This window comes from Lachnospira rogosae (ex Hitch et al. 2025), assembly GCF_040096455.1.
GTDB classification, from domain to species: Bacteria; Bacillota; Clostridia; order Lachnospirales; family Lachnospiraceae; genus Lachnospira; species Lachnospira rogosae.
Genome location: NZ_JBBMER010000005.1, coordinates 1 through 57,671, shown reverse-complemented (window position 1 = coordinate 57,671; position 57,671 = coordinate 1). Strand labels below are relative to the sequence as shown.

Here is a 57,671-nt window from a genome sequence, read left to right as displayed (position 1 = left end):
TACGTCCTCTTTAGTTATCCAGCCGTTAAGATAAGCTATCTCTTCAAGGCAGGCTATTTTACGGTGCTGATGTGTTTCAATTGTCTTAACGAAGTTAGTAGCTTCAACAAGGCTTTCGTGAGTACCAGTGTCAAGCCAGGTAAAGCCCTGACCTAAAAGTTCTACATTGAGGTTGTTGTTCTCAAGATATATACGGTTAAGGTCTGTTATTTCAAGCTCACCTCTTGCAGATGGCTTTAAATTCTTCGCATACTCTACAACCTTGTTATCATAGAAGTAAAGACCTGTTACACAGTAATTGCTCTTAGGCTTGGCTGGCTTTTCTTCTATAGATATAGCCTTGCCGGCTTCGTTAAATTCTACAATACCAAATCTTTCAGGGTCATCAACGTAGTAACCAAATACTGTAGCACCTATGCCTTCTTCAGCGTTTTTAACAGCATTTTTAAGACGTTCCTTAAGTCCGTTGCCAGCGAATATGTTATCGCCAAGAACCATAGCAACAGTGTCATCGCCGATGAATTCCTCACCGATAATGAAAGCCTGTGCAAGTCCGTCAGGTGATGGCTGTACAGCATAAGAAAGATTAACACCGAACTGGCTTCCGTCACCGAGAAGCTCTTTGAATCTAGGTGTATCCTGTCGAGTAGATATTATAAGAATATCACGAATTCCAGCAGTCATAAAAACTGACATAGGATAATATATCATAGGCTTATCGTATATAGGAAGAAGCTGTTTACTTGTTACCATTGTGAGTGGATAAAGGCGTGTGCCAGAACCACCAGCGAGAATAATACCTTTCATAGTCATTCCTCTTTTCTTAATAAATAGTGTGTTTTAAATAAATTAATACCTGTTTAGCAGATTAGTGCTTACTAAGCAGATTATAGTTTTTTAGTAAATTGATATTTGCTTTTTGTTTTGATATATATATAATAAAAGGTGACGTAACGTCATCTTCAAGTATTTTTTGTGATACAAGAAGAAATTTTATCATTATTTATGATTTTTATGGTTTCAAACAGATCTTCAAATAGGATTTTAATAGTCCTTAAAATATAATTTCAAATAAGCTTTCAAATAGGATTTGCAATAAGTTTTTAAACAGAATTTCAGGTATGATTACAGTAAAATATACCATAAAGAAAAGAGGAAGTTATGCATAAAGAAGGTTATTATTCTTCTGGTGAGTTTGCCAAGAAAGCAAATGTCACAGTAAGAACTATAAGATATTATGATAAACAGAATATTTTAAAGCCGTCACTTCTTACAGAGGACGGAGTAAGGTTTTATACGGATTCAGATTTTACGAGGCTGCAGCAGATACTGTTGTTTAAGTATCTGGGGTTTTCGCTTGAGGATATAAGAAATATGACTATCGGTGATTCAGATTATAACATCCTTCTTAATTCGCTTAATTTGCAGTTTAAGCTTATTCAGGACAAAATAGCACAGATGGAGCTTGTAAAGAATGCGATTGAAGACACGATAGATACATTTAAAAATAACAAATCAGTAGATTGGAGCAATATGCTTTCGCTTATCCATCTTACTAATATGGAAAGCACTTTAAAGACACAGTATCTTAATGCTGGAAATATAACCGCAAGAATTAATCTTCATGCAGAATATTCAGTTAATAAGCAGGGTTGGTTTAACTGGATATATGAACAGAGCAATATACAGACCGGACAGCGTATTCTGGAGATAGGCTGTGGTGATGGAAGACTGTGGGTTGATAATAAGAATAATGTAAGAGAACTTTCAGGGCTACAGGTGTTCTTAAGCGATATATCCGATGGTATGGTGAATGATGCAAGAAGAAATATAGAAGCGGAATATGCTAACGAGAATGGGGCGGATAGTACTGCACATAAGACAGGACAGTCTGTATCATTTAAGTTTAATACATTTGACTGTGCGGATATTCCTTATAGGAATAATTATTTCGATATAGTTCTTGCTAATCATGTATTATTTTACTGTGATAATATAGAAAGCGTTCTAAAAGAAGTCAAAAGAGTGTTAAAACCGGGTGGAGTATTTATATGTGCAACTTATGGGGCTTCGCACATGAAAGAGATTAGTGATCTTGTAACAGAGTTTGATAAAAGAATTGTTCTTGCTGCGGATAATCTGTATGATAAATTCGGGCTGGATAATGGAGAGGATATATTGATTAAGCATTTTAATAATGTAGATGTCAGAAAATATAATGATCACCTGTTAGTTGATAAAGCAGAGCCGCTTATTGAATATATTCTTTCCTGCCACGGCAACCAGAACCAGTATCTTCTTGACAGATATTCCGATTTTAAAGCATTTATAAGAAATAAGCTTGCAAGGAAGCCTTTTAAGATTACTAAAGATGCAGGATTATTTATATGTAAAGATATATGGTAATTATATTAATAATGTGGTAAAATTATACAGCTATTGCAATTTACGCGATTAAATATCTATTATAATGGGAATGTTATTTATAACAGTATAATGATAGGCAGATTATTAAATTATAGAAGAATAGAGGTATACAATGGCGTTATCCAAATTATTTTTAAATGCAGGTGAAGCGTTAAGGCCAGTTCTTGTAAAAGTGCTTCCGATGAAACTGCTAAGTAAGCTGAAGGCGGGAATTATTAATAATGCAACAGAAAAGCTGTCGGCAGATACTATAGAAAAGTATGTACCGGGACGATACAAGGAAGGTGCTAATATAATAGGCAATATAAAGGGGGATAATGGATTAGGACAGAGTGCACGTATTATGTGCAGTCTGCTTGATGAGAATAATGAGCCACACGTTATAAGGGATTTCTTTGTTCCACCGGGAGGCTCAAGAACCAATGATATGTATGACAGCAGGCTTACAACACAGCTTCCATATGATGTTAACATAATACATGTTAATGCAAGTGAGTTTATGGTAGCATATTTAAGCCTTGGCAAAGATGTATGGGATTACAGATATAATATAGGTTACTGGGCGTGGGAATTAGAGACATTTCCAGAGGAATGGCTTCCGGCATTTAAGCTTGTCGATGAAGTGTGGACACCATCGGATTTTGTTACTAATACACTTAAGAAATATACTGACAAGCCTGTGGTTACGGTTCCACATTGTATAGAACCTGTTGCAAGTGCACAGTATGGCAGGAAGCATTTTAATCTTCCAGAAGACAAGTTCCTGTTTTTAATAATGTTTAATAGTGGAAGTGTTATGGAAAGAAAGAATCCATTGGCAGCTATTAAAGCATTTAAGCAGGCATTCCTGAAAGATGAAGCAACTAAGAACAAGTATAAGGATGTAGGTCTTGTAATTAAGATAAGTGAGTCAGAGCTTTCAGCAGACGATGAGAAGATTATAAGCTCTATTGTAGATAAAGAAGATAATATTTACTTTATGTGTGGACAGATTAATAAGACAGAAGTTAATTCTCTTCTTAAAGACGTAGATGTATATGTATCACTTCACCGCTCAGAGGGCTTCGGGCTTGTAATGGCGGAGGCTATGTATCTTGGAACACCGGTTATAGCAACGGCGTGGTCGGGTAATACAGAGTTTATGAATGATCATACGGCGTGTATGGTTGGATACGATATGATAGAACTTGATAAGGACTATGATGTATTTAAGAAGGGCAATGTGTGGGCAGATGCACACATTGATGAAGCTGCTGATTATATGGTAAGGCTCTATGAAGACAAAGAGTATTACAACACCAAGGTAGTTAATGGACAGGCATATGCCAGAGAACATCTTGCATACAAACGTTCAGCGGATATTGTGAGTGAGCGTTTAAGACAGATTCATTCAAAGTCTTAAGGGTTTTAAATTATTCGTTTGACAAAGAAAATGATTGTTATTATAATATGCAGGATTTAGATATAGAGGAGAAATTTCTGATGCAACATATTAAAGAATTATATGAATATAGGGAAATGATTATAAGTCTTGTAAGAAAAGACTTAAGAGGAAGATATAAGGGTTCGGTTCTTGGATTTCTTTGGACATTTGTCAACCCTTTATTACAGCTTATTGTGTATACAATTGTGTTCTCAATAATAATGAGGGCAAGCTATGAACAGTATTATCTGTTTCTTTTCGTGGCACTTGTGCCTTGGATGTTCTTTTCATCAAGTGTAACTGACGGTGCGGCAAGTATATTAAAAGAGAAGGATATGGTTAAAAAGATATACTTCCCAAGAGAGGTTCTTCCAATATCAACAGTTACAAGTGCATTTGTTAATATGATACTTACATTTGTTGTTGTATTTATAGTTGTTATTGTATCAGGAAGAGGTATTAATCCACTTGCATTATTATGTCTTCCTGTTGTTATGGTTGTAGAGTATGTACTATGTCTTGGTATTGCACTTATAGTATCATCACTTACAGTATATCTCAGGGATTTACAGTATATTCTTGGAATATTTGTTATGGCACTCCAGTATATGACACCGGTAATGTATGGCGTTGATATGGTAGAGAATTCTGGTGCTGGTGACTGGCTTATTTTAATATTTAACTTAAATCCTATGACACCTATTATTAAAATATACAGACAGATTATTTATTATGGACAAGTTCCAGAACTTGGTTCGCTGGCTCTTGCATTAATAATAGGTATTGTATTTATAGTTGTCGGAGAAGTTCTGTTTAAGAAGCTTCAGAGAGGTTTTGCAGAAGAATTCTAATTAGAATAGTATAGACAATTAGATATATAAGCAGAAATGAGGATTATGATGGATAAAGATAATGCAATTGAAGTAAAAAATATAACTAAAGATTTTAAAGTGTATTATGATAAGGGAAGCGAACTTAAGGAAAAAATGCTTTTCTGGAAGCGCAACAGATATGAGAAAAGACATGTTCTTAATGGTATAAGCTTTAATGTTAAGAGAGGTGAGGCTATAGGTTTAGTAGGTAAGAATGGCTGTGGTAAAAGTACAACACTTAAAATGCTTACTAAGATTATATACCCTGACTCAGGAACAATTGAGATGCGTGGAAGAGTATCAAGCCTTATAGAGCTTGGAGCAGGTTTTCACCCGGATATGAGCGGAAGAGAAAATATATATACTAATGCTTCTATATTCGGACTTACCAAGAAAGAGATAGATGCAAGACTTGATGATATTATAGCATTTTCAGAACTTGAAGATTTCATAGATAATCCAGTAAGAACTTATTCTTCAGGAATGTATATGCGACTTGCTTTTGCAGTTGCTATCAATGTAGATGCTGATATTCTTCTTATTGATGAAATCCTTGCCGTTGGTGATGCTAACTATCAGGCAAAGTGTTTCAATAAGTTAAGAGAGATTAAGGCAGAGGGAACAACTATCGTTATTGTATCACATTCATTAGGTCAGATTGAGCAGATATGTGACCGTTCTATATGGATAAAAAATGGTCTTATAGAAGCGGAAGGAACTCCAAAAGATGTCCATCTTAAATATCTTGACTATATGAATCAGGAGAGAATGGAACAGGCTGAGAAAGAGCAGCTACGTCAGGCAAAGCTTGAACGTGAGCAGATGGAGAAGAAGAAAGAAGAAGAACGTATCAAGAAAGAGCGTGCGAAGGTTAATTCAAGATACGGAAGTGAAGACGCAAGATTTACAGATATTCATATGTATAATGAGGCTGGCGAGGAGAGCAGAATATTCAAGACAGGAGAGAAAGTTATACTTGACCTTGGTTATCACGTTGATAATAAAGTTACTGATGCAGTATTTGGATTTGGTATATTCAGAAATGATGCTCTCTGGTGCTATGGTACTAATACAAGAATAGACAGAATAGAGAATTTTGACATTGATAAAGACGGAAGATATAAGGTAGAACTTGAAGATCTTAATCTTATACCTGGTAATTACTGGGTAGATATAACTATTGAATATGGGGAGGGTATACCTGTTGATTATTATAAGCAGGCTCTTAAGTTTGAGGTTGTATCTAATATAACAGATGTTGGCGTTACAAGAATTCCACACAAGTGGGAATTACACATTTAAGATGAGGAGATAAGAATAATTATGAAAAGGGCAGTGCCATGGATAAGAGTGGCTGGATTTATTGTTGGGCTTGTTGTACTGGTAGCAATATTTGATTACGCGTTTGCACAGACAGGATATGTAAGATATGTGCTTACATATTTCCAGAATTCAGATGAGGATATAGATACACTTGTATTAGGTGCATCGCATGCAAGAAGTGCAATTGACCCGCAGAAGATAGATGATGTTAACGACACGAATTCATTCAGTCTTGCAATACCTGGTGAGATGGTAAAGGATTCTTATTATGTGTTACAGGAAGCGTGCCGCAGTAAGAAGATTAAGACACTTATATTTGATGTGGATTACCAGTATTGGATGGAACCTCAGGCAGAAGGATATTTTCAGGAACCATTCATATACAACCAGCTTAGCTGGTCATCACCAGTAAAGTGGAAGTATATGGCAGAGAATATGCTTAATCTTGATGTTAGGAATGCATTTACGAAGAGAAATGTATATCTTTGTACTCCATCATCAGTAAAGACTAATATTTCACAGAAGCGTTCGCAGGAATATAAGGATGCGGATATCTACTCAATAGAGGTACCAGATGCCAATGGCCCATATATTGGAAAGGGATTTTTCTATCGTGAGGTAAGCGGACTTAAGCCTGGTGGTGATGCTTATGTTGATGGCTGGGTAGGCAGAGAGAATGATGGTCTTTCAGAGGTGGCTGTAACCAAGTTCAAGCAGATAAAGAAGTTCTGTGATGATAATGGTATTGAGCTTATATGTGTTACATCACCAATAACACCAAGCGTTATGCAGAAGCTTGGAATGGGAACTGTTAATGATGTACTTTCACAGTTCTTTGAAGAACAGAATGTACCTTATTATAATTTTAACAAAGCCAGATTATCAGTTCTTGACAGAAGTGATCTTGATTATGGAGATAAAGAAGGTCATATGGGTGGAGAACTTGCAGAAGAATATTCAGAAGTATTAGCAGAAGTGTTAAAAGGACATTTTAACGGAACATTAGATGAAACAAAGTATTTTTATAATACCTTTGATGAGATGTATAAAGAGATGGAGGAACAATAAATGTCATTCACAACAGTAGCCTTTTTTGTATTTTTATTAGCTGGAATAGTTGTTTATTATGTTCTTCCCAAGAATGTACAGTGGATATGGCTTCTTATATTAAGTTATATATATTATTTTACATTTAGTATTAAAGCTTCTTTATTTATGGTATTTGCAACTGTAACTATATATTTCGGAGGCATTTGGCTTCAAAATATACAGAATACAGGTGACAGATATTTAAAAGATAATAAAGAAACACTTTCAAGAGAAGATAAGAAGGCTTATAAAGAAAGCCTTAGAAGAAAGAAAAGATGGGTGTTGTTCCTTATACTTCTTTTGGACTTTGGAATGTTAGCAGTTGTAAAATATAGTAATTTTGCAATAGAGAATATTAATTCCGTACTTGGACTTATGGGTAAAGAACCAATAGGTCTTCTTGGAATGGGACTGCCACTTGGAATATCGTTCTTTACATTCCAGTCTGTATCATATGCAATTGATGTATATCAGGGAAAGTATGAGTGTGAGAAGAACATATTTAAGATGGGATTATTCGTATCATTCTTCCCACAGCTTTTACAGGGTCCAATTGGAAGATATGACAGATTAGGAAAGCAGCTTTACAGTGGACACAGCTTCAATTTAAAGAATGTAGAATATGGACTTCAAAGAATCGGCTGGGGACTTTTTAAGAAGGTTGTTATTGCAGACAGGGCGGCAGTGCTTGTTCTTAATGTATTTAATAATTATGAGGCATACAGCGGATTTCATTATATTATGGCAGTGCTTATGTACTCTGTAGATTTATATATGGATTTCTCTGGTGGAATAGATATAGTTATCGGTGCTGCACAGATGTTTGGAATTACAATGGATGAGAATTTCAGGCAGCCATATTTCTCTAAGTCAATAGGTGAATTCTGGAGAAGATGGCATATTACACTTGGTACATGGATGAAGGATTACATATTCTATCCGATGTCACTTTCTAAGAAGATGAATAAGTTCGGAAAGTGGGGAAAGAAGCACTTTGGCAATACATTTGGAAGAACACTTCCTATATGCTTTGCTAATATAGTAATATTCTTTATCGTAGGTATATGGCACGGAGCAGCCTGGAAATATATTGCATATGGACTTTACAATGGCTTTATTATTGCAATAAGCAATCTTTTAGAGCCTGTATACAAGAAGCTTCTTAATAAGTTTCATATTAATGCAACAAGCAGGGGCTGGACTTTATGGCAGATTATAAGAACATTTATACTTGTTAATATAGGCTGGTACTTTGATATGGCTGACAGTGTAAGTCAGGCTTTATGTATGATAAGATGGTCAATTCAGGGATTTAGCCTTTCACAGTTTAACAGCTCACTATTAGACCTTGGAATAGAAGCAAGAGATTATATAATTATAATCGCTGGCTGTATTATAGTATTTATTATAAGTGTACTTAAAGAAAAAGGTATAGCTATAAGAGAGAGCATAGCGGCCAAGCCATTAGCGGTAAGGTGGGCTGCTTATTATGCGTTGATAGCTGTTATATTAATATTTGGATATATAGGCGCAACACAGGGCTTTATATATGCTAATTTCTAGCTTGTAAATGTAAGTGGTGTATCAGATACACAGAAATGAGGAGTATATGTCAGAACAGATTAATGTAGAATCAATTATGAAAGAGATTAAGAAAGAGATTGAAGTTAAAGGTTATACTAATGACTTATTAAGCTTTGATGATGTTATTGTTGATGTTGGTTCAATGAATGTTAATAAGTTTGATAAAGTAAAATTCAATGAGGATATATATGTTGCCAACCACGAATGGGAAGTTAATCCATACAGACCATTACAGGGTGGAAAAGTAACAGTATTCTTTAAAAAGGCAATAAGAAAGCTTGTATATTTCTTTGTAGAACCTATCGTTATGGCTCAGGATGGATTTAATGCTTCAATTGTCCGTTTGATGAACCAGATGAACTGTTATATAGAAGAAAAAGATAAAGAGATAGCTGAACTTAAGAAAGAGATAGAAGAATTAAAGGGCGGAAAGTAATATGCGTATTTTTCAGTTATTATCTACTATTGCTTATGGCGATGCTGTTAGTAATGATACAGTAGCTATGGAAAAGGCAATCAAGCAGATGGGATATCAGACAAGAATATATGCCGAAAGCATAGTACCACCACTTGATAAAAAGACGGCACTTGCAATTTCAGAATTAAAAGATGTATCGAATGATGATATTATAATATTCCATATGTCAACAGGAAGCCGCCTGAATTTTGATGTGGCTAAGTATCCTTGCCGTAAAATTGTAGTGTATCATAACATAACACCACCAGAATACTTCAAGAATAATGATGAAAGATTCAGTGATATATGTGAGTATGGTCTTAAAGGTGCTAAGTCATTAGCTGATAAGGTCGATTATTGTCTTGCTGTTTCAGAATTCAATAAAAAGGATCTGCTTAATATGGGTTATAAATGCCCTATTGATGTACTTCCAATTATTATACCAATGTCTGATTATGATAAAGCACCAGACAAATCAGTTGTAAAGAAATATTCTGATGACTATGTGAATATATTATTTACAGGACGTATTGCACCTAATAAGAAGCAGGAGAATCTTATATCAGCATTTTATTATTATAACAGATTGTATAATAAAAAGTCACGTCTTATACTGGCTGGTTCGTTCAGATATGATGATCCATATTATATAAGGCTTACAGAATATACTAAGAAGCTTGGTATGGGTGGAACAGTTATATTTACAGGACATATAAAGTTTGACCAGATACTTGCTTATTATAAGACAGCAGATGTATTTCTATGTATGAGTGAGCATGAAGGCTTCTGCGTTCCGATTGTTGAGGCAATGAAGTTCAAAGTTCCAATAATTGCTTATGGCAGGGCTGCTGTGCCTGAAACTATGAACCATAAGGGTATGATATTAGATGATAATAATCCACAGTATGTAGCTGCCTGCATTGACAAGATGGTTAAAGATAAGAAGTTAAGGGATTATGTTATAGAAGAACAAAATGAAAGACTTGAATATTATAGCTATGATAATATATCTGCAATGTTCAAGGAGTATTTGTCAAAGTTTATTGATAAGAAGGATTGAGCATTATGAAGAAAATTGGATTTGTAGTTCCATGGTATCATAAGGATATACGAGGGGGAGCAGAACAGGAATTAAGAGGAATTGTGACCCACTTGAAAGCCAATAATGTTGATTTGGAAATAATAACAACCTGTGTAAAAGAGTTTACTGCTGACTGGACTGAGAATTATTTCAAGGAAGGTGTAGAGATAGTTGATGGAATTCCAATAAGAAGATTCAAAGTAAGAAAAGGCAATATGAAAGAATTTCATAGAATTAATGCCAAGGTTATGCAGGGAAAGACAATATCCTATGATGAAGAAGATATATTCATAAGGGAAATGGTCAATAGTCCTGATATGTATGATTATCTCAGGGAGCATAGTGAGGAATATCATAGATATGTGTTTATTCCATATATGTTTGGTACAACTTATTATGGGATACTGGCGTGTCCATTTAAGTCAATTCTTATTCCGTGCCTGCACGATGAGGCATACGCTTATTTCAGACATTATAGAGAGACATTCAGGGATTTAAGAGGAATTATATTCCACGCAAGACCGGAGATGGAACTTGCCAATAAAGTGCTTGATTTAAGAAATGTTAATCAGGTGCTTTTAGGAGAAGGCGTAGAAACAGATTTTGAATATAATGCTGACAGGTTCAGAAAGAAATACAATATTAATGAACCATATATAATATATGCAGGACGTAAAGATGAAGCCAAGAATATATATACACTTATAAAATATTTTGGCGAATTTACAAGAAGAAATCCTGATAAGAACTTAAAGCTTGTCTTAATAGGCGGAGGAGATATTAATATTCCAGAGGATATTAAAGATAAGGTAGTTGATCTGGGATTTCTTGATATACAGGATAAATATGATGCCTGTGCAGGTTCGGTATGTCTGTGCCAGCCGTCAAAGAATGAAAGCTTCTCTATTGTAATAATGGAAAGCTGGCTGTGTGAAAGACCAGTTCTTGTTAATGCGGCTTGCAATGTAACAGCTAATTTCGCTAAAGAGTCTAATTCAGGATTATATTTTAATGATTATTTTGAATTTGAAGGATGTGTTAATTATTATATGGACAATCCTGTAATTGCTGAGACTATGGGTAAGACAGGACGTCAGTTTGTATTAGATAATTTCAAATGGGATGTAATTGTTAAGAGATTTCTTGATTTTTTTGAAAGTTAGAAACGGAGATAAATATGAAAAAGATAGCTATTATAAATCAAAGATACGGATTAGAGGTTAATGGCGGTTCTGAACTTTATTCAAGACAGATTGCTGAAAGACTTAAGGCTAAGTATGAAGTAGAAGTTCTTACTTCCTGTGCTGTTGAATATGTTAAATGGCAGAATTATTACAAGGAAGGTGTTGAGGATATTAATGGTGTAACTGTAAGAAGATTTAAGACAGTACACGAAAGAATTCCTAAGGTATTCTCAGCACTTGATTCTGAAATGCTTTCTAATCCCAATGCGGGCGAAGAATTATCGGACAGATGGATAGAGCATATGGGACCATATTGTCCAGAGCTTGTAGAATATGTTGATGAACATCAGGACGAATATGAGGCAATTATTGTTGTAACTTATCTTTACTATACAGCGGTTAAGAGTATTGTAAGAATTAAGAATAAGGCAATATTTATTCCTACAGCACATCAGGAACCATTTATACATTTTGATATGTATAAAAAGGTGTTCGGGGCTGCGGATGCGTTTGTATTCCTTACAGACGAGGAAAAGGATCTTGTACACTCAATATTCCATAATGAAGATGTTCCATACGAAGTATGCGGTGTTGGTGTAGATGTCCCAACAACTGTTGATGCTGATAGATTTAAGAAGAAATATAACCTTGATAATTACGTTATATATGTAGGACGTATTGATGAAGGTAAAGATTGTCCAAGACTTTTTAATTATTTTATGGAATATAAAAAGCGTAATAAGAATAATCTTAAGCTTGTGCTTATGGGCAAGGCGGTATGTGAGATACCTAAGCACCCTGATATTATAAGTCTTGGTTTCGTTACTGATGAGGATAAATTTGACGGAATAAGCGGTGCTAAGGCACTTATACTTCCATCTAAGTTCGAGAGTCTTTCAATTTCAGTATTAGAAGCTATGACATTATCAAAGCCAGTTATAGTTAATGGTATATGTGATGTGTTAAAGGGCCACTGCGTTAAGAGTAATGGTGGTCTTTATTACAAGAATTTCTTTGAATTCGAAGGCTGTGTTAATTATCTGCTTGAACATACAGATGTATATGAGATTATGTGTAAGAATGCACGAAAGTATGTTGAAGATTACTTCCAGTGGGAAGATATTATGAAGAAGTTTGATGACATAATTAAGCTTGTGGGAGAGAAGAATGAAGCAGAAAATAAGTAATCATATGAAGAATAACTGGCAGGAATATGCAAGTGTTATACTTATGCTGTTTATTATAACAGTGGCAATGATTTATAAGTTTAATCTATTTAATTTTGATATAACATATCCAATAGCATATTCAGGCGGAGATGACCTTAGTATGCTTGTAGATGCCAAGATGTTCTCAGAACAGGGCTGGATTATGACAACGGACAGGCTGGGTGCACCAAATGGAACACAGATGTATGATTTCTCAGCTAACTATCTGCATAATGCCGGAATGGTTATAATGAAAATATTTGTATTCCTTGCTGGCGGTAATGCTGTTGTAGGATTTAATCTTACATATTTAAGCATATTTATATTTGCAGGAATTGTGTCATATATCGTAATGAGACAGATTGGAATTAACTGCTGGATTTCAGCATTGACATCAGCAGTATATGGAATGTCACCATTTATGCTTGCAAGAGGTGTGGGACATATGGTGCTTGCAGAGGCTTATTTTGTGCCTTTATCATTTCTTTTATGCTTTTATATTCTTGAAAGAGAAGAAGTGTTTAAGTTTGATAAGCAGTTCTTTAAAAGACCAATCAATTATGTTGTAATTGTAATTGCACTGCTTATTGCTAATAATGGAATAGGTTATTATCCATATTTCACCTGCTTTATACTTCTTGTAACAGGTGTATGCAAGTGGTTAAAGAATAAGAAGCCGGAAGGGTTTGTCAGAGCACTTTCAATATGTGTAGTTATTGCAGTATTCTTTATTCTTTGTATGGTGCCAGCCAAGATATACAATTTACAGCACGGTGCTAATCAGGATGCTGTATCAAGAGCTGGATTTATTGAAACAGAAATGTATGGTTTAAAGCTTATTATGCTATTTATGCCTAGAAATGCACATGGCATAGGTATAATACAGAAAGCTATAGATATGTATGACAGCAATACTACATATCTTAATGAAAATGTTACAGAATACCTTGGAATTATTGCAATCATTGGTTTCTTTATACTTATGTTCACTTTGTTTATGAACAGGGACAGTGCATTAAAGAAGAGATTAGGAGCACTTTCTGAGATTAATATTATGCTTGTGCTTCTTGGTACAACAAGCGGACTTGGAACTATGATAGCATTTCTGATCACAGATAAGATAAGAGGCTATAACAGAATTTCAATATTTATTGAATATGTATGTATATTGGCGGTGGCTATGCTTATGGGAGCTATTGTTGATAAGCTTAAAGCTGATAAACGCACAGCTTCAATTATTGTAACAGCAGTGACAGGACTTGTATGTGTGTTTAGTATATGGGAAGGCTGCGGTGGCAAGACACCAACAGAAACCTATAAGGCAATACAGGATGAATATGCAAGTGATGATAAGCTTGTGTCATACATTGAAAGTTCAGTTGATGATGGCTCTATGATTTATCAGCTTCCATATCATAAATATCCGGAGGGTGAGTCACAGAATGATATGTGGGATTATCATCTTTTCGTTGGTTATCTTCATTCAGACACACTTAAATGGAGCTATGGTTCTGTTAAGGGAAGAGAAGGCGATAGCTGGAATGAAGAAATCGGAAGCCTGAAAGCCGATGATATGGTTAAGGCTTTAAAGGAAGCGGGTTTTGCCGGAATATATATTGACAGAAGAGCGTACCTTGCAGAACAGATAGAACAGTTAGAAAGTGATTTGACAGAAGCAACAGGAACAAAGCCGGTTATAAGTGATAATGGCTGTCTTAGCTTTTATAAGTTTTAGATGACATAGCTCTGGATAGAATTAAAAATGGTTTAGTGATGATAATAATGAAGCTATGATTTATATTGCTCATATGTGTATGTGGTTCACGTCTGCGAAATAGAAGATATAAGCGATACGATTTTGGGCGACACAGAGAATCCGGTAGAATTATATATTGACAGTATACGAATATTTGTAAAGTATAAGAATAATTATAAAATGATTAATAGAATGGAGATTAGAATATGAGAATACGTTTAGCTGATTATGTTGCAGATTTTCTTGTAAGCCACGGTGTTACAGATGTGTTTTCTGTAGTAGGTGGAGGAGCTATGCACCTTAATGATGCACTTGGACACAATGAAGGGCTTAAGGTAACTTATAATCATCACGAACAGGCTTGTGCTATGGCGGCTGAAAGCTATGCAAGAATTGATAACAGAATTGCAGCAGTATGTGTTACAACTGGACCGGGTGGAACTAATGCACTTACAGGTGTAGTTGGCGGCTGGCTTGATTCAATACCGATGTTTATAATAAGCGGACAGGTAAGATATGATACAACAGCAAGGTATGCCTTATCGTATACTGAAACTCCGTTAAGAGCTATGGGTGATCAGGAATATGATATAGTAAAGTCAGTATCTAATATGACTAAATATGCAACTATGATTGAAGACCCTAAGGATATAAGATATGCTCTTGAGAAGGCATGGCACCTTGCTACAACAGGAAGACCAGGTCCTGTATGGATAGATATTCCGGTTAATTATCAGGGTGGATATATTGAAACAGATGAATTAAGGGGTTATGATCCAGAGGAAGATGATAAGCTGCTTCCACCGCCTGTTGAGGATAGCGTTGTCAAGGCTGTTCTTGAAAAGATTAAGAATGCGAAAAGACCAGTATTTCACGCAGGTTATGGAATAAGACTTTCGGGTGCATATGATGTGTTCCGTTCAGTTGCCAAGAAGCTTAATATTCCTATCGTGACATATTGGAATGCAGTTGACCTTATTGAAGATGATAATCCTCTTTATTGTGGAAGAGCTGGTAATATGGGTGACAGACCAGGTAACTGGGCTATACAGAATTCTGACCTTATATTAGCAGTAGGAACAAGAATATCAATCCGCCAGACAGGATATAACTGGAAGACCTGGGCGAGAGCCGCAGAAGTAATAATGGTAGACATAGATAAAGCTGAGTTAAAGAAGCCAACTATCCACGTTGAAATGCCAGTATGGGCAGATGCAAAGGATTTCCTTACAAAGCTTGATAAATACGCTTCAGATATAGCACCTGTATTCAGAGGAGATGAGTGGTGCAGTACAACATTGAAGTGGAAAAAGGAATATCCTGTTGTACAGCCAAAGCAATGGGAGGAAAATGGAAGTACAGCTAATGTATACGCATTTATTAAATACTTAAGCAGCCAGCTTCCAGAGAACAGCCTTACAGCAGTATCTAATGGGGCGTGCTGTGTTGTAGGTAATCAGACTTATGTCATTAAAAAAGGCAGCAGAATGGCTAACAACAGTGCTGTTGCCAGTATGGGATACGGACTTCCAGCAGCTATTGGTACTTGTATCGGTGGCGGCAGAAGAACTACTATATGCCTTGAGGGTGACGGCAGTATTATGATGAATTTGCAGGAACTCCAGACAATAATTACTAACAAGCTTCCAATTAAAGTATTCCTCATTAATAACAATGGTTATCATTCAATAAGACTTACACAGAATAATCTGTTTAAAGAGCATTGCAAAATAGGAATTGGTCCAGAGTCAGGAGATTTATCTTTCCCTGAATTCAAGAAGATTGCTGAAGCATTTGGTTATGATTATTACAGTGCTTCATCTAACAAAGAGATGATGGAAACAGTTGATAAGGTATTAGAGGCAGATGGTCCTGTATTCTGTGAAATATTTACAGATACCAAGCAGGTATGGGAGCCAAAGAGCAGTACTAAGAGATTAGAGGACGGAACACTTGTAAGTCCTCCACTTGAGGATTTAGCTCCATTTTTATCAAGAGAAGAACTTAAAGAGATTATGTTTATACCATTATTGGATGAAGAATAAATCAGACAATGAAATTATGAATATAAAATAGCTGGTTGTAATAATAATCAGTAATAAAGAGTTAATAATAGAGAGTTAATAATAATGAATAGTGAGAATAATTTAATAAGAAAAATATTCAGCATAGGCATAGCATATCTTGTTGTATTAGCTGGCATTGAGCTGTATGTATATAAGATAGAGGGCAATCCTGTATACAGTGGAAAGATTACATCAAATATAATTCCATATGCTGTATTTCTTCTTGTGTTCTGCCTGCTGGTATGTATTATTATGAACATTCCGGCAGTAAAGAACAGATTAAAGTTATCAGGCAGTAATAATAAAGTGTACAGTGTTATATCAGCTCTTATTATATTAGTTGTATTCGGCATACTTATAGGCTGTTATCTTAATGAGGTTAATCTGTTTGACGGACCGGCAGCAGATGATTACCTGTATCACGCTAATGAAAAGATTACTGTGATTGCATTGACAGCTATATTTATAATAATGCTTGCTGTTATTAAGAAAGAAAATGCAGTGGTACAACCGGTTAAGAATAAGGTGTATCTGTATTTATTTGCGGTAGTAGCAGGGCTTATATATGCTTATTCATTTTATCTGCCTAATGTGTATTCAACAGATTATAATGTATATCATTTTGATGCGTATTTTAATACAGTGTATTCAGCGGTTAATGGTGTTGCAAGAAGCGGTCTTAATTCAGGTGTGTATGGATATTATGCACTTATATTAGCCCCAATATTAAAGCTTATTGGTGGTGGTATTAATACATTTATGATACTTATGGCAGCCTTGTCAGCATTTTCATATATGGCAGCTGCCTATGTAATAATTGAACTTGTAAGTAACAATGCAGTCAGAATAATGGCGGTTACTGCACTTATTGTTGTTAATTGTTCACTGCATACAGGAGTTTACTTCCAGCTTGTACCACATAGAACATTATTTGCAGGCATAATACTCGCTTATTTATTCTTTGGTGTTAAGAGAAAATACTGTTATAAGCCTGTATATATAATTATTAATGTATGTCTGCTTATGATATCAGTAATATGGAACTTTGAAACAGGCATTGTATACACTATAGCAGTAGCAGCATACTATATTATTGATAATGTCAAAAAATATAATTTCAAACAGGCAGGTCTGTATACAAACACATTGATTGTTGTATTGGCACTTATAGGAACAATAGCAGGAGCGTGGGTTATTACAGGAATTATCAATGTTCTTATGGGTGGAAGCTTTATAAGCATTAAGCAGTTCATATTCCCACTTATGAATTCAGACTATTTTGATTATCTTAGATATGAATACCAGAAAGGTATTGTTGCATGGCTTATAACAGCATTTTTTGGATTGTTTTTTATAGGGAATGTCTTCTTTAATTCTAATCTTAATACAGGTGATAAGAATATTGACGACAGCAGATATGATGCCTTTATGGCAGTTGTTGCAGTTATGGCACTTGGGCAGATGACATATTATATTAACCGTACAGCGTATGGTAATCTTACAATTGTTCATTTTACAACAGTGATTATGATTGCTGTATTTGCAGATTACTGTATAAAGAATTACCAGAAGAGCAAGGCAGGATATCTTTCGATACTCTTAAAAGGCTTTGCGGCATTGTCAGCAGGGATACTTCTTGCTATGTGTGCGGCAGGAGTATACAACTATTCATATGTTGAGGGCGGTAATGAACTGTCAGATATGAGAAATACAGAAGTATATAACAGTGAGATACAGCATATAGCGGATGTATGTGCTAAAGACACTAAGGCGATAGGATTTTCAATTCCTATGGTATATTACGAACTTGGCTGGGATAGTGGATATTATTTTATAGACTTTGCAGATTTAGATGTATATCCTCAGTCATTGGAATATTTACAGAATGAACTTGATAACATTGATGAGCCGATAATTATGGATTATAATGCACATTATACTTTAACTGATAAAGGTGTTAATCTTGATAAATTCTATGAACGCTTTGAATTATCAGATGAATTTACAGTAGGCTCAGCAGTGCTTGAATACTGGGTTCCAGTTAATTAATAATAGAGGTTAAATTATTAATTGGTTATGTCCGGTTAAAATATTTAGTTGTGTTTATAACATTATAATAATTATAAAATACCCCTTATATATTGGTTGTATGACCAGAAGATAGAAATCTTACTGGCTGTATTTCCAATATATAAGGGGATTTTATTGATATAAGATTTATTCCAGCTATTTCCTGTTAATATGCACATTCTTTAATATCAGGCTGTAGCCGTCTTTTTTGAAGCATTTAATTATTAAATCAGAAGTATCATTAACTTCGATATTATTAATTATAGTTTCATTATCTGTTGAGGCAGAAGCCTTGGCAATAACACTGTCATCAGCAAGGTTACATATTTCAAAATAAGTATCTAAATTATTGTCATCAGATGAGTAGTTTATTGTAACGGAATATGTTCCTTTTTCAACACCAGGAAGTGTCATATTCATAATGTTGCCAGAAACAGTATCATCAGCGACAAGATAGCCATTACTGTCAAGTTCAGCCCATCCAATATCAACGCCTTCTGAATACATAAAATTAATATTTTTGGTACAGTTATTATCGAATGCAGTTAAATCAAAAGGATTGATTTCTGATACATATATAAGATAATCACCGTAATTATTAACAAAAGTATATTTGTTAACTATAAATTCAGGAAGTGTTGTCAAATCATCAAGTGTTGTGATAAGCACGGTTCTTCCTGTCCACTGGCTGTTTTCATCATAATAAAGATAATCGCCCCAGCGGTTGCTTCTCTGATAAGTATCATCAGTAAGTGTTCTGTATACAAGATTAAGATCCATTATTCTGAAATTTCTTGCATCTATCTGCATTTGCGCAGAAGTTGTACCCCATACATATGCTATAGGAACATCAAGAGTATCGACTTCTTCAAGAAGAGGAACAAGAGTATCGGAGTCTATAGTCTTTTCGTGATAGAGCCTGAATAATCCAACGCTTTCACATAAGAGCACGAATGATATTGCAAATGTAATGAGTGCTTTAAATATATGCTCATCACTGAGCTTATTAATAGCCTTTAAGCATATTACAATCTGCATAAGGTATACAATAATAAGGTAGCGGTATTCAAAAAAATATCCATCATATAAAGTATAAGAGAATATGAATATTGCGATATTAACTAATATTATTGTATATGGAATTATCTCTGTAAAGTCGATATCCTTCTGTTTTATTTCTTTAATAATGCGTTTAACAGATATTACCATAAGAATTAATATGAATAATATAAAGCCTATGGATAATATCTGGATTATTCCCCTGAATGAGAAAAGGCTTGTTGTTGTTTCAATAGAAATTCCACACAGTAATTGCAGATATCCCATTATAAGACTTCCTATGTTGTGCCAGAATTCATATATACCTGTTAATACCATAGAGCTTTCTTTAGACTGGAAAACAAATATATGACCTGATATGGCTTTGCAGGCAAATGTTAATACAAGCTGTGCCATAGTAAATATAAAGCCATAGTCTTTAAGCACCTTTAAAGAATTCTTATAGATAATCTTAAAGACATAGTAGAACACACAAGGAACTAATATTGTAATAGCAACATATATTCCACTTGAAATTGCTGTAAGCATAGAGAAAAGTGTTGCAAATACAATTGATATATATAATTTGATATTGTTGTGCGATACATTTTCTGAGCCAGCCTGTAAAGCTTTATTATTACGGTGTTCTAACTGTACGACAACCCATAATAAAAGAAGCATAGTTATTATCTTTACGCTGTAAGAGCCCTGCTCGCCAAGAACCATTGCAAAATAAGAAAGGTTGTTATCTATGAAATGGTCTGGTGTCATAAATGGACATAAAAGGAAGATAAATCCAAGAGCAATCTCAAAAGCGGATAATTTGAATTCCTTTAATAGGTTATAGAATATAACAGCTATTACAACATCAAGTATAATATTGGCGATTCCAAATCCGAGAAAGATATTTCCTGTAATGCCGTAGAAAAGTGCGGCAAGCGGAGTCGGTGAATCAAGACCAAGAGTAGTTGTCAGTGCAAAGGTTGATGGAACTAAAGATTTACATCTCCATATTTCAACAGCCTGCAGATAAGCTGATGAAGCATCAAATCCAAGGTGATGTTCAAGTTCAAATAAGTTACTGTAAATAATTATTGCAGACTGTACAACAATAACGAACAGCATAAAAATAAAAAGGATACCCTTAGGTGTTATTTTATTATCCTTTTTGAACTGGTTAATTAAGTTATATGACATACATTATCTCCTATTATTTATAGAATATAAAAGCTTTAATGCCAGTTGGCGTTGCTGGAAAGCTAATGATTTATTATATAATATCATATAGAAAATGTCTAATAAAACAGATACATATTGTTGAATAATAAAGTCCAGTTTGATAAAATTATTATAAATATAATTAATTAAGGGAATAGTGAACTGATTAAAGATAGACTTGGCAGTGTGTGCAGGCGTTAAAGAGCAAAATCCAGATAAGGGGCTTATGACACAAGAAAGAACTGCCCAATGGGAGAATGATAAAGAGTTTATTGGAAGGATAGAGAGCCAGCTTACAGAAAAGCTTGGCATTTCACCAATTGTAAGTAATGATGGCACATTAAGTTTCTACAAGTTAAGATAATGTTATGCAAAGACCATAATTCAGTGAATATAAAGCCAGGAAAAATTGACAAATAGGGTCTGTTGGGATATAATTTTAAAGCTTATAGAAAGGCGTAGTGTGCCTATATTGAAACGTTAAATATTCAGTTATTTAAGAAATGAGGTATATCATGAAAAAAACAGCATTGATAATGGCAGGTGGAAAAGGCGAGAGATTTTGGCCAAGGAGTAGAGTGAACCTTCCAAAGCAGTTCTTGTCATTAACAGATGACGGTAAGACGATGATTCAGCTTACGGTGGAAAGAATAAGTCCATTAGTTGACATTAAAGATGTATATATTGCAACAAATGCTAATTATAGAGAGCTTGTTAAAGAACAGCTTCCAGGTATTCCAGAAGAGAATATTCTCTGTGAACCAATAGGAAGAAATACAGCACCTTGTATAGGTCTTGGAGCGGTACACGTTGCATCTAAATATGATGATGCAGTTATGATAGTTCTTCCATCAGATCATCTTATTAAGCATAATGATATATTTAAAGATACATTTGTTAATGCCTGTGAGGTTGCTGAGAGCGGAGCTAATCTTGTAACAGTAGGTATTACACCTAATTATCCAGAGACGGGCTATGGTTATATCAAATATAATAAGGATAACAAGGAAGGTGTGAGCTATTCAGTTGAAAAGTTTGTTGAAAAGCCAGACCTTGAAACAGCCAAGTCATATCTTGAAGATGGTTCTTATCTTTGGAATTCAGGTATGTTCGTATGGAAGGTTTCAACAATACTTGACTGTTTTAAGAGCTTTATGCCATCAACATATGATGGACTTATGAAGATTAAGGCTTCTGTTGGAACAGCTGATTATCAGGCTACACTTGAGAAAGAGTTCCCTGACCTTGAATCACAGTCAGTAGATTATGGAATTATGGAAAAGGCTGATGATATATATACATTAGCTGGTAATTTTGGCTGGGATGATGTTGGCTCTTGGCTTGCAGTCGGTAGAATTAAAGAGAACAATGAAGATGGCAATGTTGTCAACGGCAATGTTGTTACTGTTAATACAAAGAACTGTGTAATTGAAGGAGCAGACAAGCTTATAGCAACAGTAGGCTTAAGAGATATGATTGTTGTTGATACTAAAGATGCGACACTTATTTCAACTAAAGAGAATGCTGGAGAGATAAAGAAAGTCCTTGCAAGTTTAAGAGAAGCAGGAAAGAATGAATATTTATAAAATATGCAGACTAAATTAAAGAATGGAGTAGAATTATGAAAAATGCATTAATTACAGGTATTACAGGACAGGACGGCTCTTATTTAGCAGAACTTCTTCTTGAAAAAGGCTATAACGTATATGGCCTTATGAGAAGAAAGAGTGTCGTTGATTACGGTAATGTAGACCATATTAAGGATAAGATACATTTTATATATGCAGATATGCAGGATATCGTATCATTAATATCAGCTATGAGAATATCACAGGCAGATGAGGTATATAATCTTGCTGCACAGTCTTTTGTAGCTACATCATGGGATACACCTTGTACAACAGCAGATATTGATGCTATCGGTGTAACTAATATGCTTGAAGCTATCAGAATAGTTAAGCCAGAGTGCAGATTTTATCAGGCATCAACATCAGAGATGTTTGGTAAGGTACAGGCAATCCCTCAGACAGAGGATACACCTTTCTATCCAAGAAGCCCATATGGAGTTGCTAAGCTTTATGGACATTGGATAACAAAGAACTATAGAGAAAGCTACAACATGTATGCCTGCTCAGGAATTCTTTTTAACCATGAATCAGAAAGAAGAGGAAAAGAGTTCGTTACAAGAAAAATTACTAATGCTGTAGCACGTATTAAGTTAGGCCTTCAGGATCATGTTGAACTTGGTAATCTTGATGCAAAGAGAGACTGGGGTCATTCAAAGGATTATGTAAGAGCTATGTGGTTACTTTTACAGCAGGAAGAGCCAGATGATTATGTAATCGCTACTAATGAGACAAGAACAGTAAGAGAATTTGCCAAGACAGCATTCGCTGCGGCAGGAATTGAAGTTGAGTTCGAGGGCGAAGGCGTTAATGAGATAGCAAAGGATAAGGCAACAGGTAAGGTTGTACTTAAGGTTAATCCGGACTTCTTCAGACCAGCAGAGGTTGAACTTCTTATTGGTAACCCAGCTAAGGCAGAAGCAAAGCTTGGCTGGAAGAGAGAGATTTCTTTCCAGGAATTAGTTGAGAGAATGGTTAAGAATGACCTTGAATTAGTAAAGAAAGAAGCAGAAGCTAATAACTAATAAATGTTAAATGTTACGAGGAGTCAGGGCAGAGATTCTGTCCTGACAATATTTGATTATCAGAAATGAGGTAATATATGAAAGCATTAGTAATTGGCGGAGGCGGTTTTGTCGGTCCATATCTTGTAAGACATCTTACTGATGATTGTGGATACGAGGTTACAGTTACTAAGACAGAGAAAGAACAGCTTGTTATGGATAATGCAGTTGTTAAGAATCTTGATATTCTTGACATTGGACAGATAGTAGAATTGCTTAAGGCTGAACAGCCTGATTATATATTTCATCTTGCTGCACAGTCATCAGTTGCATATTCGTGGAAGAATCCAACGCTTACAATTGATGTTAATATAAAAGGCTGTGTTAATCTTCTTGATGCTGTAAGACAGCTTGATAAAAAGCCAAGAGTACTTCTTATAGGTTCAGGTGAAGAATACGGACATATCAAAGAGGGTGAATGTCCGATTGTTGAAGATAATACAGTTCGTCCAGGTAATATATATGCCGCTACAAAGGCATGCCAGAATATGTTGGGAAAGATATATTCTGATGCTTATGGCCTTGATATAATGATGGTAAGGGCATTTAACCATATAGGTCCTAACCAGACACCTATGTTTGTTGTAGCTGATTTCTGCAAGCAGGTTGCAGATATTGAGAAAGGCAGACAGGAGCCAGTTATATATGTTGGTAATCTAAGTGCCAAGAGAGATTTTACAGATGTAAGAGATGTAGTAAAGGCCTATGCACTTCTTGTTGAACATGGCAGACGTGGAGAGACATATAATGTAGGAACTGGACACGCAATTGCAATCAGTCAGATACTTGATGAGATAGTAGCAATGTCTGATACAGCCATTGAGGTTAAGGTTGATGAGAATAAGCTACGCCCTGTAGATGTTCCAATTATAGAACCTGACATAGACAAGATTAAGAGTGAAGTCGGCTGGCAGCCGGTTATTTCATTAGAGCAGACTCTTAAAGAAACACTTGAGCATTGGAGAAGTGTGGATTGATGAAAAATATAAAAGGATATTAAATATACTTAAAAAAGACTGGAGGAACAGTATGAAGGTTGTATTATTAGCTGGTGGTTTCGGAACAAGAATAAGTGAAGAAAGCCAGTTTAAGCCAAAGCCAATGATTGAGATTGGCGGTAAGCCAATTCTTTGGCATATTATGAAAGAATATGAATATTATGGATTTAATGAATTTATTATATGTGCTGGTTATAAGCAGTATGTAATAAAGGAATGGTTCGCTGATTATTTCCTTCATAATAGTGATATTACATTTGACTTTACTAAAGGTTCTAATGATATGATAATCCACGAACAGCATTGTGAGCCTTGGAAGGTAACTGTAGTTGATACAGGACTTAATACTATGACAGGTGGAAGAATTAAGAGAGTACAGAAGTATGTAGGTAATGAACCTTTCCTTATGACTTATGGTGATGGCGTATGTGATGTTGATATATCAAAGCTTGTAGAGTTCCATAAGGAACACGGAAAGATTGCTACTCTTACATCAGTTATGCTTGAACAGCAGAAGGGTGTTCTTGATATTGGCGGAGATAATGCTGTTAAGTCTTTCAGAGAGAAGAGTGTTATGGATGGTGCACCAATCAATGCTGGTTATATGGTACTTAATCCTGAAATATTTGATTATATTGAAGGTGATAACACAGTATTTGAGAAAGATCCACTTGAGAAGCTTGCTAAGGAAGGACAACTTATGTCTTATATGCACAATGGCTTCTGGCAGTGTATGGATAACAAGAGAGAAATGGATATGCTTGAGAAGTATCTTAGCACAGGAACAGCTCCTTGGAAAAAATGGTAATTATTATCAGGAAGGGATAAGATATAAAGATGGATTTAAGTTTTTATAAAGGCAAAAAAGTTCTTGTTACAGGACATACAGGATTTAAGGGTTCTTGGCTTTGCAGAATTCTTGTAAAAGCAGGAGCAGAGGTTACAGGATATTCACTTGAAGCACCTACGGATCCTAATCTTTTTTCAATGGCAGACGTTGAGAACAATATTAATTCTGTTATAGGTGATATAAGAGATTTAGCACATTTAAAGGAAGTGTTTAAGGAAGTACAGCCTGAGATAGTATTACATCTTGCTGCACAGCCTATTGTAAGGGATTCATATAAAGACCCTGTATACACTTATGAAACTAATGTTATGGGTACAGTTAATATATGTGAATGTGTAAGACTTAACCCTTGTGTTAAATCATTCCTTAATGTAACTACTGATAAGGTATACCATAATAATGAATGGGCATGGGGTTATAGAGAAAATGAACCACTTGACGGATATGATCCATATTCTAACAGTAAATCCTGCTCAGAGCTTGTTACACACAGTTATATCAATTCATTCTTCAATGATATGGATGTATCTGTATCAACAGCAAGAGCTGGTAATGTAATCGGCGGCGGTGATTTTGCCAATGACAGAATTGTGCCAGATTGTGTAAGAGCAGCTATTAAGAAGGAAGATATAGTTGTACGTAACCCACATTCAACAAGACCATACCAGCACGTATTAGAACCACTTGCAGCTTATCTTATGATAGCTATGGAACAGTTCAAAGATAAGAAGTATGCTGATTTCTATAACGTAGGTCCAGATGAAAGCGATTGTATAACAACAGGAGTTCTTGTAGACACATTTTGTAATAAATGGGGCGAAGGACTTAAATGGGTTAACAAGTATGACGGAGGTCCACACGAGGCTAATTTCTTAAAGCTTGACTGCTCTAAGTTAAAGACAACATTTGGCTGGAAACCACGCTGGAACTTTGATACAGCTATTGAAAAGTCAGTTGAATGGTCAAAGGTATATGCGGCTAATGGCGATGTAGTTAAATGTATGGATATGCAGATAGACGAATTCTTTGCAGAATAATTAATTATGGAGGATAAATAATGTTTGATAATAAGAATGAATTAGAAGCAAGAGAAGAAATTCTTGCAATGGTAGATGAGTACTGCAAGAAGTATCATAACCAGAAACAGTACAAAGAGGGAGACAGAATATCATACGCAAGCCGTGTGTATGACAGCAAGGAAATGATGAATCTTGTTGATTCAGCACTTGAATTCTGGCTTACATCAGGACGTTATACAGATGAGTTTGAAAAGAAGCTCGGTGAATACCTTAATGTAAAGTATGTATCAGTTGTCAACTCAGGTTCATCAGCTAACCTTAACGCATTTATGGCACTTACATCACCACTTCTTGGTGAGAGAAGAATTAACAGAGGTGATGAGATTATCACTGTTGCTGCTGGTTTCCCAACTACAGTTACTCCAGCTATCCAGTATGGTGCAGTTCCTGTATTTGTAGACGTTACAATTCCACAGTACAATATTGATGTAACAAAGCTTGAAGAAGCATATTCAGATAAGACAAAAGCTGTTATGATTGCACATACACTTGGTAATCCATTTGATTTATCAGCAGTTAAGGAATTCTGTGATAAGCACAATCTCTGGTTAGTAGAAGATAACTGTGATGCACTTGGTTCAAAATATACAATTAATGGAGAAGAGAAGTTCACAGGTACAATCGGTGATATAGGAACAAGCAGCTTCTATCCTCCACACCATATGACAATGGGTGAAGGTGGTGCCGTATATACTAACAACCCACTTCTTAACAAGTGTATCCGTTCATTCAGAGACTGGGGACGTGACTGCGTATGTCCTTCTGGTAAGGATAATCTCTGTGGACACAGATTTGATAAGCAGTATGGCGAGCTTCCATTAGGATATGACCATAAGTATGTATATTCACATTTTGGTTATAATCTCAAGGCAACAGATATGCAGACAGCAGTAGGCTGTGCACAGCTTGAGAAGTTCCCTTCATTTGTTGAGAGAAGAAGACATAACTTTGACAGATTAAGAGCAGCACTTGCTGATATTGAAGATAAGGTAATTCTTCCAGTTCCTTGTGATAATTCAAGACCAAGCTGGTTTGGTTTCCTTATTACAGTAAGAGAAGGTCTTGACAGAAAGGCAATCGTAGAATATATCGAAAGCCACGGTGTCCAGACAAGAAACCTCTTTGCTGGTAACCTTATAAAGCACCCTTGCTTTGATGAGATGAGAGCAACAAAAGAAGGCTACAGAGTAGTAGGAACTCTTGACAACACAGACAGAATTATGAGAGATACATTCTGGGTAGGTGTATATCCAGGAATGACAGATGAGATGATTGATTATATGGCTAAGACAATCAAGGAAGCTGTTAATCAGTAATTTATGGTCATAAGGAAAGTACATTAATATGGGTAAGACAATATACGGTTTTATTGAAAAAATTTATATGTTTTTTGTTGAGCTGCTTTTTAAGATTATCAAAAAGGACTTAACAGACAAGAAAAGACAGACATTCAAGGAATTCTTACAGTTTGGATTAGTAGGTGTGTCTAATACAATTATTTCTTATTTACTTTATGTTGTAACACTTTTGCTTGTATCTAAGAGCGGTGTAAAGTTTGATTATATCATTGCGAACATTGTTTCCTGGTTACTTAGTGTTCTTTGGTCATTTTACTGGAATAACAAGTTTGTATTTAAGAAAGAAGAAGGCGAAAAAAGAAATATATGGGCAGCATTATTTAAGACATATGTTTCTTATGGATTTACAGGATTGATTCTTAATAATATATTATCAGTATTGTGGGTATCAGTTCTTCATATAAGCAAGATGTTAGCACCTATTATTAATCTTGTTATAAGTATTCCTATCAACTTCTTTATGAATAAGCTTTGGGCATTTGGCAAAAAGTAATTAACTAATTATGATGGAAGGTAAGTAACTTGGGTAGAATTCAGCTATTAGATTGTACATTACGAGATGGTGGATATGTTAATGACTGGAATTTCGGTCATAATAATTTAATAAGTATATTTGAAAGGCTTGTAAATGCCAGAATTGATATAGTAGAAGTTGGATTTATTGATGAAAGAAGAAAGTTCGACATCAATAGAAGTATCCTTCCTGATACCAGAAGCTTTGAAGAAGTATATGGTAAATGTAACCATAAAGATACTATGGTTGTAGGTATGATAGACTACGGTACTTGTAGTCTGTCTAACCTTCAGCCTTGTAATGAGTCCATATTAGATGGAATAAGGGTAATATTTAAAAAAGATAAGAGAAAAGAAGCTGTTGAATACTGTGCCAAGGTAAAAGCACTTGGTTATAAGGTATTTGTACAGCTTGTTTCAATTACAAGCTATAATGATGAAGAATTGCAGGATTTAATAAAGCTTGCTAATGATATAGAGCCATATGCAGTATCAATGGTTGACACATATGGTCTGTTGCAGAAGGATAGTCTTTTGCATTATTTTTATATGCTTGATGAGGGGTTAAAGGAAAATATAAGTCTTGGATACCATTCGCACAATAATTTCCAGAGAGCATTTGCTAATTGTCAGGAAATGCTTCTATGTAATACGAAAAGAGATGTACTTGTAGATGCTACAGTATATGGGATGGGGAAAAGTGCAGGTAATTGTCCGATAGAGCTTCTGGCTATGCACCTTAATGATTATTATAATAAGAATTATGATATAAGCCAGATTTTGGAAGCCTTGAACTGTAATATTATGGATATTTACAGAACTAAGCCTTGGGGCTATAATATGTTCTTTTATATGGCGGCATTTAACAGCTGTCATCCAAGCTATGTTTCATATCTTATGGATAAGGAAAACTTATCAATAAGGCAGATTAATGAAATATTATCTGAACTTGCTAAGAGTGAAGATAAGCAGCTTATGTATGATGAGCAGTTTATAAAGCAGTTATATGATAATTACAAGAAAATAATTACAGATATTTCAGATGAATCATATAATAATTTAAAGAAAGATTTATATAATCAGAATATCATTATAAAAAGTGCTGGGGTTAATCAGGATGTTATGGTTAAGCCTGATGTAGATGACAGCAAAGTAACAGTATCAGATGATAACAGAATTTATAAGGGAACGGTAATATGGGTTAACAGTCTTGCTAAAGATATTACGATATCGTTTGACAGTCTGACTGATAAAGGCATAGATGATAAATCAGACCAGCTGGATGAGTATGTATTTATCAGTGACAGTAAAAGCTATGTTAATCTGTCAGCACAGTTATCAGACAGACCAGATACAGTAAAGATTATTACATTAAGTGATGTTACGCCTAATAATGGTGACCATTTTGATTATGTATTTGATAAAGAAGAATTCAAGAATACTACTGGCTCAGATGAAGCTGGTGATAATTCATTATATATATTAAAGTTGATTTTAGGAAAATGCGGTTTTATCATATAAATATCACAAGAAAAAGGAAATAACTATGGGAAAATATGAGATAGCGGTATTTGATGTAGACGGAACACTTCTTGATACAACAGAAGGGGTTCTTGCATCAGTAAAATATACAATAGATAAGATGGGATTTGAGCCATTAAGTGAGGATGTTTTAAAGACATTTATCGGACCTCCAATTCAGGACTCATTCGCCAAAGCATATAATCTTAGTGGAGATATATTACAGGACATTGCAACCTGCTTTAGAAACAGATATAAGGATTATGAGCTTCTTAAGGCAGTTCCATATGATGGAATATATGAAGTGTTTGACAAGCTTATGGAAAGAAATGTAAAGCTTGCGGTAGCAACTTATAAAAGACAGGATTATGCTGAGGCAATTTTAAAGCATTTTGGATTTGATAAGTATACTAATATATTATATGGTGCTGACCATAATAATAAGTTAAAAAAGGTTGATATTATCGAGAAATGTATGGTTGACTTAGGAGTTACTGATTATTCTAATGCAGTTATGATTGGTGACAGCAGTCACGATGCTATAGGTGCAGAAAAGATTGGTATGGATTTCATAGGTGTAACCTATGGATTTGATTTCAGGGCACCAGAAGATGTATACAAGTTCAAGGCAGTAGGAGCGGCGGCAATGCCTTTAGACCTGCTTAATTTAATATAAAGATAGAATATTATTAAAAGGATGGATAAACATTATGAGAATGAAAGTTGCAAAATATATATCAGAATTCTTTGTTAAGCAGGGTGTAACCGATATGTTTATGATAACTGGTGGAGCAGCTATGCACCTTAATGATGCATTTGGACATCAGGAAGGCTTAAAGATTACTTATAATCATCACGAACAGGCTTGTACAATTGCTGCAGAAGGTTATACAAGACAGACAGGAAAGATTGCTCCTGTATGTGTAACTGGTGGTCCTGGCGGAACTAATGCAATTACAGGTGTATTCGGTGCATATGTTGATTCTATTCCAATGTTTGTTGTTACCGGACAGGCTAAAAGAGAGACAACAGTATGGTCAACTAACCTTCCGCTTCGTCAGCTTGGTGATCAGGAAGTTAATATTACATCAGCAGTATCTACTATGACTAAGTATGCCAAGATGATTACAGATCCTATGAGTATAAGAAAAGAAGTTGAGAAGGCTTGGTTTCTTATGCTTAATGGACGTCCGGGTCCGGTATGGCTCGATATTCCTGGCGATGTTGCCTCAACATTTATTGAAACAGACGATTTAGAGGGCTTTGACAAGCAGGGTTATATTGATGAGCACTGGGCATCATTTAATCAGGATAACCCGGTATATGATGAACAGTATACTAAGGATGTGCTTGCGAAGATTAAAGAAGCTAAAAGACCTGTAATACTTGCAGGAACAGCTATAAGACACGCTAACCAGCAGAATGAATTCATTAAATGTATAGATAAGCTTGGAATTCCAGTTGTTACAGCGTGGGACGCACACGATATTATATGGGATGAGCACCCATTATATTGTGGAAGACCTGGTACAGTAGGTACAAGGGCAGGTAATTTCATAGTTCAGAACGCAGATTTACTTATTGTATTAGGCTGTAGAATGAATATTCGTATGATAGGATATAATTTTGGCGATTTTGGCAAAAATGCTTATAAGATAGTTGTAGATATAGATGCTGCAGAGCTTAATAAGCCAACAGTGAAGGTTGATTATCCTGTTCACGCAGATTTAAGAGATTTCTTCAAGTCTGTTAATGAGGCAGAATATGAGAAGAATGACAGCCATAAGGAATGGGTTGACTGGTGCAGACAGTTAGATAAGAAGTATCCAGCGACACTTCCAGAATATTATGAAGATAAAGACGGCTTAAATCCATATGTATTCACAACAAAGTTATTTGAGGAATTAAATGAAGATGACAGTGTTGTGTGCAGTAATGGTGCGGCGTGTGTTATAACATTTCAGGCGGCTGATATTAAGAAGGGTCAGAGATTATATACTAATTCGGGTTGTGCGGCAATGGGTTATGGACTTCCAGCAGCAGTAGGAGCAAGCGTGTCAGAACCAGATAAGAGAATTATCTGTGTTGAGGGTGATGGAAGCTTTATGATGAATATGCAGGAGTTACAGACTATTGTATACAATAATCTTGATATCAAGATATTCCTTATTAATAATAATGGATATCATTCTATCAGACAGACACAGACTAATCTGTTTAAGGGACAGCCATATGTAGGAATTGGTGGAGGATATGGTCTTAGCACACCAGACTTCTCAAGAGTAATACCAGCTTTTGATATTCCTTATTACAGAATAGACAGACTTGATGGCATTAATGAAACTATAGATGAAGTTATTAACCATAAGGGTCCTGTATTCTGTGAGGTAGTTGTAGACTGGCACCAGAATTTTGCACCAAAGTCAAGTTCAAAGGTACTTCCAGACGGAAAGATAGTATCAGCGGCAGTTGATGATATGGCACCATTCCTTGACAGGGAAGAATATGAAAGCAATCATCTTGCATAACTGTAATTGATAATTTATAATCATTCATTGGGACAGCGTAAATATCAGTAATGATAGTCTTGCTGTCCCATATCAGGATAAATATAGAAACCAGTATATAGAAATGGGGATTTTAATGAAAAGAGCGGTAATTACAGGACCTACAGGTTCTATTGGATTAGCACTGATTAATGAACTTGTATCTAACGGAGTAGAGGTTGTTGCTGTTGTAAGACCGGGTTCAAGACGTGCAGACAGAATTAAGACAAGTGATATGGTAAAGCGTGTTGACTGCGATTTGTCAGAGCTTAATAAACTGCCAGAGCTTATTCGAGAGGGAGCTGATGTGTTCTATCATTTTGGCTGGGACGGAACATTTGGCAACAGCAGAAATAATATGTATGGACAAAATCTTAATGTAAAATATGCACTTGATGCGGTTGAAGCTGCTTTTGCACTTGGCTGTGATACTTTTATAGGTGCTGGTTCACAGGCTGAATATGGCAGATATGAAGGCTCTTTGAATGAGAGTGTTCCTGCATTTCCTGAAAATGGTTATGGGATTGCCAAGTTATGTGCTGGACAGATGACAAGAATTGCCTGTAAGCAGAAGGGAATGCGTCATATATGGACAAGGATACTTAGCATATATGGTCCTTATGATGGTGAGAATACAATGGTTATGAGCACTATTTATAAGCTTCTTAATTCAGAAAAGCCATCTTGTACTAAGGGTGAGCAGATGTGGGATTTCCTTTATTCAAAGGATGCAGCATTAGCAATGAGATTACTTGGTGAGAAAGGTACAGACGGTAGAACATACTGCATAGGAAGCGGTAAAGCAAGACCGTTAAAAGAATATATTGATATTATAGGACAAAATGCCAATAAAAATGTCACAATAGGATATGGAGATATTCCATATGGTCCTTTACAGGTAATGTACTTGTGTGCAGATATTACAGCGTTAAGAGAAGACACTGGATTTGAGCCAAGGTATTCTTTTGAAGATGGTATAAAAGAGACAATAGAATGGTGTAGAACACAGAATTTATAATATCTTAGATGTAATAAAGAAGTAAGAATGGAGATTAAGATGAAGAAGATTAGTATTATGGTACCTTGTTATAATGAGGAAGAAAATGTTATACCTCTCAGCGAAGCGTTGATAGAGATGTTTGCAAAGGATCTGCCACAGTATGATTATGACATAACATTTATTGATAACGACTCAACTGATACAACAAGAGTTAAGTTAAGACAGTTATGTGAGGGTAATAAGAAGATTAAGGCAATATTTAATGCTAAGAATTTTGGACAGTTTAATTCTCCATATTATGGTATTATTAATACAGATGGCGATTGTACAATACCAGTATGTGCAGACTTTCAGGACCCTATTGATGTAATTCCAAGACTTGTAGCAGAATGGGAAAAGGGCTATAAGATAGTATGTGCAGTAAAGTCAAGCAGTAAAGAAAGCAAGATAATGTATTTCTTAAGAACCTGTTATTACAAGCTTATTAAAAAAATGTCTTCTGTTGAACAGATAGAGCATTTTACAGGTTTTGGTTTATATGACAAGTCATTTGTACAGGTTATGAGGGACTTGAAAGATCCAATCCCATTTTTAAGAGGTGTTGTTGGAGAATTAGGGTTTAAGAGAACTGAGATTGAGTATACACAGGCACAGAGAAGAGCAGGAAAGACACATAATAATTTCTTTACCCTTTATGATGCTGCAATGTTAAGCTTTACATCATATACTAAGCTTGGATTAAGACTTGCAACATTTGTTGGTGGATTCTTTGGTCTTGTCAGCATAATTGTTGGAATTGTATACCTTGTTCTTAAGCTTGTATACTGGAACAGATTTACAGCTGGGATGGTTCCTCTTATTCTCCTTGTCAGCATATTAGGTTCATTACAGCTTATATTCATAGGTCTTATGGGAGAATATATATTAAGTATGAACCAGCGACTTATGAACAGACCATTAGTTGTTGAGGAAGAAAGATTAAATTTTGATGATGCTGATAAGTCAGATAAGTAATAGCTGATTAACAAGATAAGCAGTATCATCTAAATTACTGGATATATAGTAGGAATAATATCAGATAATATATTAAATAATTAAGCCACGTCAGAGGAAATGTTCCTGATTACAGGAATAGCTTTGATGTGGCTTTTATACTGTTAATTTGTCTTATATTCTGTTATAATACTTATAAAAAGTGGGTTAGATTGGAGGATTTGATTATGTTAAAAGATTGGAACAAGGTAGAACAGCCAACAGCAGAGGAAGTGGATAAAAGACTTGCCAATGCAAAGAACAGCCTTTTACAACAGCAGATTGCTATGAAAGAAAAGAAGCTTCCAGTAATCGTACTGCTTGAGGGCTGGGGTGCGGCAGGAAAAGGAAGTGTGCTTGGAAAGTTAATTAAGAATATAGATCCACGTTTTTTCAAGGTTGCAGTTATGGACGAACCGACAGAGGAGGAGAAAAGAAAGCCGTTCCTTTACAGACATTTTGTAAAAATTCCAGAGGCAGGAAAGTTCGTGTTTATGGACAGCGGCTGGATGTCAGAGGTTACAAGCCAGAAGTTAAGCGGCGAGCTTTCAGAGGAAGAATATAAGAAGAGGATAGAGAGTATTAAAAGATTTGAACGACAGCTTACGGATAATGGATATCTCCTGCTTAAGTTCTTCTTTAATATTGATAAGAAGGAGCAGAAGAAGCGATTAAAGAAGTTAGTGGAAGATAAGAATACAGCATGGAGAGTAAGTAAGCACGACAGATGGCAGAATAAGCATTATGATGAATGTATGGAAGTGTATGACCAGTTTCTGTGTGATACCAATCATTCGACAGCACCCTGGTATATAGTAGATGCGAAGGATAAGAAGTGGGCACAGTTACAGATACTAGAGACTATAGTACAGGGCATTGACACAGCATTTGCCAACAGTGCACTGTCAGTTCCGCTTCTTCAGAATGCATTCCCATTAAAGCCAATAAGCAGGTTAGATGAGGTTAGCCTTGATAAAAGCCTTACAGATGAGGAATACGAAAGGCTTCTTGACCTTTATCAGAAGCGTTTAAAGGAGCTTCATAATGAATTATATAGAAAGAAGATACCAGTTATAATTGCATATGAAGGCTGGGACGCGGCAGGAAAAGGCGGCAATATCAAGAGAATAACAGAAGCACTTGACCCAAGAGGTTATGAAGTGCACCCAATAGCAAGTCCTGAACCACACGAGAAATCAAGACATTACCTTTGGAGATTCTGGAACCGGCTTCCAAAGACAGGACACGTTGCAATATTTGACAGGACCTGGTATGGACGGGTTATGGTTGAACGTCTTGAGGGTTTTTGCAGTAAGAATGACTGGCAGAGAGCCTATGTTGAGATTAATGAATTTGAGAAAGAACTTTCCGACTGGGGAGCAATTATTGTAAAGTTCTGGGTTCAGATAGATAAGGATACACAGCTTGCCAGATTTAAGGAAAGAGAGAATACACCAGAGAAACGTTGGAAAATCACTGATGAGGACTGGCGTAACAGGGAGAAATGGGACAGCTATGAGGAAGCCGTTAATGAGATGTTAGAAAAGACTAACACGTCATATGCTCCGTGGCACATACTTGAGTCTAACGATAAGAAGTATGCAAGAATAAAAGCACTTAAGACAGTAATTGAGGCAATTGAAAAGTATGAAGCTAAATAAGAAAAGATTATAACAGGCATATTAATAGCAGTATTAGTATGTATAATAGCAGGAAGTGCAATGTATGTTAATGATTGTTATCACACAGATACAGATAACTGCACAGCATATATACGATTGTATTTCTTGTAAATAATTCACTTTTTGATAGTTAATATAATTAAGTAAAAGTTAATATAATTGTAAGATTATAATGTTGACATACAATATATTGTGTGTTATTTTATCAGTGTTAAATAAATATACGAATTAATTAAAGGCAAAGGCGCCGTTACAACGAAAGTTGTTCGAGCCTTTGCCTTTTTGATTTGTAAAAAACGTATATGTGCCATACCAATGACACAGGAATGGAGGATTATTATGAAGTTAAAGGATACAGGATTGACAGCACAGGATATTAAGGACAAGGTTAACAAGTATATGATTGAAACTTATGAGCGTTTCGATTTTCTTGCTGAAACCGCAAAAGATATGTATCTTTATGATGAGAATAAGACACCATATCTTGACTTTTACGCAGGTATTGCAGTTAATAATGCAGGAAGCTGTAATGAAAAGGTTGTTGCCGCAGTTAAGGATCAGGTTGAGGACATAATGCATACATTTAATTATCCTTATACAATTCCACAGGCATTACTTGCTGAGAAGGTATGTAAGACAATTGGTATGGATAAAATATTTTACCAGAACTCAGGTACAGAGGCCAATGAGGCAATGATTAAGATGGCTCGTAAGTATGGTGTTGAAAAATACGGACCAAACCGTTATCATATAGTAACAGCTAAGGACGGTTTCCACGGAAGAACATTCGGTGCTATGTCTGCAACAGGTCAGCCAGGCAATGCTTGTCAGGTAGGTTTCGGACCTATGACTTATGGATTTTCATATGCACCATACAATGATCTTAAGGCATTTGAAGATGCCTGCACAGAGAATACAATCGCTATAATGATTGAACCTGTACAGGGCGAGGGCGGTGTACACCCGGCAACTAAGGAATTTATGACAGGTCTTAGAAAGTTCTGTGATGAACACGATATGCTTCTTCTTATCGATGAGGTTCAGACAGGCTGGTGCAGAACAGGTGCAGTAATGTCATATATGAATTATGGCATTAAGCCAGATATTGTATCTATGGCAAAAGGTCTTGGTGGTGGTATGCCAATAGGTGCTATATGTGCAACAGAAGAAGTATCAAAGGCATTTACTGCAGGTTCACACGGAACAACATTTGGTGGACATCCAGTATCATGTGCAGCAGCTTTAGCAGAGGTTAATGAGCTTCTTAACAGAAATCTTGCTGACAATGCCAAGAAAATGGGTGATTACTTCAGTACAAAGTTAGAAAAACTTCCACACGTTAAGGAAGTAAGACATCAGGGGCTTCTTGTTGGTGTGGAATTTGATGATACAATAAGCGGTGTAGATGTAAAGCATGGCTGTTTTGACAGAAAGCTTCTTATAACAGCTATCGGATCACATATAATCCGTATGGTACCACCTCTTATTCTTACAGAGGCAGACTGCGATAAAGCATATGAAATCATCAAGGAAACAGTAGAAAGCCTTAGCACCAAATAGGCATATATTAATATAACAGCCGCAATTATATAATCGTAATTGTGGCTGTTAATAGTAATTACTTGAAAGAATGGAGAATGATAATGGAAAATGTAATTACACAGGAAAGCAGTAAAGCTATAGAATTTAATTATTACCTTCCAGTTAATATTGTATTTGGTTCAGGAAAGGTTAATAAGGCTGGCGAGCTTGCTAAGACTTATGGCAAAAAAGCTCTTATTGTAACAGGAAAAAGCAGTGCCAAGAAGTCGGGGCTTTATGATAAGGTTAATGACAGCTTAAAGAAGGCAGGGCTTGAAACAGAGCTTTTTGATAAGGTATCTCAAAATCCACTTACAACAACAGCCGGTGAAGGAGCAGCTTACGCTAAAGAAAAAGGCTGTGATGTTGTAGTTGCAATAGGCGGCGGAAGCATAATGGACTGTGCTAAGGCAATAGCATTTCTTGCAGTAAATGACGGCGATGTAAGTGATTATATATTTGGAAAGAAGTCAGGTGATAAGGCACTTCCATTAATACTTATACCAACAACATGCGGTACAGGTTCAGAAGGCAACGGATTTGCAGTTCTTACCAATCCTGATAATGGTGATAAAAAGTCACTTAGATGTAATGCAATTGTTGCCAAAGTATCAATTGTAGACCCTGAATGTATGATGACAATGCCTAAATCAGTGCTTGCTTCTGTAGGCTTTGATGCTCTGTGTCATTGTATGGAAGCATATACTTCAAGGATTGCACAGCCATTTACAGATGCACTTAGTCTTTATGCAATAGGGCTTATAGCTGGTAATCTGGTAAATGTATACAGTGATAATGCAGGTAAAGATGGCTGGGAGAAGATAACACTTGCCAGCACAATAGGCGGAATGGTTATTAATACAGCAGGAGTTACTCTTGCACACGGAATGGAACACCCTGCAAGCGGACTTCGTGATATCGTACACGGAAAAGGTCTTGCGGCTCTTACTCCGGCAATTATTGAAGCATCTTATACTGGCAATGAAAGCAAATTTGCTGATATTGCAAAGTTATTTGGCGGTAAGGAAGCTAAGGATCTGGCCTTGAAGATAAGAGAGCTTCTTAAGAGTATTAATCTTAATTGTACACTTTCAGATTTAGGAATAGAAGAAAAGGATATTCCTTGGATGGCAGAGAACTGTATGAAGGTATCTGCTGCAAGTGTTGCGAATAATCCAGTTGTATTCACGCAGGAACAGATAGCAGATATTTATAAGAAAGCATTATAAGGATATTACAATAAATAATATTGAGTATGTAATCTAAACGGATATAGTACAGCTATAACTGGATAGAATTTGTTATCCCCCACCGGTATAAAAGCTTACAGGTGGGGGATTTCTTATTTTTCTTATTTTTAAAATTTTTTATTGTTTTCTTGTATTATTATATTAATTCATAAGCGATTCTTTCAGAACCGTCTTTAACATATATAATTCCACACTTTTTAAAGCCATTTTTCTCTATAACGTGCTGCATAATTTTATTGTCGTGGTGAGTATCTATTCTTAAGTGAGGTATCTGGTCCTTGCAGTAATTAACAGCGATTTCAAGTACGCCGTGAATAGTTCCGTCACCAGCAATTCTGTGGATTGTGCCGTAAGATTCATCAGACAACCAGTGTCCGTTGTCAATTATATGATATGTAGAATCATCACCAATATGGAAATAAAATACTGCGTGAACGCCGCCGTCTGCTTCAATTACATACATTTGCCGGTTGGCAATATCGTTGTCGATTGTTTCCTCAGAAGGATTGTTATTCTTCCACTGGTTAGGATTGCCGTGTTCAGCCATAAATTGTCTTGCGTAAGCGTAGATTTCCATAATGCGTGTTTTATCATTGACCGTAGCTTTTCTTATAGTTGTCAGCATAGTTAAACCTCATTTCCTGTATTATTTTATGAAAGTTTCATATCTCCATCTTTTACCCAGCCTAATTTCTTTAAGAACATATTAATAAGTGGACATATAACTGCTGGAAGTACGAATGATATAAGTATAAGTCCAGCCCAGTCCATAGCGGTAATAGAGGCTTTAGTCCCTGCTGCCACATCATTTACCCAGCCGGAATATACACCAATCTGTCCGACAAGACCACAAGTTCCCATACCGGAAGATACGGCAGTTCCATTCATATTAAGCTTGAAGATGCAGGTTGCAAGAGGTCCAGTAATTGCTGATGTTATAATAGGGGCTATCCATATTCTAGGATTCTTGATTATGTTGCCCATCTGTAACATAGAAGTTCCTATTCCCTGCGATACAAGTCCGCCCCAGCGGTTTTCCTTAAATGACATTACAGCAAAGCCAACCATCTGTGCACAACATCCAGCCACGGCAGCACCGCCTGCAAGACCAGTAAGTCCAAATGCGGCACATATGGCAGCAGATGATATTGGAAGTGTAAGTGCAATACCGACTAATACTGATACAGCAATACCCATAAGGAAAGGCTGTAAGTTAGTTGCAAGCATTATAAGTTCGCCGATTTTCATTGCCGCTTTTCCAAGGGCAGGTGCAATAAGTGCGGCAACGCCTGTTCCAACACCTATAGTTATTAGAGGTGTTACAAGTATATCTACTTTGGTTTCCTTTGAAATCATCTTGCCAGCCTCGGCGGCAATAATTGCTACAAAATATACAGCCAGAGGTCCGCCGGCACCGCCAAGTGCATTGGAGGCAAAACCAACTGTTATAAGCGAGAACAGTACAAGAGGTGGGCATTTGAGTGCATAACCGATTGCAACAGCCATAGCAGGACCACTCATAGCAGAGGCAAGTCCTCCGACAGTATAACTAACGCCGCTTACAGTAGCAACAGTGTCTGTAAGGAAGCCAAGATGAAGCTGTGTACCGAGCGTATTAAGTATTGTTCCGATAAGAAGAGAGCAGAACAGACCCTGTGCCATAGCACCAAGTGCATCAATTCCGTATCTTTTTACAGATACTTCAATGTCTTTTTTCTTTAGAAATGCTTTTAATTTGTCTTTCATTGATTAACTCCTTGTTATTTTATATTTGTATTTTTAATAATACTAATAAGTGATTAATTATATAAAATAATAACTATATAATTAATGTCATATAAATCTATTGTATTTAATTACTATATTTATTAATGATATAAGTTATAAACTTTTCTGCACTGTCGGTTGTATAACTGCCTTTCTTCCATACTATGCCTATATTCTGGTTAATAACAGGACTTATAGGAATTCCTGTAGTACCAGAAAGATTTTTTTGCAGTGATGAATAAAGAAATGCACCACCAAGATTATTACATATAAAGTTCCTTATTGTATATAGCTGACTTGCATGAAGAATGACATTCGGATTCACTCCAGCCCGCTTAAATGCGGTATCAAGTGTTTCATTCTGTACGGAGTCAGTATTATACATAATAAGAGGTTCGTTCTTAATCATCTCAATTGTCACCTCGTGGCATTTGGCAAGCGGGTGGCTTTTGGACACACAGAATACTATTTTGTCATTCATAACAGTGAAGGAATTAAGTTTGTCTATCTCATAAAAGTGCATATTAACAAGGGCAAGGTCAAGTTTACCCTCCTGAACCATATTAGCAGCTCTTATAGAACCATACTCAAATAATTCAAATGATATATCTGGATATAACTCTTTAAAATCTGTTATTAACTGCGGAAAGAATATTGTGCTTAATAGCGGTGGTATTCCAATCTTTACAGTTGCTTTGCACTGTCCTAAGTCGTATAGCTGTTCTAAAGTATTATTATATTGTTCTAAAAGCACAACTGCCTTCTGGTAGAATAATTCCCCTTCTTTAGTAAGGGTTAAATGGTTCTTGGTCCTGTTAAACAGATTAATGGAAAACTCTTTCTCTAATTCTTTGATTGCACTTGATATGGCAGGCTGAGTCACATAAAGCTCAGCTGCTGCCTTTGTTATGCTGTGAAGTCTTGTAACAGCACAGAAATATTGTAACTGTACGATTTTCATAGAATTTTGCTCCTGTTAAATGTATTAATAAGCTCATATAGCTCATATAAGGTAATATTTATTTATAGTGTATACAGAACACATTTGTTAAGTATATATAAAATTATAATTAATTTGTTAAATATTATAGCATATATTTGGTGGTTTTGTCTAAAATTGGTTAAAAGTTATAAATTTTACTTATGAAAGTATTTCTTTTTGTAAATTTACAACAAGAAAATGTCTTTATATAATAAAATCAAGCAAAGGAAATAGAAAAGCCGGTAATAATATTTCTTAAGTAAATATATAGTAAATGGAGGAATTTTGATGAGTCACGCAACAATAACGTTAATATTTTTGTTGTTTGCAATCATAATGTTCATATGGGAGAAACTTCCACTTGGAGTAACATCAATGATAGTCTGCGTGGGGCTGGTTATCACAGGGGTTCTTGATTGGAAAACAGCTTTTTCAGGATTTATAGACAGTAATGTAATATTATTTGTAGCAATGTTTATAGTAGGTGGAGCATTATTTGAAACAGGAATGGCTAATAAGATAGGTGGAGTTGTAACACATTTTGCTAAGTCAGAGAAACAGCTCATAATTGCAATTATGGTAATTGTAGGTGTTATGAGCGGGGTGTTATCAAACACTGGAACAGCAGCAGTTCTTATTCCGGTAGTAATCGGAATAGCAGCAAAGTCAGGTTATTCAAGGTCTAAACTTTTAATGCCGCTTGTATTTGCAGCTGCTATGGGAGGTAATCTCTCACTTATAGGTGCACCGGGTAATCTTATCGCACAGTCAACTATGCAGGAGATTGGCAAGTCGTTTGGATTTTTCGATTATGCCAAGGTAGGCGTTCCAATATTAATAGCTGGAATAATATTCTTCGCATTAGTAGGATACAAATTATTACCAGATACAAAGCCAAGTGAGGACTCAGGTTATGGTAATAAGACAGATTTCAGTGATGTTCAAAAATGGAAGCAGTGGTTATCGCTTATAATACTTATCCTTACATTACTGGGGATGATATTTGAGGACAAGATTGGAATAAAGCTTTGCATAACAGGATGTATCGGAGCTTTAGCATTGATAGTAACTGGTGTAATATCAGAAAAGCAGGCATTAAAGTCAATTGATTTAAAGACAATATTCTTATTCGGTGGAACACTTTCATTAGCATCTGCACTTTCCAAATCAGGTGCAGGTGAGATGATAGCCAATAAGGTAATAGGACTTTTAGGAGATAATCCATCGCCATACCTTTTAACATTTGTAGTATTTATGCTCTGCTGTGTATTAACTAACTTTATGAGTAACACAGCAACAACAGCACTTATGGCTCCTATATGTTTATCAATTGCCACAGGAATAGGTGCTGACCCAAGTGCAGTGCTTATGGCTTGTGTAATCGGCGGCTCTTGTGCATATGCAACACCTATTGGAATGCCAGCTAACACAATGGTAATAGGTGCAGGAGGTTATACATTTAAAGATTATGCCAAGGCAGGAATACCACTTATAGTAGTATCAACAATAGTAAGTATGATATTACTCCCAATTATGTATCCATTCTTCCCTTAAGCTTAGCAGACTAAGCCAGATATTAAACAGATTAAGCCAGGTATTAAGCAGGCTAATCCAGATGTTAAGCAAATTAAGCTGAGTATAATAATCAGGCTTAAAACAAGAGAAGATTGATAAATAAAACATAAAAGATAAAACAGACTAATTAAACTAACAAAATATTTTACAGGAATTTGAAGGAGGAATTAATATGTCAAAAGAAGCACAGGTAAAACAGCTTACAGATTATATGGCAAAGTTTATTGCCTATACAGCTAAGAAATTACCAGATGATGTAATTGCGAAGCTTGAGGAGTTAAGAGATAAGGAAGATAGTCCATTATCGAAGACAATCTACAATACAATGTTTGAGAATCAGAAGTTAGCAGTAGAGCTTAACCGCCCAAGCTGTCAGGATACAGGTGTATTACAGTTCTGGGTAAAATGTGGAACTAAATTCCCACTTATAGATGAACTTGAGGGGCTTCTTAAAGAAGCAGTTGTACAGGCAACATTTGAAGCACCATTAAGACATAATAGTGTAGAAACATTTGATGAATATAATACAGGTAAGAATGTTGGTAAGGGAACACCTACAGTATTCTGGGATATTGTTCCTAACAGTGACCAGTGCGAAATCTATACATATATGGCTGGCGGCGGCTGTACACTTCCAGGCAAGGCTATGGTACTTATGCCAGGTGAAGGTTACGAGGGCGTTACTAAATTCGTATTAGATGTAATGACAAGCTATGGACTTAATGCATGTCCTCCACTTTTAGTTGGTGTTGGTGTTGCAACTTCTGTAGAAACAGCAGCATTACTTTCAAAGAAAGCACTTATGAGACCAATTGGCTCACATAATGACAATGAGAGAGCTGCCAAAATGGAAAGACTTCTTGAAGATGGAATTAACTCTATAGGCTTAGGACCTCAGGGTATGGGCGGAAAATATTCTGTTATGGGTGTTAATATTGAAAATACAGCCCGACACCCATCAGCAATAGGTGTAGCCGTTAATGTTGGCTGCTGGAGCCATAGAAGAGGCCATATTATCTTTGATAAAGACCTTAATTATACAATTACAACACATTCGGAGGTGACTTTATAATGGTAGAGATGAGAAATGGTAAAAAGGTACTTATTACTCCTGTATCAGCAGAGGATTTAAAGGATATTAAAGTTGGTGACATCGTATATCTTGATGGCAGTATGACAACCTGCCGTGATGTTGCACACAGAAGATTGGTGGAAGAAGGAAGAGAACTTCCTGTAGATGTAAGAAATAATGCTATATTCCACGCAGGTCCAATTATCAGACCATTAGAGAATGACAAGTTCGAGATGGTATCTGTAGGACCAACAACAAGTATGAGAATGGAGAAGTTCGAGTACGAATTTGTTAAGCTTACAGGAGTAAGAGTTATTATTGGAAAAGGAGGTATGAAAGAGAACACAGAGAGAGCCTGCAAAGAATTCGGTGCTATTCATTGTGTATTTCCAGCAGGAAATGCAGTTGTGGCAGCTACAGAAGTAGAAGAAATTGTAAGAGCAGAATGGCGTGACTTAGGAATGCCTGAAACACTCTGGAACTGCCGGGTTAAGGAATTTGGCCCACTTATCGTATCAATAGATACACAGGGCAACAATATGTTCGAGGAGAACAAAGTTATATTCAACCAGAAAAAGGATAAAGCTATAGAGGAAATCTCTAAGCAGGTTGGATTTATTAAATAATTCAGCTGAATAACAGCGATATCTGACAAATAATCAAACTGATTATGAAGGATATATACGTTGTGTATAATGTGCAATACACAATGTTTATATATAGAACGAGCATAGGTTATATAGCAATGTGATTATTTATATAACATATGTTTGTTCAAAATATAATAATGCTGGTGCAAACAACTTCTAACCAGTAATAAATGGTGTATAATCATCGGTAAATTATGGTTTGTAATTGCCAATAAACCATAATTTATAAAAACACAATACAAAAGATAAAGTATTAATCTATATTTATACTTACATTAAACCTAAACCTAATATTAAAGGCAGAGGGCTGTTGCATCAAAGTCAAAAGATGTAACAGTCCTTTGTTTTATATAATGTATATAAAATGATTAAGATTAATAGTGTATACAAAAATGCATAAAAAAGATGGATAGAAAAAGAACAATAAAAAAGAATGGAGGTATGTTATATGAATAGATATAGGAAAATAATATTATTATCTCTTAAAATAGGAATAGGCAGCAGTCTTTCACTTTATACGGCACAGAAATTGGGACTTAATTACGCAGTATCGGCTGGAACTATAACGTTGCTTTCACTTATGAATTCAAAGTGGGAAACAATAAGACTTTCTGGAAGCAGGATAGCTTCATTTTTAATAACAGTACTTGCAGGATGGATTTTATTTACCAATATTAGCAGTATGTGGATTGCATATGGAATATTGCTTACTTTAATTGTATTTATGGCGGAGATACTTAACTGGAGAGCGACAATATCTGTTAATGGTGTTATAGCGGCACATCTTGTTACTTATGAGAATTTTAATGATATGGCGGTATGGAACGAACTGGGGATTGTTCTTGTTGGAGTTGGTTTTGCAATAGTGTTTAATCTTTTTAATGGCAATTATGGGCATAAAAAGCATATTGTTGCTAATATGAGGAAAATTGAGAATAAAATGCAGATGTTCATATGCACACTTTCAGCATATTTATCAAATAAAAAAATGGAGATAAATGTATGGGACAATATAAAAACATTGGAAGAGGATATACAGGATTGCATAAAAGAAGCATATGAGTACCAGAATAATACATTTTATTCACATCCGGAATATTATATATCATACTTTGAATTAAGAAAGAACCAGTGTCAGATATTACATAATCTTCATTATGAAATGAAAAAGATGCGAACTATGCCGAAAAATGCTAAAATAGTTGCAGAGTATTTATTGTATCTGGCTGATAACATAACAGAATATAATAATCCACAGGAACAGCTTGTCAGGTTAAAAGGCTTGATTTCACATTTAAAGAATGAAGAACTGCCAGTGACAAGAGAAGAATTTGAAAGTAGTGCGTTGTTATATCATGTGTTAATGGATATAGAAGATTTTCTGTTATACAAACAGCATTTTATAAATAATCTTGATAAGATACAAAGAAAACATTACTGGAAAGGTTAAAGAATAATGGCAGTAATAAATATATTAGAAGATGATGAAGTTATAAGAGGACAGTTATCACAGCTTCTGCGTGATAAAGGGTATGAGGTTATAGAAAGTGCTGATATCAGTAGTTTTAATAAAATTGATAGTGAGAATACAGACTTATACCTTTTAGATGTGTATTTACCAGACGGAGATGGATTTAGTGTATGCGAAAAGCTTCGCAGTGAAGGCTGTGTGACACCGGTTATATTCTTAACTTCGTGCGATGATGAGGACAGCATAACAAAAGGGCTTGATATAGGCGGTGATGATTATATAACGAAGCCTTTCAGGGTATCTGAGCTTTTATCAAGAATAAGTGCCAATTTAAGAAGACAGGCTATGCTTGATAAAAGTATTTCCAATATGGATAAAAGCAATTCTAATATATATACATTAGGTTCGCTTGTTATTAATTTTGATAATCTTACAATAAAGAAAGCTGCGAAGGATATACAGTTATCACCTACAGAATTTGCATTATTAGAGATACTTGTATGTAACCGCGGCCTTATTGTGAGAAGAGAAGTATTTTTTCAGAAATTATGGGACAGGACGGGAACATTTGTTGAGGATAATACTTTGACAGTAACAGTGAGCAGGTTAAAGACCAAGCTTGGGAAAATGGATAATTCGGACAAGAATTATATAGATACTATAAGGGGAGTGGGATACAGATGGAGAGAGCGATAAAAAAGAGATTATATGTGTATACTATAGGTATGTTTCTTGCAACTGTGGTAGTAGTATCAGTTATCACAATATATTATGAATATAGGGTAAGATATATGGCAACAACCCTGTATGGTGTCAATAAAGAAGCAGGCAAACAGCTTCTGTACATATTATTTTATGGAAGACAAGGTCACACGGGCACAGCAGATTATTCGGCTATATTGCAGGAGGCAGGTTATACAAGAAATGGTGCGTGGTATATGTTCTTATATGGCGGAGAATATATTCCATTTGCCGTAATTATTGGAATTATGGTTATACTGCTTGCTTTTACAATATATAATATTGTAAAAATCGGACATAATGATGTGTACTCATATATGAATAAATTAAAGGAAGATAATGAGAATATATCAAAAGAACTTGGTGCGTACAGAACATATATGGAGAAGCGTAGCAGACAGTTACAGGATTTTACGGAAAATATAGCACATCAGATAAAGACACCGCTTACAGCGTTAAGCCTGTCGCTTGATATGATGGAGGAACAGCTTAACGCCAATATGTCACAGTTACAGATTAATTCCGATATGTCAGGGGAAAAGTCAGAAGCGGAGACTGGAAAAGGGTTTACAGATACAGGTCTGTCCAATAATGAAAAGCTTATTAATAATCTGAATGAATGTTTCAGGCAGACATACAGGATAAGGGATTTTATCACAAGGCTGTTGAAATTAAGCCGAATGGAGTCGGGGAAGATTGTATTAACAGAAGATGATATTAATGTTAATGAATTTATTAATGAAGTCATATCAGAAGTGCCTGTTGTTAATAATTGTAATATAACTTCATATTGTAATGATGAATATTACTTTATTAATGCAGATGAGGAGTGGCTGTTGGAAGCATTTATTAATATAGTACAGAATTGCAGTGAAGAAGCAGAAAATGTGGATATAAATGCCGTATGCAATGCTGATAAGTGCATTATAACAATAAAAGATGATGGAAATGGAATTGCTAAGGATAAGCTTGATAATATATTTAACAGGTTCGAGAGTGGAAAAAGCTATAATTCCCTGCATACAGGAATAGGCCTTAATCTTTCAAAGCTTATAATTGAGGCACATCACGGAAGCGTAAGTGTCAATAATAATGAAGACGGCAGGGGAGTAAGCTTCAGGATAATTATACCTAAATATAATATGAAAAGAAAAGCAAAATAATAACTATACCAATATAATAACGATTGTAAGATTGCTGTAAGATTCATAGGGTATTCTAGTTATAACCTAAAAGAAAGGAGTGGCTGGTATTAATATCAGAGTAATGACGTGAATATTCTAAAAATAACATTTAAAAGCGTAAAAAGAAGATACAGGCAGATTATAAGAGCTGCACTTACAACATTATTTGCAGTATTTTTTGTAACAGCAGTTCTTATATTTCAGGAAAATATGTATCAGTGGCAGATGCAGTCCAATAAAGACAGATTTGGCGACTGGTTTATTATGGATATAGGAAGCAGGCAGCCAGATAGTAATCTTACAGACCACATTTATATTGAACAGCCGGTAAAGGTGTCAAGAAGCGTTAATGTTCTTAACGATGACTGGCAGAGTACAGGCTTTTATGTAGGAAGCTTTTCATCAGAGTTTCTTGCACAGTCACATATAAAGCTTGATGAAGGAAGACAGCCAGAAAATAGTGGTGAGATAGCAATGGACTGGAACACCCTTCTGACACTCGGTTATAACGGTGAGATTGGTGAGAGCATTAATCTTAAATATTGTGACAATAACAGCATAGGCAACAAAGAGAAAAGAAACACAAAGACTTATACACTTGTTGGTATATACAGAAATTATACTAATATATGGAATAATGGAAAGCAGATACCATCAGCAGTTGTAGTGAACAGTGAATTATCACAATTTAATTATGATATACGTTCGGTGTTCTTATATCCTATAAAGCCTTCAATAAAAACTGATGACTACAAAGCAGTATTTGACTCTATAAAGGAGAAGACATCAAAAAGTTATACATATAATTCAGGTGTATATGATTATAAGCCTTGGGGTTCAACAAGCATATACCTTTATATGTATTTAATAGTTATGGCAATAGGAATAACAGCACTTTCTTACCAGCTTATTGAGTATAAGAATACAAGAAAGTCATCTTATAAGAAATATGCTTCCTTAGGTGCAGATAGTTCACAGCTTAGAAGAATGTATATTATTGAAAATGCTTTGATAATAGTTCCAGCAGCATTGATAGGAATAATTGCAGCATTTTTGGCTGGAGGAATTGCAGGAGGCATACTTGAAGGCAAGGCAGGATTTTCATTTTATACAATTAATGTTTCTATTGTGTTAAAAAGTATTGCTTCTGTTGTAATAGCAGTTGTAGTTGAGGAGATAGTAGGACTGTTATCTAATGTTATGGATACAGTTAAAGAGAAGCGTCTTAAGGCAAGAAGCAAAAAGCAGATAGTTAATATTGAGGTTCGTAATAAGAATACATCAGGCAGAAAATCCAACCTTAAGGTATCTAATCTAAGCCGTGTAATTACAAGCAGGCTTATGAAGCGTGATGGTGTAGGAATGATAATAGGTGTAAGATTATTTTCACTGTTTATCTGTGTTGTACTTGTATTCAGCGTTATGAAGATAGCTACATCATTTGATAAATATAAGAAAAATAATTCACTTCCTGATATATATGGATATCTGGACATACCATCATCTAATTATAGAACTGATATGATATATATATCTTACCTTAAAGATTTTGATAACTATCCAGCTAAGTCGTTAAATATGGACGAATTTACACAGGTTGATCTTATCAATAAAGAATACAACAGCAGGAATAGATATAATATTCCGTATGATGAATTACGCCAGTTGATATTAGATAATGGTATGACAGCATTATTTACATCTATACCATATAATTCACCAGATAGAATTATAAAGTCTAATTGTGCAATAATGAATTCGCCTTTGGCTAAAGATGGTAATAATAGCATTATAGAAGGTGTGTCATCTGATGTTATAGATGGTTTAAATGAAATACCGGGTATAGTTTCAATTGATTATTCTATATTTGAGTCAGAAAGAACATGGTACTGGGATAACCAGGACTATCATAAGATGGGAATTGACAAGATTATAGCTGCACAGAAGGCTTCATCTATAGCTAAAACTATGAAAGATCCGACTTATGGAAGCCGGTATTTATTTGCAACAGAATATGTAAATCCAACAAAGGAAATATATGATATAGCCAGCAAATATATTGATAAATCCAATATTAATTATGATGACTTTGCAAGTGGAAAACAGGTTATAGTATTTATACAGGATAACTGTGAGGGTGATTATGATGATACATTAAAAGCTGGTGATACATTATATTATAATTATTATAATGTTCCATTTGGACAGTGTAATAAAGGAGGGTATATTACATCAAGCAATGCAGTATATCCATATGATATTCCATTTTTCAATAAATATAATAATAGTGGAAAAATAGATTTACAGGTAGAACTGAAAGATGACGATAATCCTAATACAGCAAGTACAACATATAGTTTCACACAGACTGATTTAGAGGTAGAAACGATGTTTGGTGCCTGTGTAGCACCTCAGGTGGCAGCAGTTATTAAAGTTACAGATGAAGTTAAGGAAGATTTTAATGGTATAATGCCAGATTATGGTTATTATACAGCACTTGCAAGTACGCAACTTGCTAAGCAGGCGGTTGATAACCAGAAAGATCTTATGCTAAGAATTACGGGAGAAGGACTGACAGACGGAATAGATTTTGAATTACAGTATAATCAGATAAAGATAGATTACGACCTGTCATCAACATTTTCTGCTACTAACAACAAAGTTGCACTTTATCTTAAGAGTAATAATATAACTTATAAGTCAAATGTTGACAGCAAGAATGTATATAGAACGCAGCTTGTCAATAATATACTGCAATATGGAATAACTATAATGGCGGTAATAATTATCCAGCTTCTTATAATGGCAATAATTATAAGAAACAGGATAGAAAGCAGACACGGCAAGTTCATTCTCTTTAGAAAAATGGGGATGACAAGAGGGAAATTACTTGGAATATGTATGTGTGAAGCACTTAGGGAATCACTGTGGTGCATAGTAACACTTCCGCTTATGCTTATATTGGAAGTGCTGATATATTCAAGTAATATAAGGAAATTATAGTTATATAGGCACAGGCAGCTTATAAATATATATTTGATTAGGTAATATTAAAAATAATTATATATGGAATTACATATATGCAATTAGAGATATAGAAATGGAGGATAAGTATGGAGGCTATATTACAGGCTAAAGAGATATCCAAGACATATCATACAGGAAGTGTAGATGTTCCTGCATTAAAGCAGTGTTCCCTTGAATTCGGGAAAGGCGAATTTACAGCTATTATAGGAAAGAGTGGTTCGGGAAAATCTACATTATTAAGAATACTTGGAAGTATGGATACACCAGATACAGGCAGTATATTAATAAAAGGCGAGGACATAACACATATGAAGGACAAGAAGCTGTCAGGTTTCAGAAGAAGAAATATAGGCTTTATATATCAGGATTACAGCCTGTTTCCAGAATTTACATCATATGAAAATATAGTTATGCCAATTCTACTTGATGGAAAAAAGCCAGATGATGCAAAGGTTGATGAGATATTATCAGAATTAGAGATAAGCCATTGCAAGAATAAATATCCATCAGAAATGTCAGGTGGAGAACAGCAGAGAGTGGCAATTGCCAGAGCACTTATTACAAGTCCGGCGGTTATATTTGCTGATGAACCTACAGGAAATCTTGATGCGGGAAGTGCAGAAACAGTTGCAAAGATGTTATCAAAAGCAAGTCAGAAATACGAGCAGACAATAATAATGGTAACACACGACAGACAGATGGCTGATTACGCAGACAGGATAATTACTATTTCAGATGGACAGATACAGTAATATTACATAGCAATAATAAATTGTGGCAGTATATTTCAAGATATAGCTCATATAGGATTGTGAATTGCTGTTGTATGATTTGCTATTGATTATATATTATAAGTATATTTCACAATGGTATGAAAATAAGTGCTTAGTGTTAATCTATTCGGGGGAATGATAGATAACGCTAAGCACTTTATTTTAAGTGTTAGAGATTAATATACTTAAATATTTTCGTATCGTGGAAGTTCAACTATTATGGCTTCGTGGTGGACAGCCGGGAGAAACTTATCCATAACTTCGCTTGTCTTTAACTTAAGGCTTGAAGTATTGATACAAGGGTGACAGCCAAGAGAAGCTTCTTCAAGTACTTCCTTGTCAATAAGTAACTGGACGTGGTTGTCAGTATCATTCATAAGCCCCATAATAGATACTGAACCCGGTGTTATATCAAGATATTCTTTCATATATTCCTCATCGGCGAATGAAAGTCGTGCAGAGTTAATCTGCTGGCTTAAATCTTTAGTCTTAAATACTTTATCTCCCGGCATCATAAGAAGATAGAATTGTGTTTTCTGTCGGTTGCATAAGAAAAGGTTCTTGCATATAAGTGTGCCAAGAATTTTATCAATATCGTTGCATACTTCCATTGTTGTTGCTGGTTCGTGGTCGGTTCTGTAATATTCCATTCCTAACTGGTCAAGTAAATCATATACTCTGATTTCTTTATCAAGTCTGTCAGCTTCATTGGCTGGTCTGCCTTTTATTAGTTCCATAGTGTTCTTGTAGTCCTTTCTTATGATTATAGTGTATATAATTGATTATAATGTATATAATAATTTATTTTAGTATATTGATTTATTGTGGGGAATGCAAGTTATATAGTGAGGTATTAGTTGTCTGCAATATAATATAGAGTATGGTGTTTGATGTAGATAAGGTTAAAAATAATACATTGTTATAACAATGTATTGACAAAACAACAGGAAAGGCATATTCTAATATTAGAGTAAATTTATAATTTGAAAGGGATGGTAATTATGGCTAATACTAATGTGACTATGAGAATAGACGAGAATTTAAAAAGTCAGTTGCAGGAGTTAGTATCAAATCTTGGAATGGATATGACAACATTTTTTACTATGGCGGCTAAACAGGCAGTAAGAGAGCAGGCTTTACCATTTCACCCGGATATGAATGTTGGGAGATATAGCGATAAAGCATATCAAATGGCAATGGCAAATACTAATTATAATGCTGATGGTAAAGCTGTAATAGCATCAGATGATGAATGGGTAGAAGAAACTGAATGGGATGATATGTTTGAGCAAATGAAAAAAGAAAGAGAGGCAGAATGAGAAAAGGAGAAGTATGGTTTGTAGAATTTCCGTTGGAGGAAGATGCGAGTAGAATAATAAATAGACCAGTTATTGTACTTGATGAAAATGTATTAGGGGTATTATCAGTGAAGATAACTAAACATAAAGTAAGAAAGGAAGACCCTTATGATATTCCAATTATATATTGGAGTGAAGCAGGGCTGAGATTAGCTTCAACGGCTAGAGTATCAAAGGTTACAGTGCTTAATAAAGACAGCTTTATATTTAAAATAGGAAATCTTCACAATGATGATATGGATAGAATAGAAGCTATGTATAGCAAATTTCTTGAAGATAATAATATTATATAAAATATAATAAAACCAGCCATATGATGTCATTTCCCATAAAGGACGCAGGGGTATCATATGGCTGGTTTTATAAAGTTGAACAATGAAGAATATTAATACATTTGATTAACAGATGTATCGTAAGTTAATATCTGATTACTGGAAATCACATATGTCAATCATAGCCTCAAGCATTTCCTTTTCTTCTGGCTTTTTCTTAGTAAGTCTAGCGGCGGCTACGATAGGCATCCACTTATCAACGTAACGCTTATCAGTAGAAGTCTTCTCACAGAACATTGATATGTACTTATCGGCAAGTGCTTCATCGTTCAGTTTAAGTGTAAGGTAAGTATTAGCCGCATCGGCAGAAGCATTACCTTTAGTAGCGTGTACCCAGTCAACAGCAGTAATTGCAATTATCTGGTTGTTGTCATCAGTCTGTACTATAATATTTTCTGGACAATAATCACCGTGGCATAATTTAGTATGATAAGGAAGCTCTGAAAGTCTTGAGTCCAGCTCATATTTCGTGTCAGCAGGAATATTAAGCTCATTAATCTGTCGCTCAAGCTTACTTTTCATATCGACTAAAAGAGGGTTGCTGTGCTTATTAATAGCTATCTGGTAGTCAACCATAGCCTCTATGTAAGCATCTGCATTTTCAGGGTGTTTAGCTAACAGCTCTTTTAAAGTTTCTCCTTTGGCATATTCGCTTGTGATAGTCCATTTGCCATCTACTACAGATACATTAAGAAGTCGTGGTATATCAAGTCCTGTATCTTCAACTCTTGCAGTGTTAAGTGCTTCATATAATACATCGGATTTGCTGTAAGATAGTGCAAATACTTTCTCAGCCTTATCCTTATCAACGTATACAGATTTTAGAGTTCCTTTATATATACATTTTTTCATAATAACCTCCATTCCTGCCCATTACTATGTAGGCATTCAAGTTCATACGCAGATGTCAATTCTGCGAGAGGGCAATCTTTATAAAGATTGCCACATATCCATTCATATCTTTATATAACGGGACAAGTGGTATTGTACATATAACAAGCCCGTTGTGTCTGTCAGTGAGAATAATGTTATCTGACATTGACAATATATTATCATAATAATATATATATAATTTATATTGATTATTTATATTACTTAGTCTTTATATCCTCTGGATTAACCTCTTTTCCATAGTAAGCCTTAAGATACATAGCCTTTATCTCACTCATAAGAGGATATCTTGGGTTAGCACCTGTGCACTGGTCATCAAATGCATTTTCAACCATCTCATCAAGTGTAGCAAGGAAGTCTTTTTCATCAACTCCGTAGTCTTTGATAGTCTTCTTAATTCCAACCTTATCCTTAAGCTCCTCAATAGCCTTTAAGAAGTTCTCAAACTTCTCATCATCGTTCTTGCCGGCAATACCAAGGAAGTTAGCACATTCAACATATCTTTCCTTGCAGTGAGGATAAGCATACTGTGAGAATGTTCCCATCTTAGCTGGAACTTCTGCGGCATTAAAGCGCATTACATCTGTAATAAGAAGTGCGTTAGCAATGCCGTGAGGTATATGGTGGTAAGCACCAAGCTTGTGAGCCATAGAGTGGCATACACCAAGGAATGCGTTGGCAAATGCCATACCAGCCATAGTAGAAGCGGTAGCCATCTGTTCTCTTGCCTTGGCATCGTGAGGTCCATTCTCATATGCCGCTGGAAGATATTCAAATATATTCTTCATAGCCTTAAGTGCAAGACCATCAGTATAATCTGTAGCCATAATAGAAGCATATGCTTCAAGAGCATGTGTTAATGCATCTATACCAGAAGCGGCTGTAAGTCCCTTAGGCTGGTCCATACACATATCAGCATCAATAATAGCCATCTTAGGAAGTAGTTCATAGTCAGCAAGAGGATACTTTATGCCAGTCTTTTCATCAGTGATAACTGCGAAAGGTGTAACCTCTGAACCAGTACCAGAAGAAGTAGGAATAGCTATAAAGTAGGCTTTTTCGCCCATCTTAGGGAATGTGTAGATACGTTTTCTTATATCCATAAATCTCATAGCCATATCCATAAAGTCAACTTCAGGATGTTCGTACATAACCCACATAATCTTGGCAGCATCCATAGCAGAACCACCACCGATAGCAATGATACAGTCAGGCTCAAAGCTGTTGATAGCCTTAGTTCCTTCAATAGCACATTCTAATGTAGGGTCTGGTGCAACATTGAAGAAGGTTGTGTGTGTTATGCCAAGTTCATCAAGCTTGTCGGTAACGCACTTAGTGTAGCCATTCTTATATAAGAACTGGTCTGTAACAATAAATGCTTTCTTCTTGCCTAATACAGTCTTTACCTCGTTAAGTGCAACAGGAAGGCAGCCTTTCTTAAAGTATACCTTTTCAGGTGCTCTGAACCACAGCATATTTTCTCTCCTCTCAGCAACAGTCTTAATATTAATAAGGTGCTTTACGCCTACATTTTCAGATACAGAGTTACCGCCCCACGAACCACAGCCAAGTGTAAGAGAAGGTGCTAACTTAAAGTTATAAAGGTCACCGATACCGCCTTGTGAAGAAGGTGTATTAATAAGAATACGGCAGGTCTTCATAGCTTCCTCGAACTTAGCAAGCTTGTAGTTTTCAGTTGCAGAATTAATATATATAGAAGAAGTATGACCAAATCCGCCATCAGCTATTAGACGCTCAGCTTTACTTATGGCATCATCAAAATCCTTTGCCTTATACATAGCAAGAACAGGAGATAACTTCTCGTGTGCGAATTCTTCTGAAAGGTCAACAGAAGTAACTTCGCCAATGAGAATTTTGGTGGTTTCAGGTACTTCTATGCCGGAAAGCTTTCCGATATTATAAGCACTCTGGCCAACTATCTTGGCATTTAACGAGCCATTGATAATGATAGTCTTTCTTACTTTATCAAGCTCGGTCTTATTAAGGAAGTGACAGCCGCGTTTAGTGAATTCTTCTTTAACCTGCTTGTATACAGATGAGTCAACGATTACAGACTGCTCAGAAGCACATATCATACCATTATCAAATGTCTTAGAATGGATAATAGAATTGACTGCAAGTATAACATCGGCAGTGCTGTCAATAATAGCTGGAGTGTTACCAGCACCTACGCCAAGTGCAGGCTTTCCAGATGAATAAGCTGCCTTAACCATGCCAGGACCACCAGTTGCAAGTATAATGTCGGCTTCTTTCATAAGAGTGTTGGTAAGTTCAAGGCTTGGAACATCAACCCAGCCGATTATACCCTCAGGAGCACCGGCAGCAACAGCAGCCTCAAGTACAACCTTAGCAGCAGCTATTGTGCTTTCCTTAGCTCGGGGATGTGGACTTATGATAATGCCATTACGTGTCTTTAATGAAATAAGAGTCTTGAATATAGCAGTAGAAGTTGGATTAGTTGTAGGAATAACAGCGGCAACAACACCGATAGGCTCTGCGATCTTCTTAATGCCATAGGCTTTATCTTCCTCGATAACACCGCAGGTTCTGGTATCACGGTATGCGTTGTAAATGTATTCAGCGGCATAGTGATTTTTGATTACCTTGTCTTCAACAATTCCCATACCAGTTTCTTTGACAGCCATCTTGGCAAGAGGTATTCTTGCCTTATTAGCAGCAAGGGCAGCAGCGGTAAATATCTTATCAACCTGTTCCTGCGAATATGCTGAGAAGATACGCTGTGCCTCTTTTACAGAGCTTATAAGCTCTTCAAGAGACTGGATGTTGTCAACTACTAAAGATTTTTCTTTGCTCATAATTAGTTCCCCTTTTCTTAGATAATCATACATATACTTTGTTAGTGATGTATAGTGTTACACGAAGTAACTATCTTAATAAAAATAAGATTGATAATTAATTAACAATCATTATG

The 57,671-nt window shown here is 35.6% G+C and carries 47 protein-coding genes (1 of these 47 running past the window's edge); 39 read left to right on the top strand and 8 right to left on the bottom strand.

The features are described from left to right. Positions 1-807: the 5' portion of a glucose-1-phosphate thymidylyltransferase RfbA gene (rfbA, locus tag WMO14_RS08005; protein ID WP_349153615.1), read on the bottom strand. The gene continues 93 nt to the left of window position 1, outside the view; the window shows 807 of its 900 coding nt (coding positions 1-807); the start codon lies at positions 805-807; its stop codon lies off the left edge, out of view. Positions 808-1,161: 354 nt separating this feature from the next. Between rfbA and WMO14_RS08000 the strand changes: the two genes are divergently transcribed. From WMO14_RS08000 to WMO14_RS07940, 13 genes are all read left to right on the top strand, one after another. Then, a complete protein-coding gene (locus WMO14_RS08000) occupies positions 1,162-2,406 on the top strand; it encodes a MerR family transcriptional regulator (RefSeq protein WP_022502973.1) in 1,245 nt (414 codons plus the stop codon). A gap of 133 nt (positions 2,407-2,539) precedes the next feature. Next, positions 2,540-3,829 carry a glycosyltransferase family 4 protein gene (locus WMO14_RS07995; RefSeq protein ID WP_022502972.1) on the top strand — a complete coding sequence of 430 codons (1,290 nt, stop codon included), beginning with the start codon at positions 2,540-2,542 and terminating at the stop codon, positions 3,827-3,829. An 80-nt stretch (positions 3,830-3,909) separates the two neighbouring features. Continuing rightward, positions 3,910-4,701, top strand: coding sequence for an ABC transporter permease (locus tag WMO14_RS07990; protein WP_022502971.1), 792 nt, complete (start codon positions 3,910-3,912; stop codon positions 4,699-4,701). A gap of 48 nt (positions 4,702-4,749) precedes the next feature. Then, entirely contained in the window at positions 4,750-6,024 is a 1,275-nt protein-coding gene (locus tag WMO14_RS07985; RefSeq protein WP_022502970.1) for an ABC transporter ATP-binding protein, read from the top strand. Positions 6,025-6,045: 21 nt separating this feature from the next. Further along, positions 6,046-7,113 (top strand): hypothetical protein, encoded by a 1,068-nt coding sequence (locus WMO14_RS07980; RefSeq protein WP_022502969.1) that lies wholly within the window; start codon positions 6,046-6,048, stop codon positions 7,111-7,113. Beyond that, entirely contained in the window at positions 7,114-8,697 is a 1,584-nt protein-coding gene (locus WMO14_RS07975) for an MBOAT family O-acyltransferase (RefSeq protein WP_022502968.1), read from the top strand. Between the two features lie 46 nt (positions 8,698-8,743). Next, complete coding sequence (locus tag WMO14_RS07970) at positions 8,744-9,154, top strand: hypothetical protein (RefSeq protein WP_022502967.1); 411 nt, start codon at positions 8,744-8,746, stop codon at positions 9,152-9,154. 1 nt (position 9,155) lies between these two features. After that, positions 9,156-10,235, top strand: coding sequence for a glycosyltransferase (locus tag WMO14_RS07965; protein ID WP_022502966.1), 1,080 nt, complete (start codon positions 9,156-9,158; stop codon positions 10,233-10,235). Between the two features lie 5 nt (positions 10,236-10,240). Continuing rightward, complete coding sequence (locus WMO14_RS07960; RefSeq protein WP_022502965.1) at positions 10,241-11,419, top strand: glycosyltransferase family 4 protein; 1,179 nt, start codon at positions 10,241-10,243, stop codon at positions 11,417-11,419. Between the two features lie 14 nt (positions 11,420-11,433). Beyond that, complete coding sequence (locus WMO14_RS07955) at positions 11,434-12,627, top strand: glycosyltransferase family 4 protein (RefSeq protein WP_022502964.1); 1,194 nt, start codon at positions 11,434-11,436, stop codon at positions 12,625-12,627. Then, a complete protein-coding gene (locus tag WMO14_RS07950; RefSeq protein WP_022502963.1) occupies positions 12,608-14,383 on the top strand; it encodes a DUF6311 domain-containing protein in 1,776 nt (591 codons plus the stop codon). The genes WMO14_RS07955 and WMO14_RS07950 overlap by 20 nt, the downstream gene beginning before the upstream one ends. Positions 14,384-14,610: 227 nt before the next feature. Beyond that, a complete protein-coding gene (locus WMO14_RS07945; protein WP_022502962.1) occupies positions 14,611-16,449 on the top strand; it encodes a thiamine pyrophosphate-binding protein in 1,839 nt (612 codons plus the stop codon). Positions 16,450-16,533: 84 nt separating this feature from the next. Beyond that, positions 16,534-18,519 (top strand): hypothetical protein, encoded by a 1,986-nt coding sequence (locus WMO14_RS07940; RefSeq protein WP_022502961.1) that lies wholly within the window; start codon positions 16,534-16,536, stop codon positions 18,517-18,519. 177 nt (positions 18,520-18,696) lie between these two features. On the opposite strand, the gene WMO14_RS07935 is transcribed toward WMO14_RS07940, so the two are convergent. Beyond that, on the bottom strand, positions 18,697-20,775 hold the full coding sequence (locus WMO14_RS07935) for a hypothetical protein (RefSeq protein ID WP_349153614.1): 2,079 nt from the start codon (positions 20,773-20,775) through the stop codon (positions 18,697-18,699). A gap of 199 nt (positions 20,776-20,974) precedes the next feature. On the opposite strand from WMO14_RS07935, the gene WMO14_RS07930 reads away from it, so the two are divergent. The 16 genes from WMO14_RS07930 (at position 20,975) to WMO14_RS07855 (ending at position 38,874) form a co-directional block, all read left to right on the top strand. Continuing rightward, the gene (locus tag WMO14_RS07930; protein ID WP_055175633.1) at positions 20,975-21,160 is read left to right on the top strand and encodes a hypothetical protein; all 186 of its coding nucleotides are present in this window, start codon (positions 20,975-20,977) and stop codon (positions 21,158-21,160) included. 151 nt (positions 21,161-21,311) lie between these two features. Continuing rightward, the gene (locus tag WMO14_RS07925; protein WP_022502959.1) at positions 21,312-22,382 is read left to right on the top strand and encodes a mannose-1-phosphate guanylyltransferase; all 1,071 of its coding nucleotides are present in this window, start codon (positions 21,312-21,314) and stop codon (positions 22,380-22,382) included. A gap of 35 nt (positions 22,383-22,417) precedes the next feature. Further along, positions 22,418-23,446, top strand: a complete 1,029-nt coding sequence (gene gmd / locus WMO14_RS07920; protein WP_022502958.1) for a GDP-mannose 4,6-dehydratase — start codon at positions 22,418-22,420, stop codon at positions 23,444-23,446. Positions 23,447-23,523: 77 nt separating this feature from the next. After that, positions 23,524-24,462 carry a GDP-mannose 4,6-dehydratase gene (locus tag WMO14_RS07915; protein WP_090139433.1) on the top strand — a complete coding sequence of 313 codons (939 nt, stop codon included), beginning with the start codon at positions 23,524-23,526 and terminating at the stop codon, positions 24,460-24,462. Positions 24,463-24,514: 52 nt separating this feature from the next. Continuing rightward, complete coding sequence (gene rfbF / locus WMO14_RS07910; protein WP_022502956.1) at positions 24,515-25,291, top strand: glucose-1-phosphate cytidylyltransferase; 777 nt, start codon at positions 24,515-24,517, stop codon at positions 25,289-25,291. Between the two features lie 29 nt (positions 25,292-25,320). Further along, positions 25,321-26,370, top strand: coding sequence for a CDP-glucose 4,6-dehydratase (rfbG, locus tag WMO14_RS07905; RefSeq protein WP_022502955.1), 1,050 nt, complete (start codon positions 25,321-25,323; stop codon positions 26,368-26,370). Positions 26,371-26,390: 20 nt separating this feature from the next. Beyond that, on the top strand, positions 26,391-27,728 hold the full coding sequence (gene rfbH, locus WMO14_RS07900; protein ID WP_349153613.1) for a lipopolysaccharide biosynthesis protein RfbH: 1,338 nt from the start codon (positions 26,391-26,393) through the stop codon (positions 27,726-27,728). Positions 27,729-27,756: 28 nt separating this feature from the next. Next, positions 27,757-28,263 (top strand): GtrA family protein, encoded by a 507-nt coding sequence (locus WMO14_RS07895; protein WP_022502953.1) that lies wholly within the window; start codon positions 27,757-27,759, stop codon positions 28,261-28,263. 29 nt (positions 28,264-28,292) lie between these two features. Next, on the top strand, positions 28,293-29,804 hold the full coding sequence (locus tag WMO14_RS07890; protein WP_349153612.1) for an aldolase catalytic domain-containing protein: 1,512 nt from the start codon (positions 28,293-28,295) through the stop codon (positions 29,802-29,804). Between the two features lie 25 nt (positions 29,805-29,829). Beyond that, complete coding sequence (locus tag WMO14_RS07885) at positions 29,830-30,480, top strand: HAD hydrolase-like protein (RefSeq protein ID WP_022502951.1); 651 nt, start codon at positions 29,830-29,832, stop codon at positions 30,478-30,480. Between the two features lie 34 nt (positions 30,481-30,514). After that, positions 30,515-32,332 carry a thiamine pyrophosphate-binding protein gene (locus WMO14_RS07880; protein WP_022502950.1) on the top strand — a complete coding sequence of 606 codons (1,818 nt, stop codon included), beginning with the start codon at positions 30,515-30,517 and terminating at the stop codon, positions 32,330-32,332. Positions 32,333-32,447: 115 nt separating this feature from the next. Then, positions 32,448-33,368: an NAD-dependent epimerase/dehydratase family protein gene (locus WMO14_RS07875; RefSeq protein WP_022502949.1), complete on the top strand. Its 921-nt coding sequence runs from the start codon at positions 32,448-32,450 to the stop codon at positions 33,366-33,368. Between the two features lie 39 nt (positions 33,369-33,407). Beyond that, complete coding sequence (locus tag WMO14_RS07870) at positions 33,408-34,364, top strand: glycosyltransferase family 2 protein (protein WP_022502948.1); 957 nt, start codon at positions 33,408-33,410, stop codon at positions 34,362-34,364. Positions 34,365-34,570: 206 nt separating this feature from the next. Then, a complete protein-coding gene (pap, locus tag WMO14_RS07865; protein WP_055175622.1) occupies positions 34,571-36,043 on the top strand; it encodes a polyphosphate:AMP phosphotransferase in 1,473 nt (490 codons plus the stop codon). A 360-nt stretch (positions 36,044-36,403) separates the two neighbouring features. Further along, on the top strand, positions 36,404-37,624 hold the full coding sequence (locus WMO14_RS07860; protein WP_055175619.1) for an aspartate aminotransferase family protein: 1,221 nt from the start codon (positions 36,404-36,406) through the stop codon (positions 37,622-37,624). Positions 37,625-37,707: 83 nt separating this feature from the next. Beyond that, positions 37,708-38,874 carry an iron-containing alcohol dehydrogenase gene (locus WMO14_RS07855; protein ID WP_349153611.1) on the top strand — a complete coding sequence of 389 codons (1,167 nt, stop codon included), beginning with the start codon at positions 37,708-37,710 and terminating at the stop codon, positions 38,872-38,874. 157 nt (positions 38,875-39,031) lie between these two features. Here WMO14_RS07855 and WMO14_RS07850 read toward each other — a convergent pair whose 3' ends face one another. The 3 genes from WMO14_RS07850 to WMO14_RS07840 all read right to left on the bottom strand — a co-directional run bounded on the left by WMO14_RS07850 (position 39,032) and on the right by WMO14_RS07840 (position 41,623). Continuing rightward, a complete protein-coding gene (locus WMO14_RS07850) occupies positions 39,032-39,520 on the bottom strand; it encodes a GNAT family protein (protein ID WP_022502944.1) in 489 nt (162 codons plus the stop codon). A gap of 26 nt (positions 39,521-39,546) precedes the next feature. Continuing rightward, complete coding sequence (locus WMO14_RS07845; protein ID WP_022502943.1) at positions 39,547-40,641, bottom strand: PTS sugar transporter subunit IIC; 1,095 nt, start codon at positions 40,639-40,641, stop codon at positions 39,547-39,549. A 106-nt stretch (positions 40,642-40,747) separates the two neighbouring features. Continuing rightward, positions 40,748-41,623 carry a LysR family transcriptional regulator gene (locus WMO14_RS07840; RefSeq protein ID WP_055175613.1) on the bottom strand — a complete coding sequence of 292 codons (876 nt, stop codon included), beginning with the start codon at positions 41,621-41,623 and terminating at the stop codon, positions 40,748-40,750. Positions 41,624-41,932: 309 nt separating this feature from the next. Here WMO14_RS07840 and WMO14_RS07835 point away from each other — a divergent pair, with 309 nt between their 5' ends. The 8 genes from WMO14_RS07835 to WMO14_RS07800 all read left to right on the top strand — a co-directional run bounded on the left by WMO14_RS07835 (position 41,933) and on the right by WMO14_RS07800 (position 52,116). Next, positions 41,933-43,198 (top strand): SLC13 family permease, encoded by a 1,266-nt coding sequence (locus WMO14_RS07835; protein WP_022502941.1) that lies wholly within the window; start codon positions 41,933-41,935, stop codon positions 43,196-43,198. A 193-nt stretch (positions 43,199-43,391) separates the two neighbouring features. Continuing rightward, positions 43,392-44,291 carry a L(+)-tartrate dehydratase subunit alpha gene (gene ttdA, locus WMO14_RS07830; protein WP_022502940.1) on the top strand — a complete coding sequence of 300 codons (900 nt, stop codon included), beginning with the start codon at positions 43,392-43,394 and terminating at the stop codon, positions 44,289-44,291. Further along, positions 44,291-44,917: a L(+)-tartrate dehydratase subunit beta gene (ttdB, locus tag WMO14_RS07825; RefSeq protein WP_022502939.1), complete on the top strand. Its 627-nt coding sequence runs from the start codon at positions 44,291-44,293 to the stop codon at positions 44,915-44,917. The genes ttdA and ttdB overlap by 1 nt, the downstream gene beginning before the upstream one ends. Before the next feature lie 472 nt (positions 44,918-45,389). Then, entirely contained in the window at positions 45,390-46,391 is a 1,002-nt protein-coding gene (locus tag WMO14_RS07820; protein WP_349153610.1) for an aromatic acid exporter family protein, read from the top strand. A gap of 6 nt (positions 46,392-46,397) precedes the next feature. Then, positions 46,398-47,108, top strand: a complete 711-nt coding sequence (locus WMO14_RS07815; RefSeq protein WP_055306408.1) for a response regulator transcription factor — start codon at positions 46,398-46,400, stop codon at positions 47,106-47,108. Further along, positions 47,093-48,316, top strand: a complete 1,224-nt coding sequence (locus tag WMO14_RS07810; RefSeq protein WP_349153609.1) for a sensor histidine kinase — start codon at positions 47,093-47,095, stop codon at positions 48,314-48,316. The genes WMO14_RS07815 and WMO14_RS07810 overlap by 16 nt, the downstream gene beginning before the upstream one ends. Before the next feature lie 108 nt (positions 48,317-48,424). Further along, on the top strand, positions 48,425-51,340 hold the full coding sequence (locus WMO14_RS07805) for an ABC transporter permease (RefSeq protein ID WP_055175605.1): 2,916 nt from the start codon (positions 48,425-48,427) through the stop codon (positions 51,338-51,340). 110 nt (positions 51,341-51,450) lie between these two features. Then, a complete protein-coding gene (locus WMO14_RS07800; protein ID WP_022502935.1) occupies positions 51,451-52,116 on the top strand; it encodes an ABC transporter ATP-binding protein in 666 nt (221 codons plus the stop codon). A 206-nt stretch (positions 52,117-52,322) separates the two neighbouring features. On the opposite strand, the gene WMO14_RS07795 is transcribed toward WMO14_RS07800, so the two are convergent. Continuing rightward, entirely contained in the window at positions 52,323-52,874 is a 552-nt protein-coding gene (locus WMO14_RS07795) for a prolyl-tRNA synthetase associated domain-containing protein (RefSeq protein ID WP_022502934.1), read from the bottom strand. A 264-nt stretch (positions 52,875-53,138) separates the two neighbouring features. Between WMO14_RS07795 and WMO14_RS07790 the strand changes: the two genes are divergently transcribed. Beyond that, positions 53,139-53,456 (top strand): type II toxin-antitoxin system RelB/DinJ family antitoxin, encoded by a 318-nt coding sequence (locus tag WMO14_RS07790; protein WP_022502933.1) that lies wholly within the window; start codon positions 53,139-53,141, stop codon positions 53,454-53,456. Next, positions 53,453-53,788 (top strand): type II toxin-antitoxin system PemK/MazF family toxin, encoded by a 336-nt coding sequence (locus WMO14_RS07785; RefSeq protein WP_022502932.1) that lies wholly within the window; start codon positions 53,453-53,455, stop codon positions 53,786-53,788. Before WMO14_RS07790 ends, WMO14_RS07785 begins: the two co-directional genes overlap by 4 nt. Positions 53,789-53,923: 135 nt before the next feature. On the opposite strand, the gene WMO14_RS07780 is transcribed toward WMO14_RS07785, so the two are convergent. Then, positions 53,924-54,679 carry a phosphotransferase family protein gene (locus WMO14_RS07780; RefSeq protein WP_055175601.1) on the bottom strand — a complete coding sequence of 252 codons (756 nt, stop codon included), beginning with the start codon at positions 54,677-54,679 and terminating at the stop codon, positions 53,924-53,926. Between the two features lie 239 nt (positions 54,680-54,918). Continuing rightward, positions 54,919-57,555 carry a bifunctional acetaldehyde-CoA/alcohol dehydrogenase gene (gene adhE / locus WMO14_RS07775; protein ID WP_349153608.1) on the bottom strand — a complete coding sequence of 879 codons (2,637 nt, stop codon included), beginning with the start codon at positions 57,553-57,555 and terminating at the stop codon, positions 54,919-54,921. Positions 57,556-57,671 lie beyond the last annotated feature (116 nt).

Bases quoted from the DNA above. Each gene is read 5' to 3' on its own strand.
- WMO14_RS07915 (WP_090139433.1), top strand. From the start codon at position 23,524: ATGAAAGCATTAGTAATTGGCGGAGGCGGTTTTGTCGGTCCATATCTT.
- WMO14_RS07980 (WP_022502969.1), top strand. From the start codon at position 6,046: ATGAAAAGGGCAGTGCCATGGATAAGAGTGGCTGGATTTATTGTTGGG.
- WMO14_RS07840 (WP_055175613.1), bottom strand. From the start codon at position 41,623: ATGAAAATCGTACAGTTACAATATTTCTGTGCTGTTACAAGACTTCAC.
- rfbH (WP_349153613.1), top strand. From the start codon at position 26,391: ATGTTTGATAATAAGAATGAATTAGAAGCAAGAGAAGAAATTCTTGCA.
- rfbG (WP_022502955.1), top strand. From the start codon at position 25,321: ATGGATTTAAGTTTTTATAAAGGCAAAAAAGTTCTTGTTACAGGACAT.
- WMO14_RS07995 (WP_022502972.1), top strand. From the start codon at position 2,540: ATGGCGTTATCCAAATTATTTTTAAATGCAGGTGAAGCGTTAAGGCCA.
- WMO14_RS07960 (WP_022502965.1), top strand. From the start codon at position 10,241: ATGAAGAAAATTGGATTTGTAGTTCCATGGTATCATAAGGATATACGA.
- WMO14_RS07985 (WP_022502970.1), top strand. From the start codon at position 4,750: ATGGATAAAGATAATGCAATTGAAGTAAAAAATATAACTAAAGATTTT.
- WMO14_RS07780 (WP_055175601.1), bottom strand. From the start codon at position 54,679: ATGAAAAAATGTATATATAAAGGAACTCTAAAATCTGTATACGTTGAT.
- WMO14_RS07925 (WP_022502959.1), top strand. From the start codon at position 21,312: ATGAAAAAAACAGCATTGATAATGGCAGGTGGAAAAGGCGAGAGATTT.
- WMO14_RS07835 (WP_022502941.1), top strand. From the start codon at position 41,933: ATGAGTCACGCAACAATAACGTTAATATTTTTGTTGTTTGCAATCATA.
- WMO14_RS07970 (WP_022502967.1), top strand. From the start codon at position 8,744: ATGTCAGAACAGATTAATGTAGAATCAATTATGAAAGAGATTAAGAAA.
- WMO14_RS07785 (WP_022502932.1), top strand. From the start codon at position 53,453: ATGAGAAAAGGAGAAGTATGGTTTGTAGAATTTCCGTTGGAGGAAGAT.
- WMO14_RS07895 (WP_022502953.1), top strand. From the start codon at position 27,757: ATGGGTAAGACAATATACGGTTTTATTGAAAAAATTTATATGTTTTTT.
- WMO14_RS07800 (WP_022502935.1), top strand. From the start codon at position 51,451: ATGGAGGCTATATTACAGGCTAAAGAGATATCCAAGACATATCATACA.
- adhE (WP_349153608.1), bottom strand. From the start codon at position 57,555: ATGAGCAAAGAAAAATCTTTAGTAGTTGACAACATCCAGTCTCTTGAA.
- WMO14_RS07880 (WP_022502950.1), top strand. From the start codon at position 30,515: ATGAGAATGAAAGTTGCAAAATATATATCAGAATTCTTTGTTAAGCAG.
- rfbF (WP_022502956.1), top strand. From the start codon at position 24,515: ATGAAGGTTGTATTATTAGCTGGTGGTTTCGGAACAAGAATAAGTGAA.
- gmd (WP_022502958.1), top strand. From the start codon at position 22,418: ATGAAAAATGCATTAATTACAGGTATTACAGGACAGGACGGCTCTTAT.
- WMO14_RS07810 (WP_349153609.1), top strand. From the start codon at position 47,093: ATGGAGAGAGCGATAAAAAAGAGATTATATGTGTATACTATAGGTATG.
- WMO14_RS08000 (WP_022502973.1), top strand. From the start codon at position 1,162: ATGCATAAAGAAGGTTATTATTCTTCTGGTGAGTTTGCCAAGAAAGCA.
- WMO14_RS07850 (WP_022502944.1), bottom strand. From the start codon at position 39,520: ATGCTGACAACTATAAGAAAAGCTACGGTCAATGATAAAACACGCATT.
- WMO14_RS07945 (WP_022502962.1), top strand. From the start codon at position 14,611: ATGAGAATACGTTTAGCTGATTATGTTGCAGATTTTCTTGTAAGCCAC.
- WMO14_RS07990 (WP_022502971.1), top strand. From the start codon at position 3,910: ATGCAACATATTAAAGAATTATATGAATATAGGGAAATGATTATAAGT.
- WMO14_RS07860 (WP_055175619.1), top strand. From the start codon at position 36,404: ATGAAGTTAAAGGATACAGGATTGACAGCACAGGATATTAAGGACAAG.
- WMO14_RS07965 (WP_022502966.1), top strand. From the start codon at position 9,156: ATGCGTATTTTTCAGTTATTATCTACTATTGCTTATGGCGATGCTGTT.
- WMO14_RS07935 (WP_349153614.1), bottom strand. From the start codon at position 20,775: ATGTCATATAACTTAATTAACCAGTTCAAAAAGGATAATAAAATAACA.
- WMO14_RS07795 (WP_022502934.1), bottom strand. From the start codon at position 52,874: ATGGAACTAATAAAAGGCAGACCAGCCAATGAAGCTGACAGACTTGAT.
- WMO14_RS07875 (WP_022502949.1), top strand. From the start codon at position 32,448: ATGAAAAGAGCGGTAATTACAGGACCTACAGGTTCTATTGGATTAGCA.
- WMO14_RS07975 (WP_022502968.1), top strand. From the start codon at position 7,114: ATGTCATTCACAACAGTAGCCTTTTTTGTATTTTTATTAGCTGGAATA.
- WMO14_RS07885 (WP_022502951.1), top strand. From the start codon at position 29,830: ATGGGAAAATATGAGATAGCGGTATTTGATGTAGACGGAACACTTCTT.
- WMO14_RS07845 (WP_022502943.1), bottom strand. From the start codon at position 40,641: ATGAAAGACAAATTAAAAGCATTTCTAAAGAAAAAAGACATTGAAGTA.
- WMO14_RS07855 (WP_349153611.1), top strand. From the start codon at position 37,708: ATGGAAAATGTAATTACACAGGAAAGCAGTAAAGCTATAGAATTTAAT.
- ttdB (WP_022502939.1), top strand. From the start codon at position 44,291: ATGGTAGAGATGAGAAATGGTAAAAAGGTACTTATTACTCCTGTATCA.
- WMO14_RS07950 (WP_022502963.1), top strand. From the start codon at position 12,608: ATGAAGCAGAAAATAAGTAATCATATGAAGAATAACTGGCAGGAATAT.
- WMO14_RS07955 (WP_022502964.1), top strand. From the start codon at position 11,434: ATGAAAAAGATAGCTATTATAAATCAAAGATACGGATTAGAGGTTAAT.
- pap (WP_055175622.1), top strand. From the start codon at position 34,571: ATGTTAAAAGATTGGAACAAGGTAGAACAGCCAACAGCAGAGGAAGTG.
- WMO14_RS07940 (WP_022502961.1), top strand. From the start codon at position 16,534: ATGAATAGTGAGAATAATTTAATAAGAAAAATATTCAGCATAGGCATA.
- WMO14_RS07820 (WP_349153610.1), top strand. From the start codon at position 45,390: ATGAATAGATATAGGAAAATAATATTATTATCTCTTAAAATAGGAATA.
- WMO14_RS07790 (WP_022502933.1), top strand. From the start codon at position 53,139: ATGGCTAATACTAATGTGACTATGAGAATAGACGAGAATTTAAAAAGT.
- WMO14_RS07870 (WP_022502948.1), top strand. From the start codon at position 33,408: ATGAAGAAGATTAGTATTATGGTACCTTGTTATAATGAGGAAGAAAAT.
- WMO14_RS07815 (WP_055306408.1), top strand. From the start codon at position 46,398: ATGGCAGTAATAAATATATTAGAAGATGATGAAGTTATAAGAGGACAG.
- ttdA (WP_022502940.1), top strand. From the start codon at position 43,392: ATGTCAAAAGAAGCACAGGTAAAACAGCTTACAGATTATATGGCAAAG.